General features: G+C 61.5%; 40 protein-coding genes. 25 read left to right on the forward strand and 15 right to left on the reverse strand.

The genetic code is table 11. The features are described 5' to 3' along the window. A partial coding sequence (locus tag NKI69_RS24560) for a hypothetical protein (RefSeq protein ID WP_352722686.1) occupies positions 1 to 209 on the forward strand: 209 nt, incomplete at its 5' end. Positions 210 to 958: 749 nt separating this feature from the next. Here the strand turns inward: NKI69_RS24560 and NKI69_RS24565 are convergent. The 8 genes from NKI69_RS24565 to NKI69_RS24600 all read right to left on the reverse strand — a co-directional run bounded on the left by NKI69_RS24565 (position 959) and on the right by NKI69_RS24600 (position 13,288). Beyond that, a complete protein-coding gene (locus NKI69_RS24565; RefSeq protein WP_352722687.1) occupies positions 959 to 1,489 on the reverse strand; it encodes a hypothetical protein in 531 nt (176 codons plus the stop codon). Beyond that, positions 1,486 to 1,725: an HTH-like domain-containing protein gene (locus tag NKI69_RS24570; protein ID WP_352722688.1), complete on the reverse strand. Its 240-nt coding sequence runs from the start codon at positions 1,723 to 1,725 to the stop codon at positions 1,486 to 1,488. Before NKI69_RS24570 ends, NKI69_RS24565 begins: the two co-directional genes overlap by 4 nt. Positions 1,726 to 2,178: 453 nt before the next feature. Beyond that, on the reverse strand, positions 2,179 to 4,941 hold the full coding sequence (locus tag NKI69_RS24575) for a DEAD/DEAH box helicase (RefSeq protein ID WP_352631292.1): 2,763 nt from the start codon (positions 4,939 to 4,941) through the stop codon (positions 2,179 to 2,181). 11 nt (positions 4,942 to 4,952) lie between these two features. Further along, the gene (locus tag NKI69_RS24580; RefSeq protein ID WP_352631291.1) at positions 4,953 to 5,453 is read right to left on the reverse strand and encodes a hypothetical protein; all 501 of its coding nucleotides are present in this window, start codon (positions 5,451 to 5,453) and stop codon (positions 4,953 to 4,955) included. A gap of 2 nt (positions 5,454 to 5,455) precedes the next feature. Continuing rightward, entirely contained in the window at positions 5,456 to 8,659 is a 3,204-nt protein-coding gene (locus NKI69_RS24585; RefSeq protein ID WP_352722689.1) for a DUF1156 domain-containing protein, read from the reverse strand. 12 nt (positions 8,660 to 8,671) lie between these two features. After that, complete coding sequence (locus NKI69_RS24590; RefSeq protein WP_352631289.1) at positions 8,672 to 9,661, reverse strand: hypothetical protein; 990 nt, start codon at positions 9,659 to 9,661, stop codon at positions 8,672 to 8,674. Next, a complete protein-coding gene (locus NKI69_RS24595) occupies positions 9,661 to 12,405 on the reverse strand; it encodes a DUF499 family protein (RefSeq protein WP_352722690.1) in 2,745 nt (914 codons plus the stop codon). The genes NKI69_RS24590 and NKI69_RS24595 overlap by 1 nt, the downstream gene beginning before the upstream one ends. Then, positions 12,392 to 13,288, reverse strand: a complete 897-nt coding sequence (locus NKI69_RS24600; protein WP_352722691.1) for a BrxR family helix-turn-helix transcriptional regulator — start codon at positions 13,286 to 13,288, stop codon at positions 12,392 to 12,394. Before NKI69_RS24600 ends, NKI69_RS24595 begins: the two co-directional genes overlap by 14 nt. Positions 13,289 to 13,461: 173 nt before the next feature. On the opposite strand from NKI69_RS24600, the gene NKI69_RS24605 reads away from it, so the two are divergent. The 3 genes from NKI69_RS24605 to NKI69_RS24615 are packed head-to-tail and all read left to right on the forward strand — an operon-like array spanning position 13,462 to position 22,890. After that, on the forward strand, positions 13,462 to 16,122 hold the full coding sequence (locus tag NKI69_RS24605; RefSeq protein WP_352722692.1) for a PD-(D/E)XK nuclease family protein: 2,661 nt from the start codon (positions 13,462 to 13,464) through the stop codon (positions 16,120 to 16,122). Then, entirely contained in the window at positions 16,122 to 19,526 is a 3,405-nt protein-coding gene (locus NKI69_RS24610; RefSeq protein ID WP_352722693.1) for a UvrD-helicase domain-containing protein, read from the forward strand. The genes NKI69_RS24605 and NKI69_RS24610 overlap by 1 nt, the downstream gene beginning before the upstream one ends. 22 nt (positions 19,527 to 19,548) lie before the next feature. Continuing rightward, on the forward strand, positions 19,549 to 22,890 hold the full coding sequence (locus NKI69_RS24615; RefSeq protein WP_352722694.1) for a DEAD/DEAH box helicase: 3,342 nt from the start codon (positions 19,549 to 19,551) through the stop codon (positions 22,888 to 22,890). A 240-nt stretch (positions 22,891 to 23,130) separates the two neighbouring features. Here the strand turns inward: NKI69_RS24615 and NKI69_RS24620 are convergent, their stop codons facing one another. After that, the gene (locus tag NKI69_RS24620) at positions 23,131 to 23,562 is read right to left on the reverse strand and encodes a hypothetical protein (protein ID WP_352722695.1); all 432 of its coding nucleotides are present in this window, start codon (positions 23,560 to 23,562) and stop codon (positions 23,131 to 23,133) included. 361 nt (positions 23,563 to 23,923) lie between these two features. On the opposite strand from NKI69_RS24620, the gene NKI69_RS24625 reads away from it, so the two are divergent. After that, positions 23,924 to 24,976, forward strand: a complete 1,053-nt coding sequence (locus NKI69_RS24625; RefSeq protein WP_352722696.1) for an ADP-ribosylglycohydrolase family protein — start codon at positions 23,924 to 23,926, stop codon at positions 24,974 to 24,976. A 529-nt stretch (positions 24,977 to 25,505) separates the two neighbouring features. Here NKI69_RS24625 and NKI69_RS24630 read toward each other — a convergent pair. Together NKI69_RS24630 and NKI69_RS24635 are read right to left on the reverse strand one after the other, a co-directional pair. Further along, a complete protein-coding gene (locus NKI69_RS24630) occupies positions 25,506 to 28,094 on the reverse strand; it encodes a phospholipase D-like domain-containing protein (protein ID WP_352722697.1) in 2,589 nt (862 codons plus the stop codon). After that, on the reverse strand, positions 28,084 to 29,499 hold the full coding sequence (locus NKI69_RS24635; protein WP_352722698.1) for a hypothetical protein: 1,416 nt from the start codon (positions 29,497 to 29,499) through the stop codon (positions 28,084 to 28,086). Before NKI69_RS24635 ends, NKI69_RS24630 begins: the two co-directional genes overlap by 11 nt. Positions 29,500 to 30,002: 503 nt before the next feature. Between NKI69_RS24635 and NKI69_RS24640 the strand changes: the two genes are divergently transcribed. Both NKI69_RS24640 and NKI69_RS24645 read left to right on the forward strand, forming a co-directional pair. Beyond that, positions 30,003 to 30,803 carry a type IV toxin-antitoxin system AbiEi family antitoxin gene (locus NKI69_RS24640; RefSeq protein ID WP_352722699.1) on the forward strand — a complete coding sequence of 267 codons (801 nt, stop codon included), beginning with the start codon at positions 30,003 to 30,005 and terminating at the stop codon, positions 30,801 to 30,803. Beyond that, positions 30,800 to 31,615: a nucleotidyl transferase AbiEii/AbiGii toxin family protein gene (locus NKI69_RS24645; RefSeq protein WP_352631274.1), complete on the forward strand. Its 816-nt coding sequence runs from the start codon at positions 30,800 to 30,802 to the stop codon at positions 31,613 to 31,615. Before NKI69_RS24640 ends, NKI69_RS24645 begins: the two co-directional genes overlap by 4 nt. A 190-nt stretch (positions 31,616 to 31,805) precedes the next feature. Here NKI69_RS24645 and NKI69_RS24650 read toward each other — a convergent pair whose 3' ends face one another. After that, positions 31,806 to 32,189, reverse strand: a complete 384-nt coding sequence (locus tag NKI69_RS24650; protein WP_502900196.1) for a DUF6088 family protein — start codon at positions 32,187 to 32,189, stop codon at positions 31,806 to 31,808. 242 nt (positions 32,190 to 32,431) lie between these two features. On the opposite strand from NKI69_RS24650, the gene NKI69_RS24655 reads away from it, so the two are divergent. From NKI69_RS24655 to NKI69_RS24665, 3 genes are read left to right on the forward strand one after another with little or no spacing between them, the layout of a single operon-like run. Further along, on the forward strand, positions 32,432 to 33,190 hold the full coding sequence (locus NKI69_RS24655; protein ID WP_352722700.1) for an ImuA family protein: 759 nt from the start codon (positions 32,432 to 32,434) through the stop codon (positions 33,188 to 33,190). Further along, a complete protein-coding gene (locus NKI69_RS24660; protein ID WP_352722701.1) occupies positions 33,105 to 34,625 on the forward strand; it encodes a Y-family DNA polymerase in 1,521 nt (506 codons plus the stop codon). Before NKI69_RS24655 ends, NKI69_RS24660 begins: the two co-directional genes overlap by 86 nt. Continuing rightward, positions 34,622 to 37,918: an error-prone DNA polymerase gene (locus NKI69_RS24665; RefSeq protein ID WP_352722702.1), complete on the forward strand. Its 3,297-nt coding sequence runs from the start codon at positions 34,622 to 34,624 to the stop codon at positions 37,916 to 37,918. Before NKI69_RS24660 ends, NKI69_RS24665 begins: the two co-directional genes overlap by 4 nt. 139 nt (positions 37,919 to 38,057) lie before the next feature. Here NKI69_RS24665 and NKI69_RS24670 read toward each other — a convergent pair whose 3' ends face one another. Then, positions 38,058 to 38,621 (reverse strand): hypothetical protein, encoded by a 564-nt coding sequence (locus NKI69_RS24670; RefSeq protein ID WP_352722703.1) that lies wholly within the window; start codon positions 38,619 to 38,621, stop codon positions 38,058 to 38,060. Positions 38,622 to 39,016: 395 nt separating this feature from the next. On the opposite strand from NKI69_RS24670, the gene NKI69_RS24675 reads away from it, so the two are divergent. From NKI69_RS24675 to NKI69_RS24690, 4 genes are all read left to right on the forward strand, one after another. Continuing rightward, positions 39,017 to 41,329 (forward strand): UvrD-helicase domain-containing protein, encoded by a 2,313-nt coding sequence (locus tag NKI69_RS24675; RefSeq protein ID WP_352722704.1) that lies wholly within the window; start codon positions 39,017 to 39,019, stop codon positions 41,327 to 41,329. A gap of 15 nt (positions 41,330 to 41,344) precedes the next feature. Further along, positions 41,345 to 41,731 carry a topoisomerase DNA-binding C4 zinc finger domain-containing protein gene (locus NKI69_RS24680; protein ID WP_352722705.1) on the forward strand — a complete coding sequence of 129 codons (387 nt, stop codon included), beginning with the start codon at positions 41,345 to 41,347 and terminating at the stop codon, positions 41,729 to 41,731. Positions 41,732 to 42,061: 330 nt separating this feature from the next. Continuing rightward, positions 42,062 to 42,565, forward strand: a complete 504-nt coding sequence (locus NKI69_RS24685; protein ID WP_352722758.1) for an ATP-dependent DNA ligase — start codon at positions 42,062 to 42,064, stop codon at positions 42,563 to 42,565. 25 nt (positions 42,566 to 42,590) lie between these two features. Further along, positions 42,591 to 42,743, forward strand: a complete 153-nt coding sequence (locus NKI69_RS24690; protein ID WP_352722759.1) for an ATP dependent DNA ligase — start codon at positions 42,591 to 42,593, stop codon at positions 42,741 to 42,743. Positions 42,744 to 42,770: 27 nt separating this feature from the next. On the opposite strand, the gene NKI69_RS24695 is transcribed toward NKI69_RS24690, so the two are convergent. Beyond that, positions 42,771 to 43,361, reverse strand: a complete 591-nt coding sequence (locus NKI69_RS24695) for an SOS response-associated peptidase (RefSeq protein ID WP_352722706.1) — start codon at positions 43,359 to 43,361, stop codon at positions 42,771 to 42,773. Positions 43,362 to 43,419: 58 nt separating this feature from the next. Here NKI69_RS24695 and NKI69_RS24700 point away from each other — a divergent pair, with 58 nt between their 5' ends. From NKI69_RS24700 to NKI69_RS24710, 3 genes are all read left to right on the forward strand, one after another. After that, entirely contained in the window at positions 43,420 to 43,926 is a 507-nt protein-coding gene (locus NKI69_RS24700) for an SOS response-associated peptidase family protein (protein WP_352722707.1), read from the forward strand. A 276-nt stretch (positions 43,927 to 44,202) separates the two neighbouring features. Continuing rightward, on the forward strand, positions 44,203 to 44,337 hold the full coding sequence (locus NKI69_RS24705; protein ID WP_352722708.1) for a hypothetical protein: 135 nt from the start codon (positions 44,203 to 44,205) through the stop codon (positions 44,335 to 44,337). 202 nt (positions 44,338 to 44,539) lie between these two features. Beyond that, positions 44,540 to 45,445: a DUF3991 and toprim domain-containing protein gene (locus NKI69_RS24710; RefSeq protein WP_352722709.1), complete on the forward strand. Its 906-nt coding sequence runs from the start codon at positions 44,540 to 44,542 to the stop codon at positions 45,443 to 45,445. 50 nt (positions 45,446 to 45,495) lie between these two features. Here the strand turns inward: NKI69_RS24710 and NKI69_RS24715 are convergent, their stop codons facing one another. After that, on the reverse strand, positions 45,496 to 46,134 hold the full coding sequence (locus NKI69_RS24715; RefSeq protein WP_352722710.1) for a hypothetical protein: 639 nt from the start codon (positions 46,132 to 46,134) through the stop codon (positions 45,496 to 45,498). Positions 46,135 to 46,298: 164 nt separating this feature from the next. On the opposite strand from NKI69_RS24715, the gene NKI69_RS24720 reads away from it, so the two are divergent. The 8 genes from NKI69_RS24720 to NKI69_RS24755 all read left to right on the forward strand — a co-directional run bounded on the left by NKI69_RS24720 (position 46,299) and on the right by NKI69_RS24755 (position 57,333). Continuing rightward, positions 46,299 to 46,901: a DUF1419 domain-containing protein gene (locus tag NKI69_RS24720; RefSeq protein WP_352631250.1), complete on the forward strand. Its 603-nt coding sequence runs from the start codon at positions 46,299 to 46,301 to the stop codon at positions 46,899 to 46,901. 10 nt (positions 46,902 to 46,911) lie between these two features. Continuing rightward, positions 46,912 to 47,310 (forward strand): DUF3085 domain-containing protein, encoded by a 399-nt coding sequence (locus tag NKI69_RS24725; RefSeq protein ID WP_352722711.1) that lies wholly within the window; start codon positions 46,912 to 46,914, stop codon positions 47,308 to 47,310. Between the two features lie 83 nt (positions 47,311 to 47,393). Then, on the forward strand, positions 47,394 to 52,502 hold the full coding sequence (locus NKI69_RS24730; protein WP_352722712.1) for a helicase-like domain-containing protein: 5,109 nt from the start codon (positions 47,394 to 47,396) through the stop codon (positions 52,500 to 52,502). Positions 52,503 to 52,815: 313 nt separating this feature from the next. After that, positions 52,816 to 54,498, forward strand: coding sequence for a ParB N-terminal domain-containing protein (locus tag NKI69_RS24735; protein ID WP_352722713.1), 1,683 nt, complete (start codon positions 52,816 to 52,818; stop codon positions 54,496 to 54,498). Positions 54,499 to 54,583: 85 nt separating this feature from the next. Beyond that, on the forward strand, positions 54,584 to 55,060 hold the full coding sequence (locus NKI69_RS24740) for a UCP036055 family protein (protein ID WP_352722714.1): 477 nt from the start codon (positions 54,584 to 54,586) through the stop codon (positions 55,058 to 55,060). Then, a complete protein-coding gene (locus NKI69_RS24745) occupies positions 55,057 to 55,944 on the forward strand; it encodes a DUF7007 domain-containing protein (RefSeq protein WP_352722715.1) in 888 nt (295 codons plus the stop codon). Before NKI69_RS24740 ends, NKI69_RS24745 begins: the two co-directional genes overlap by 4 nt. Positions 55,945 to 56,045: 101 nt before the next feature. Then, the gene (locus NKI69_RS24750) at positions 56,046 to 56,321 is read left to right on the forward strand and encodes a hypothetical protein (RefSeq protein ID WP_352722716.1); all 276 of its coding nucleotides are present in this window, start codon (positions 56,046 to 56,048) and stop codon (positions 56,319 to 56,321) included. A 424-nt stretch (positions 56,322 to 56,745) separates the two neighbouring features. After that, complete coding sequence (locus NKI69_RS24755) at positions 56,746 to 57,333, forward strand: hypothetical protein (RefSeq protein ID WP_352722717.1); 588 nt, start codon at positions 56,746 to 56,748, stop codon at positions 57,331 to 57,333. Positions 57,334 to 57,671 lie beyond the last annotated feature (338 nt).

A 57,671-nucleotide genomic window follows, 5' to 3' on the forward strand; every position in this document is an offset into this window, starting at 1 on the left:
TTTGCTTATCATTTCCCTTTGAATATATTGGCACAGGCTCGCTTGCTTCGAAAACCCCAAGGGAGCGGTCATTGCGCTTTCCAGCCGATGCAGACCAGTTCGTCGGAATTGGGTCTTTGCGCGATAGAAATCACGGCAAATTGGAGGACAGTCTTGGGGACCTCAAACCGATGCTCATTGCTCCGCTTGTGGCTATGACACGTTCTTGATGCTCGGAGGTGGGATGGCAAATCACACAACCTATGCGGCCTGGCCCGTCAGCTGCATAGCGTGTTCTGCGATCACCACGGCCAATTTCGAACAGACGCCATTAGCTTGCGAGGTGTGCGCGACAACGAGGGTCATCTCGGCTTCCGATCCTCGCGAATGGAAAGGAGACGGCAATACCGTCACCAATTGGGGTGCTTTGACTCTACCAACGGTCATTATCGTTGCCCCAAATGCGGAGAGTTTGAACTACGGTTTGGGACCAACGCGGGAGGGCACGACCCAATAATGTGGGACTGAAATCTACTCGCCGCCGGAGGCCACGGGAAAGGAGCGTGGAATCGAATGTTAGCCCGCGCGTTCGGGTCGGCTACGGTCGAGATAGCGGCAGTTGAACAGGATAATCGCGGCGGTGACGAGATTAAGGGCTGTCGCTTGACAGTTAATGGTAAGAATGCGGTCGTGTCGGCTAGGATTGGCAGTTAATTGCGAGAATGGGGTAGCTCGGATTCTCAATTTAACTGCAATCGCATCAGCGTGAAGGTCATGAATCCTTTGAATTTTATACACTGTCTTCGGGAAATTCGATCCCGTTACGCTGCCGACGCTGATTCTCCAATTAAATGCCAATGGCCCGGTATGATTATCAAACTAAGTGCACAACTAACCAACTGAAATGATTGACAAGCGATTCTCATAATTAACTGCAAAGCGACACCCACTCCGCTTGATTGCGGGATCGGAGCCGGGATCATTCCACCTCCTCCAATACGAGCGTCGGGGCCAGGTCGCCAAACAGATCTCCCAAAATTTCGCGCAAGGTGCTGCGGGGCACGAAAGCAGCGCCTGGCACTTCATGATGATTCTTGCGGATCGGCCGGACTCCGGTCTTGTTGGGCGTCACGCGCCTGGAGTTAGGATAGTGGTCGAGTGCCGCGAGGGGCTGGCCAGGCGCGCCGCCAAACCAAAAGAACGGGCCCATGCCGAGGTCAGCTTCCAGCCGAATCCAGATCGCGCACCCACTCGGTTTCTCAGCCAAGGCCCGGGAGAGTGATACGGTGCCGGGCTTCTTCTGCGTTCCGGTCTTGAACTGGATGTGGCGAACGATCTTTCCTCGTGCCATCACCAGGTCGTAGCCGTGGGCGTCGAATTCCGATCGGAGGACTTCGACATCGTACACGCCGAGCCGCCAGAGCTCTCGGAGAGCGTCGCCAACGAAAACGTGTTCGACGATTCGCTCCCGCAAGGTCGAGTAGAGGTAGTTTGAAGCGACCGTCGTCATATCCGGTCCACATCAAGGCCGGCGTTCACTAGCCTGCCGGCGATCTTTCGCATCTTCGCAAATTCAGTCCCGAAGGCCGGCGTCAGCCCCACGGCTTCGCAGAACTCTCTGCCTGTTACACCCTCCAGAACATCGGCATACTTGATCACCTGAACGTGGAGCTCGGCGATATATCCATTCCGCGGCGATGTCTCGATCGCAACCTTGATCTTCTTTAGTGCTTCGTCAGCCGTCATCCGACTCCCCATGATTACTCGGTATCGCTGACCGTACCCTGGCGTTTAGCTAATTGCAATATGCTTAAAGCTAATAAGTACAAAGACAGCATCGCTGGCCAAGGGATATCGTCCTTCGAGCGGGTTCGTCTGCGCTCGACTGGCGAGCTAGGCTGATGAGAAACTTTCCGGGATCAGCATTCTAACCGGAAGTGCTCAAAGGCACATCGCATGCGGCAAGCGGCACGGGCTGCGCCGCACCGGGGGAAAGCGTTTCTCGAACAGGTGGCGATTGGGCAAACAATGAACTGCGAAGCGCGATGCGGTCGAAGTGGCCGTGTCATCGTCTACGACCGGGTGATCGCCGTGTGCCGTGTCGGCGGTCGAAACATCGGCGATCTTCTTCGTGGCCTCCATGCATCTGAAGGCGGAAACTGAAAGGCCCGGGCGTAACAGCGGATTGGCGATCGGGCCTTAGGCGATCTCCACATATCCGATCAACTCGGCCGAAAAACTCCCGTCTCCATTCGCAGCCCCCTTGTGTTTGAGCTCCCGCTGCAAGGTGGGCTCAACAGCACTTGCGAAGAGCGAGAGGCGCTCATCAGGGGATAGGGTGGGACTCGTTTCCGCCGCGTGGAGAAATTGGCCGGCCTGCCGCTCCACACTTGGAACTCGCGTTCCGTCTGTATTAACCGCGATCGGCTGAACGGAAATACGCTTCTCCCCGGTGCCGGCCGATGCCTCAACAAGCCAAAACGAGAGAAGCGTTGTTCCAATCTCGCTTCCTCCAAGCGAAACGCCGAGTTGCTCTGGTGGCAGACTGCGCCACCGTCCCAACTCCTCCTGTACAAGGGGATGATCGAGCCCCATTAGGTCCACGTTGTCATTTGACGTGGCCATGTTGCGGTCCAGTGTGAACCGCTTCTTTCGTGCCCCATCCGTGGCGATCAAGTCGTAGGTCAAATCGTCGACCTTGTTGAGCCTCCAGTTCCTATCGGCCAGAGCCACCGCTAGGAACCGGACTAGGCGATCCATCCCCGACGAGACATCGGAAAACGGCTTGTAGTCGTCGAGACTAAATCCATCGAGGTCCTGAAACAGATCGAATACGACTTCGCGTGCTTCCCGCGCGTTGGAAAGCGCCGCTTCAAGTTCAACGGCCGTTCTCTTCAGTTCGGGATCAGAAAGCGCTTCCTGATACAGTCGGTCGTAGTTCAATCGCTCGGAAAGTTGACCTAGTATCTGAGAACGAAGATCCTCCGCGATGTTCCCCTGATCATCCACCTTGCCGAGCGTTCGTGCGATCTCGGTGAGCTTGTCATCCAAGAGAAGAAAGATGCGTCCCTCGATCGTGTCTGAGAGCACTAGATTGTAGACCTGTGCCGCGTGAGCCTGGCCATACCGATGGATGCGGCCGATCCGCTGCTCCATATCCATCGGATTCCAGGGCAAGTCGAAATTGAAGAGAACGCGCGCGAACTGAAGATTTATGCCTTCGCGGCCGGCTGCCGTACAGACCAGGACCCGCGGCCCGTCCTTGAGACGAAAGCGCCGTTCAGCTGCAACCTTTGCACCGTGGTCCCCGCCACGTAGGACGACGACCCCCTGGCCTGGATAAACCTGTTCAATCTCGCGGGCGAGCAGGTCAACCGTGCCGAGGTAGGTGGCGAAAATCACGATCTTCTCGTTGGAGTTCTGGCGCCACAGCGTGCCCAATCCATCGAGCAGTTTTTGGACCTTGGTCTCCCGCTGCTCAGGAAATACCGATAGCAGATCGGCAATGCGAAGCCGTTCCTCGGGCAGATGAATATCGACTGCGGCCGACGCGGCGTCCTCCATATGCGACGAGGCGAACTCGCTGCCATAGGGGTCGGAGGCCAATTCGAGCGCCTCTTCGTCCAGCTTCTTCGCAAGTCGATACTTGAGGTCGGCCATCACCCGGTCGACTTCGGTCCGGCCAACGGGATCGCGCCCGAGAACCCATTCGGCATGGATCAGCTCGCGGGCCTCATCGTAAAGGCGCTCGCGGCCCTCAATGTCGAGGTCGCGATCACGAATAAGGGCCTCGTGCAACGTTAGCATCAGCATCCGGCGCTTCAAGGTCCGACGCACGGCGGCAAAGCTTGATGCTGCGATCTTCTGGAAGATGGCCATCAAGAAGCCAAGGGCACGACCTTGGTTGCCCTGTCGCTTGGCAAGATCGAAACCGTCCTCGAGGTACTCGCGCAGCTTCTCATAAAATCGCCGCTCCTCGTCCCCCATAAGAAATGATTCTGTATGCACCCACCGCCGGGCAAAAAGGGGATCACCATCCGGCCGGCAGGCATCGGCCTTGGTCCGACGGAACATGACAGTGTTCAAGCGATGACGATTCTCGAGCATCTCTTCAGGACTGCCGAAGAGGGTCGGATTGAGAAGTTGAATAAGCATCCAAAACTGAAAATGATTGCCTTGATGCGGCGTCGCAGAAAGCAAAAGGAGATCACGCGCGTGACTCTTCAGCGCCTCTCCGAGCTTGTAGTTCTCCGTCTTCCGAACCTTCCCTCCCGTTCGGTACGCGGTCAGGTGGTGCGCCTCATCGAAAACTACCAGATCCCAGCGTGGCGCTTCCAGCAACCGCTTGATACGCGCCGGTCGCTTTAACGTATCGATGCTGGCGATCAGTCGATCATGCTTGGCAAAGGCGTTGGTCTTCCGATCGGTGATGTCGCCTTCCGATCCGAACACCTCGAAATCCAGATTGAAGACTTCGTTCAACTCCCGGTGCCAATTATTTACGAGGCCCGCGGGAACCACCATTAGTGCCCGGTCCAACTCGCCTCGACTGACCAACTCGCGCAAGATCAGGGCAGTTTCGATAGTCTTGCCAAGACCGACCTCGTCGGCGATTAGGAAGCGGCGGGGCGAAGCTGTGGCAATCCTGTGCGTCAGAACCACCTGGTGCGGAAGCAGATCAATCCGTGCCGACGTTAGGGCCGACGCACTTTCCATGACCGGCAACGTGTGGGCTTCATAGGAAAGCCATACAGCCCGCGCCCGCTCGGGCGTACCTTCGACCGATCGCAGAATTCGCTCCGTCCGCGACACTTCGCGCCGGACGCTTTCGTGCGGAACGCGCCGCTCCCCGCTGCTGAAGAAGGCTCGCAGATAGCCTTCGTGCGGAGAGTCGAGCACAACCCCTGCGCCAAAATCAGGGTGGGTTATCCGATCGCCCGGACTGAAACTTACACCATCCATCAAACAGGCCCTCAGGTGATCCGCAGGTGAAACAAGCCGACTGGCTTGCCTCCCTCAGAGAGGATGATTTCCTGCGGGTATTCCCGAGCCTCGCCCCACAGGAGACGCCCAAACTCGATTTTCTGGTCGGCGTGGGGCGCCGAGCAGCGCCAGCGGACGGCATCCGTCGCCATGTCGGTATGAAAACGGCGATGTCCGACGGGCAGCCAGAAAACGAGGGCAGCTTCACCAGAATATTCATCCTGGAAGGATAAGATGGCGGATTTCAGCTCGTTTGCCAGCCACCCGTCAGCGTCGGCCGGAGTGAGTAGATCGAGACATGCATCTAGGCCGGCCACCACCAGCGTATTTCCGCCGTTGCTCGGCAAATCGTCCGGCCAATCCCTCGGGGCACGGAGGAGTTCGCGCAAGCTGTAGACTTCGGAGGGCTTTGCGACGACCGAGAGCGCTTCATCGTCCCAAATCCAGCTCACGCCACGCCGCTGCCAGACGCTGTCGAGCAATTGCTTCACGCTCAATCCTCCTGGAACAGCGACATCTGTGCGACCGCCTCTTTGTGGCTGGAGGCCCAGTTGTTGTAGATCGACAATGCCCGCGACGACGCGTTTCGCTTCGGCGGGGTCGCGCCGTGTTTGCTGAGCCATTCGAGGAGACTCTTCAGGGCGGGATGCGGCCTGAAATTCTCGTTCTTCAGCGTATCCGATGCGTTGATGCCGCTGCCATCGTAACAAGCGCCGATCAGCACGAGCGCCTGATCGAGATCGGCTGTCAAACGCCGGCGGTGCCTTCCCTGCCAATCCTGAGCAAAGGCAACAGGGTCGGCGAGATGGAATACCTTCTTCTCTTCGTTCGCCCAACCACGGTTGGTGAACTCGTCGGGCGCGATACCGGAGCCACGCAGCAGTTTTTGCATCTGGTCGCGCGCGAGCTCAGTTTGGCCGTTGAAGATGCGGAGGAACTGCCGGGTAATGGGTTCTGCCGTAACTGGCGGCGGTTCGGTCGTCTTATTCGCGTCCTCGTCGATCAGTTGGTTAATGCCTACAAGGGCCTCCTTGACCGAGATAGCACGACCTTCATCCACGAAGACCTTGCCATAGTGGCGGGAGAAATACTCCAGCGCCTTACCTCGACGAATGACCTGAAGGTCCGCAGCCGGCAGACCGGCTCTTGCGTGGTTTTCAAGCATTCCCTGAAGCTGGCGGACATCGGCCAGCACCTCTCGGCGCATGCGTCCCCAACTCACGGCCTTAGGTTCTTCGGTGCGTTTCCGGCACACGTGGATGATGTCATATTCTATGGTCTTTGAGCCGAACTCACCGTCCCCCTTTGTTTCATCCGACCGGATCGGATAGGTGGCTTCGAGGAAAAAACCCGCGTCAAATAGCGATTCAAGAACGGAGACCCATGGGGCGTCTTCGCTGTGGTGGAACGTGAACGCGAGCATGCCACCTGGTTTCAGGATACGGTGCGCCTCCTTCCAGCACGCCGTCAGGAGCCGTTGGTAAAAACCATCGGGGTCATCGGGCTCACGTGCTTTATTGGAGACCGCTTCCATTGATTTGGGCGTGTACTCGGGTCCGAAAATCTCTGGATATTTGGTTTTGAGCGGCAGACGCATCCAAACGTAAAAAAAGTCGGCCAGTTCCGAGTAGTGAAGCAATCCACCGAATGGCGGATCGGTAATCACCAGATCAACAGATTGATCTGCATAGTGGAGAAGATCCGTCGACGAGCATTGAAGTATTTCTGCACCGTTGACTGGATCTCCAGGAAATACTTTTTCGCTTTTTCCACTCACTTTTTCAGCAATGGCTGGATGAACAGTGCTGAGAGTTTCGGCGCTAACGGCTTCCCAAGGTTGTTCGGACCACTCCTTCGACTCTGTGAGGGGGCCGACCGTTGATGACCATGGGCCATACCCAACCGGCGAAAAGACTCCTACCTCGACCACAGTCGATTTGGGATGGTAATTGTTATTTGAAAGAGCAGGAACGAAATGGTCCTTAGTCACGTGCCAAAATGCAAACATCGTATTATTGCGCAGAAAATTCTGGAACGACCCGAGAACATATTCTCGGGTAGACCAATCGTGATCTCCCGCTTCGAATATGGCCTTCAGGATTTGGGTAAGAGCCAAGAGTTGACGCGGATTAAACATTGTCCACCAATGCGTGAAACCGTGATTTGGCACCCCGCCTTGAAGATGATGGGTCATGAAACCATAGGGCAGCTCTGATCGCGGCCAGTAGTCAGATAAATCTGTATTCCCGCGCTTTTCCCACTCTAGAATTGCCGCGTCGTATTGGCGTGACAAACGGTTGTCGAACGGTAGAAAGAAACGACCACCGTAGGGCAGACCGCCCTTATCCCGTTGCGGTGAATAAGCTTGAACCGCATAACCGGCCATTGGCGCTGTTTTGCCAGTAGCCTTAACGGCCTCAAGGACATCATTTTCTTTTCCGTCTGCTTGGCAAGCAAACGTGGATTTTTTGGGAACCGTCCCTCCTGATTTTCCGGTGTTAAAGGTAACCATTGTTACTGGACAGGTGACTTCAGGCGGCAGTGTGCCGCGAACCTCCAAGAGGCGAATCCTTGCGGCTCTTTCCTGATTCCAGCGATTGGTTGATTCCGCATCGTCCTGCGCCGAACCGCCGAACCGCTTTCCATTTGCATCCTTTGAGGGACTTCCCCCCAACCATTCCGGATGCACCAGCAGGGACAATTCTACTTTCTTATTCTTACCCTTACCAAGTTTGACCATCGACGTGTGGCCGCAACTCGGGCAGGTCACGCGCCCCCTAGCGTCGAGGACCGAATACGGCCTCTCGTCCGGGGCGACGTAGAGCGGCACGTCAGGCGCCATTCGGGCCTCGGCATCCTCTATCTCAAACTCGGTGCCGCATGCGGAGCATTCATGCTCCCAATGCTTCACGGTCAGCGTCTTCACCGCCATGACCGGGCTGGTCATGATCGGCGTTCGATGGCCACAGCCCGTCACCTGGCACGGGCCGTGCTTGGCCCAGAAGGTGTAGATCATCTCCGGGCCTTCGTAGTTGTAGTCTCTGCGCTCTTCGGACTTGATGGTCAGCGGATCGAAGTCCGGTCCCATCGCCTTGCCCGTCGGCTTGTGTGTCCAGATCCCTTTCTCGCCGTTCGGGCCGTCGCAATAGTAGAATGGCATAATCTGAGGCTTCACTTCTGCCTCAATGTCCGCCAGCAGACGCTGCACCTCGTCGAGATCTACGTCGGCTAGCTCCTGCTTCACAACAAACCATGCAACCGGATTGAGGTCGTTGCCGGACATCTGCATACCCAGCCGTGAGCCCTCCACCAGGGTCGTGCCGCCGCCCATAAAGATGTCGGCGACCTTCAAGTGCTTGAAGGCCCCCTTTTTCTGATGATTCGCGTAGTAGTTGTCCCAGACGAGCTTCGCAGCTAACGCGGGATCTTCTGGAGCCTTTGTTGCCGCCGCGATGAGCATCGACCGGAACACGGTCGACCGACGGCGCGCCCACCATTTCGACATCTGATAGATCGGCTTGCCCGCGTTGCCTTCGATGACGGCGACTTGGTTCACGGGCAAGATTGGAAAATCAACTTCAAGACAGGTCTTCGAACGATTCGGATCGCCGAAATCAACTGTCTCCAACGCAACCGTCTTGCCAGCACCAACTGCGCGAGCCACTTCCTGAGCAATAAAGTCTTTCTTCGTGGCCATACGCGGCGTTCCCTACTTCGTCATTTCTATGAATGGTGACAGCATCTCAAGCAGAGAGAGCCCACCATGCGCCAGCGTCGGGTATCCACCCTGGCTGCGCCATTTCCATCGACCGACAGCAAGCAGATGCTTGCCATGCGGACTGTTCGCTTGCAGAGCCACCGGCGGCACAAACGATCCGGGATCGTGCTCGCCGGCCACGAGGCGGCCGCTCTTGAGGATGCCCTTTAGGAAGGCGGCCTGTTCGTCTGGAGCATCGAAGAACAAGCCGGTCGCGGCGTAGCCGTGGTCTGACGTGATCACCAGCCGCCTGCCCTTTGCAAGACGCTCGACAAACTCCCAAAAATCATCGCTGCCCAGTTGCGCCGCAATGTCGCGAGTAAGAGTGTCTAGCCCCTGACCGGCGCCAGAACCATCGTGCAATTTGCTGTCTGGCCATTGATGCCAGAAGATCCAATTAGGGGACGCATCGATGAGATCGGCGCAATCCTTCCACGGCAGATCGACGCATTCGGTTCTTGCTGGCGCGAAGCGATGCGCCTTGCCACCGCCGTTATTCTGAAGCTGGCTTCGGCTGTTGAATCCAAGGGCACGGGCAAAGGCATTTGTCTCGCTCGGCACCTCCGCCCCATGCGCTGTCGTCCTGTGAACAGCAAAGCCACGGGCCTTTGCGCCCTCAACCAACCAAGGCAGTTCACGCAGACTTAGCCCATCGAGGATAAGGATGGCCTTGGCGCTGTAGGGTGACGACCACCAGTCGACGAGCCGATCAGCGTTCCGGTCGACAGTCTCGCCGAACTGTTCCCATAAGTCCCACGCAGCCGCCGCGAGGAGATGGTCAAGCGCGCCAATGGCGCGGTCCCGTCTCGTGACCTCCCCCGAGGCGTTGGGCGCCGACAAGGGCTGAACGCAGACCGAAAGGATGTCGTCGATGATTACCCGCCATGCCTCGTCAGGCGCTGCAGTCGTCAGGGCGCGAAACTGATCCGGATCAAGCGCCATCAGTTGCTCTCCTTGTCGAGGGAGAGTTCAAAGGTCATGCCGTCCGGTAGCTTTTTCAGCAGCTCTTTCAACTGAGCGCCGGTTGCCGCTGTGACCTTTAAGGTCACTTCCCGGACTGGGGTGGCGGGGCCGATTCCCCAACCCTCCAGCTTGCCGATCAGGTTGAGCGGCGAAGTCGCCGGGTTGGAAAGGGTCGTCCGCGAACCAGGCGCCGTTCCGCCAAAAATTCCGCCAGGTATCTGTGGGCCAGTTTCGGAATCTGAAGGCGCATCTGGACTGCCTTCTCCCGGCGTTGGGGGCGGTGCCGGCGCTGCACCTCCACCGAACAGTCCTCCAGCGGGCAAATCACTCGGCGATGCCGCCGGCGGTGCTGTTCCCCCGGTCGATGGCACGGCAGAGGGCGGAAGCAGGAAAATCTCATCAAGCTGGCGTCCGGTATAAGCCAACTTGGGCCGCAGACGCCTCCACGCCGCGTCCTCATCCTCTCCGGCTTGCGTTTGCAGATACTCCATGCCCCGGAGATTGATCGCCACCTTGCCGCGCGCGCACATGCGGACGATGCGCTCCTTCATCGCCGTCTCGCCCAGCCAGGGGATGCAATCTTGTCCCGCCGGTCGCGGCTCCTGAAGCTCACGCAACAGCTTGCCTACGGGGACATTGTCGCTAGCCGCCTCCAGCACGAGAGCTTCGAAATCCTCGGGGACGAAGAGATCGTTGACTAGGGCCTGCTCGATAGCATCGGGAATCTTCGCGCCTTGTTCGCGAAGTGTCTCAACGTGGAATTCGCATTTGGCCGGTTCCGTGAAGTTCCAGCGGTGCAGCACTGCGAAGCGGTCGAACCGCTTCTTTAGAATGTCCCGGAGTTCGTTCTGATACTTCGTCTGGAGTTTGCGATATTCCGGGCTTTGGACGCTCCATTCCTGCGCCTTCATCTCGGCGCGCGCGAGGATCAACAGGTCACGGTCATAAAACGCGTTCGTCGTCCCGGCTCGCGGCAGCAGGAAGCGAACGGTGTTGCGGCGCTTCTGGAGATGATCTTTCAACCACCGCCCAAGGCGTTCGCTCAACCGGTCCGGCTCCTCCGGCAACACGAGGATCGGCAGGCGTTCATCCCATCTCTCCGGCTGCTCAGCTTCGTCTAGGCCCGACCAGGGATCGGTCAGCCACGTGCGCGGCAGGGCAATGACGCGGAAGGTACGCGCCACCTCCTCGGAACCGCCGATGACATAGCGCGTCTCCCTCGTCAGTTGCGCGAGATCGGACCCGTCCGTGAAGAGCTTATCGTTCCGGGCGGAGGCCATGACCTTGGCCTGTGGGTTCTCCTCCTCCTTGAAGACAAGCCGCGCACCATCTTGATGGATGTTGAAGCTGTTCTCGATGATCGTGGCCAGCTCGACCTGGAAGGCGTTGTCGTCGATCGGCTTGGTCTGAGTGATATCCGCTTGAAGAACGGCTGGTTCGGCGCCCGCAAGATTTCCAACTGCGATCGAGCGAAGCCACAACGCGCCCACGATTTCCTGCAAGTGGGGAGCCTTTGACGCATGATCGGAGACTGCCTCAGTGACCGAGGTCAGATTGCGCAGCGCCTTGTCGCGAAGCGTCCGATGTTGCTGATTGGCGACCGAATCCAGGAGCGCGCCAATGCCCGAGGCATCGTCATCCATCCTGAAGTCCGCCGCGGTCAACACGGGCGTTTGGTCTCCGCGGCTCTTGAAGAGATTTGCCAGAATTCTGATCAGATCTCGGGTCTCTTGAGCATCGGTGGCGACGAGGACTTGATCTTCCAGCAACTGCAGAAGATGCGGCGCAAAGGGCCACGACTCAATAAAATCCCGTTGCTTGCGATCCTGCTCCGCCGCTGGCGTGCTCAAGAGTCGGAAATATTCCGAGATGTGCCGCGCAAGGGCGGCCTCGATCGACGATGATGTGATCTGGAGCCGGTTTTCGAAGAGACGGTGCAACAGCATCCGTCGCCGATCATGCTGGATCCGCTCCGGGCTTCCGCCGGCTTTGAAATCGATCTGCACGGGGTTGACGCGATGTATCTGCTGATATGCGTCAGTTTCGCCATTTCGTACAGAAACGACGAGAACAAGGAGCTCAGGATGCTCCTTGGCGATCTCAGACAGGATCTGGATGAAATTGAACGCCCAGTGCTTCCATGGATATTGTTTGGTGTTCGTGAGGCCATCGTACCAAGTCTGAAATTCATCCAGCAGCAGCATGACAGGCTTATGCCGAAGGAGTTCCAGGATGAGTTGGTCAGACGGAATATCCGTCATCGCGGCACCCATGCCTTCCCACTTACCTTTGATGTAGGCACCGTGCGGATGCTGCTCGAACAGTAGGTCCCAAAGAAACTTGTAGCGCTGCCGATGCAGGCTCTCGCCGATGACGAGCATCCCATCGCGCAACTGGATGTCGCCGATGTGCGGATCGCCCAGCGTGGTCGACCAATTCTTCAGCCAAGCGCCGGTTGAAGCCGCATCGTTGACCGCGTGAAACAGTGCGGCCATCAAGTGGGACTTACCAAGACCGCGTTCACCAATAACGACGACCGGGCGACCTTGATTCGGCCCGACAGCTTCGATGCCCTTCAACAAGTCATGCGTCGGATAGGTGATTTCCAGAAAATCCTTGGCCGCGATCTGCGTGGCGCCGGTATTTGCCTCGTTTGATAGTTCGATCGCCGTCCCTTTGAGACGCCGCCCTCTAAATTCTTGCCTGAGATTAAGCCCGAGCATTCGCCGTCCCCGTTGCCCCGTTCGCGTAGGTGCCGCTGTACGTAGCCAGCGGTTCCAAGAGAATGATTTGTTGATCTTGTGGAGCGCGTGAGTTTGGATCGACATCCAACCCCAGGCGCTTCAGTGTGTAATAGAGAAGAGCTCTGCGAACCTTCACTCGCGCTTTTCCCTCGCGCATCCCGTAGTCCAGCGCGATTGCTTTCTTCTGAGCGTCGGAAAGACCGGGGTGCGGGCCAATTTCAAGCGTGACCTCGTCCTGCCAATCAGTATCTGCACCCGCTTCAATCTCACCCGGTTTCGCGCCTCGCGTCTGTAAGATGCGAGACAAAAGGAAATCCTTGAATACTCGGTCGACACCGCAGAATGCCCGTGCATGCCATCGAAATCCGTCAAAACCGAGCGCATGCGGCGTGATCCAACGCCATCTCGATTCGGAGCTGGACAGGGACTGATATCGAATTTCTACGGCTTCCCTTTGGCGAATCGCGGAAAGCATCGATCGCAAGACCTCTGCCCTGATTTCTCGCGCAGGGCTGGGAGCGACGCCAAACGATGGAAAATGCCCAAGCCACGCTTGTGACGGATCGAGAATGCCGTCAGCAACCGAGCGAAGCTGACTGAGATACCCATCGGGGTCTGGCTTTAGGAAACAGGGTGTGAAGGCGTCACTCGCGATATAGCGCTTGGCGCTCTTGTCGTAGATCGCGTTATGAGGCGCCCGCTCCTGATAGAGAGTGAGGTCCTTGGACGCCTGCGGCACCGAAACATCGAACATCTCGATGATATCGGCGCGGTTGACGCCACCTTCCCAAAACAGCCGGAACTCGATGAATTCGAGTCGCCGCTCCACTCCCCACTTTAGTCCCGCGCCGGCCTGCGCCATCAAGTTCGCCTCCAACACGATACGGATAGAAACTATCTGGACATATCTATACGATCCATCTATTTTCTATTCGCGAAGGGTGCTTGGGTCAAGGCGGAATGCGTCGCAGTGGACGGGTGCGTCGCCTCGTTCCTCAGAAAGCGCGGTTCCACGGGGGTTAGGGCGGAAAAGTGATGGAAGCATCAGGCAGACGAACCATCATCGCCCACGGGCGCCTAGCAATGCGCGAGCGTCGACTCGCCGCCGCGCGGGAACGCCAGCACGGCCTTCAGATCATGTCGTTTGAACAATTGGCGGTTCGCCTTGCCGGCGGGTTCGCCAGGCCGATCGACGATGAGAGTTTGCGCGCCGCGATCCAGGCGGTCTTGCCGTCCACCCCGCTCGGCGAACTGGAAAGCATCAAACTGCTTCCCGGTATGGTCGATGCGTCGGCCGACACCCTTCACAAGGTCTGGCGCGCGGGGATCGACCTGGCCGCGCGCGCAGCGGACCATCCCCGCCTCGACTCCATCGCGCGGCTTGAAACCGCGGTGCTGGCGCAACTGCCGTCAGGGATGATGCGCCCGGTCGATCTCGTCGCCGCGGCCAGTCTGCGCCTTGGTCATGCCAAGGCCGTGCTCGGCCCGGTCGAGATCATCGGGATCACCGAGTTGTCGCCCTGTTGGCGTCCCCTCCTTCAGGCGCTGACCGCCCATACCGCAGTGACGTGGACCGCGGGTCCGCGTTCCACACCCGCTTGGCTCGAAGCAGCGGGTGTGGCAGTCAGCCGGACAAGCCCTCAAACGCCCGCCATCAGCGCCGTCAGCGCGGCCACGGCCTATCATGAGGTCATTGAAGCCGTGCGCTGGGCCCGCAGCCTGTTGGCCTCCGGGGAAGCCGTCCCCGCTGACGTCGCCATCGCAGGCGCCTCGACGGCCGAGTATGACGACCATTTCCTCTCACTTCGCGCCGACGCCAATCTCGATCTTCACTTCGTTCACGGGATCAAAGTCACGACAACGCGGGACGGCCAAGCCGCCGCCGCGCTCGCCGACATCCTCATCCGAGGCCTGTCGCAGACCCGTATGCGCCGCCTGGCTGGACTTTGCGGATCGGCAGCAGGCCCGTTCCAGACCTTGCCCCCGGGTTGGATGCGCGTCCTTCCGTCGGACGCGCCGCTGGCTTCTGCCGCCGCCTGGACCCGCTTGCTCGATCGCCTGACGCCGGCTGACTGGCCCGACGCGCAGGATCATGCCGCGACGCTGCGCGGCATCGTCGCGCTCCTCGCCAAGGGCCACATCGCCGCAGAGGAAATCGGCGCTGCGCTTCTCAATGGTCGAGCGCTGGCGATCTGGCGCAAGGCGCTGTTGGCCGGTCCTTCCGGATCGCTCGACGCGACCCTCGAAACCTTGAAACAGGATGACGGCCTGGAGGCCTGCGTCTCCGTCGCCTGGATGCCGGCCAGCGCATTGGCCTCGTCGCCGCGCCGGTTCGTCCGGCTCGTCGGCCTCAACTCGGCGCGTTGGCCGCGCGGCATTTCGGAAGATCGCCTGATCTCCGACCACATCATTCCAACCCTCGAGCTCGATCCACTCCCAATCGGTGCGGCTGACCGGCGGGATTTCGAAACCATTCTCGCGACGACCGAGCACCAGATCATTCTCTCGCGGTCTCGCCGCGACAGCGAAGGCAGACTTCTCGGTCGCAGTTCTCTGCTCGGCAATCACGCCGGCGAGACTTACATCCGGCGCAATGCGGTCCCGCTCCACGCTTTCAGCGAAACCGACCGGCTGATGGCGCGTCCGCAAGAGTTTGCGCACGAACCGCAGGCGATCAGCGCAACGACCTGCTGGCGCGACTGGCACCGCAAGGAGATCACGCCGCACGACGGGCTGGTTCGGGCGGACCATCCCCTTCTGCTGGCCATTCTGGCCCGAACTCAGTCGGCCAGTTCGCTCAAGCTCCTTCTGCGGAGCCCGCTCGGCTTCCTCTGGAAATACGGGATGCACTTGCAGATGCCCGATAGCGGGACCGATCCCCTGGTTCTCGATGCGCTCGGTATGGGCGACCTCGTCCACATGACGCTCGACCTCGCGCTTCAAAAGCTGGAAGCCGCGGGCGGCCTCGCCAAGGCCGACGAAAACCAGATCGCAACGGCGGTGCAGAACGCCGCCGTCGAGGTTTCGGGTGTCTGGGAGAGCGAACGCGCCGTTCCGCCCGCTGTGATCTGGCGTCGGACGCTGGATGAAGCGCGCCTGCTCACCAGCCGCGCGCTGACTTATGGTGATGAGCGTCTGCCGGACGCCCGATCCTATGGCGAAGTGGCGTTTGGCGGGCTTAGCGTCAACTCGGATGCCGACAGCCCGTGGGATTCGGCCACCGTCGTCGAAATCCCTGACGCCGGGTTTCGCATTGCCGGCTACATCGATCGCCTCGACATCTCAGGCGATGGCAAGCGCGTCCTGGTCCGCGACTACAAGACTGGCAGGCCACCCAAGGACAACATCGGCCTGGACGGTGGCCGGGAATTGCAGCGCTGCCTCTATGCTTTTGCCGTGAAGGCGTTGCTGGGCGCTGATGTCCCGATCAGCGCGTCGCTGCTCTATCCGCGCGACCAAATCGACCTGCAACTCGACGATCCCGAAGCCACGCTGGTTGAGATCATCGGATATCTCCGGGCGGCTAGCATCAATCTGACGGCTGGCAACGCCCTCATCGGGCCGGATACGGGCGGGACCTATGACGACCTGGCATTTGCGCTGCCGGCGAACGCGGGCGCCACCTATTGCAAGCGCAAGCTTTCGGCCGCGACCGAACGGTTTGGCAACGCCGCACAAGTCTGGGAGGCGCAGTAATGACCGCTGTAACGAAAGACCTTCGCGATGACGCGGCCCGCCGCAACGCGATCAGTGTGCATGATTGCTCGATTCTGGTCGAGGCTGGCGCTGGGTCCGGCAAGACGGCCGTCATGGCCGGTCGTATCGCGGTCATGCTGGCCGAAGGCATCGCGCCCAAATCCATCGCGGCGGTGACGTTTACAGAACTGGCGGCCAGCGAGCTTCTGATCCGGGTGCGCGACTTCGTCAGCGACCTCTGCGCGGGACAAATTCCGCCCGAACTGCGGATCGCCTTGCTCGGCGGTCTGTCGGACACCCAGAAAGCCCATCTGGCGGCAGCGAGCGCCGCGATCGACGAGATCACCTGCTCGACCATCCACGGCTTCTGCCAGCGCCTGATCAAGCCTTATCCGGTCGAAGCTGATATCGATCCGGGCGCCAGTGTGATGGATCGCAACCAGGCTGACCTCGCCTTTATCGAGATCGTCGAGGCCTGGCTGCGGGAGCAACTCTCAGGTGGCGAAGGCGGCATCATCGCCGAAATGGTACTTCATAATCCCGGTGAGACCGTCGGGCTGATCCACAAGATCGTCGCGAACCTGCGCCGGCGTCGAACGGTGTCCGCCCCGGCGGTCACCCCGCTGACGCCGCACCTTCAAACCTTCCTCACCGCAGCGGACTCCTTCGCCGAGTTCATCCGCACCGCGCCCGCGGTCGAGGAAGAAACAGCGACGATCGCCGAGCGGTTTGCCGAAATGGCGCAGGCCCTTGATGACGCTTCCGTTGCCGAAACGCCGGCTGGGCTGGTCCGCCTGCTAGTATCGCAGCCGCACCGCGATCTTTGCACCAAGAGCGGAGCCTTCTCCGCGTTCAAGAAGAAGGGCAAATGGGTCGACGCGGCCAAGCGCGAGGGCTTGGCCAAGGCTGATGGCGAGCGCCTCAACACGGCTGCCGAAGGGCACTATGTGGCGTGCCGCGAGGCATGGCAGACAATGCTCCAGAATGCCGCCAGCCGCGTGCTCGCCGATCTGATCGCCCAGGTGCAGCCGGTTCTGCTCCGCTTCCGCGACCACAAGCGTTCAGCAGCTCTGCTCGATTTCGACGATTTAATCTTCGCGGCGCGCGGCTTGCTGCGCGATCATGATGATGTTCGCCGGTCGCTGGCGACGCGTTTCGCCCATGTCCTTGTCGATGAGTTTCAGGACACCGACCCGCTACAAACCGAGATCTTCTGGCGCCTCTGCGGCGAACCGCCCGCAGACGGTTCGACCGCCGACTGGTCGACTTTTCAAATCCGTCCCGGCGCACTGTTCCTGGTCGGCGATCCCAAGCAGGCAATCTATCGTTTCCGTGGCGCTGATGTCAGCGCCTATGTGCGGGCACGCGATGCGTTTCTCGCCCAGATTCCGGACAGTGTCCTGTCGATCTCGACCAACTTTCGCTCGTGCGCCCCTATTCTCACTTATGTGAACGAGCGCTTCGAGACGTTGCTATCGAGCGAGGGACAGCCGGGCTTCACCGCGCTCGACCCGTTCCACTCTGATCGCGGAGAGGCGCTGTCTGTCGCAGCTCTAGACGTCGCGGTCGCCGACGAAAACGGTAAGGCCACCGCCGAACAGCAGCGTGACGCCGAGGCCGAGGCGGTCGCCGAAATGTGCGCCCGCCTGATCGGCAGCGAGATGATCCTCGATCGCCGGAGCGGCGCCAGCCGGGTCTGCCGGCCGGGCGACATTGCCTTGCTCGCCCCTACCGGCAGCGATCTGTGGCGCTATGAAGAGGCGCTGGAACGACACGGCATTCCGGTCGCGACCCAGGCGGGCAAGGGACTGTTTCGCCGCCAGGAAATCCAAGACCTCATCGCCCTGACCCGCGTCCTCGCCGATCGGCGCGACACCCTCGCTTTGGGCGCACTGCTGCGCGGCCCGCTCGTCGGCCTGACCGAGGAGGAGCCTCTCGACATTATCTGGACGCTGCCGCGCTCCGAGGGCTACCCGGATGCGCTGCCCCGGCTCGATCTCGGGGTCGATGCCAGCGGTATCGAACACACGCTTGCCCGGACCACCATCGAGAAGCTGCAAACGCTCTACCGTCGGACCAACAGCACCACGCCGCACGACCTCCTGTCGCAGGCAGTCGATGTGATGCGGGTACGCCCGATCCTGCTCGAACGGCACCGGGGACAGGCGGAACGCGCACTCGCCAACGTCGATCTCTATCTGAGTCTGACCTCCGCCTTTGCGGTTCGGGGCCTTCGCGCCTATGCCGAGACCATGACGGCGGCCTGGACCGACGAATCGCGTGCCGTTGAAGGACGACCCGACGCCCAGGAAGAGGCCATCGCCCTCTACACCATGCACGCCGCTAAGGGCCTGGAATGGCCGATCGTCGTGCCCGTCAATACGATGACAGGGATCATGGCGCCGGAAAGCGCGGTGACCGATCGCGACAGCGACATTTTCTATTGCCCAGTCTTTGGCGTCCGACCGGTCGGGTATGACGACGCCCGCGACGCGGAAAAAGCCGAGCTTGATCGCGAGCGCATCCGGCTCTGGTATGTCGCCGCCACCCGGGCGCGCGAGCTGCTTGTCCTGCCTCGGCTTGACGCCGCGCCGTCGAAATCGGCCTGGATCTCCCTCCTTGATTTGTCGATCGGCGAGCTTCCGGCGCTCGATCTGTCACATCTCTCGCCGGACGTGGGAGCAGCACCGGCCGGCCAGAGCAACCCGCAGACACGGGAGATCTTTGCGGCCGAAGCCGCTGCCATCGCAGACCGTCATCGCCGCCTGACCTGGCTAGCGCCAAGCCGCGACGAATCCAGCACCGGGCCTGTTGTGACACCCGAAGCGGTAGAAATCTGGGCAGCAAGCGACGCGGGTCAGCCTCATGACGATGCCACCCCCGCCAGCGTCCAGGGCGGACGCGAACGTGGTCTGATCCTGCACAAGCTTTTCGAGGAGGTTCTGACCGGCGAAACGCCCGACGATGTGGCGTCTCTGGCCAAACGCGCGCAGGTGCTCATCGCCACGATCGACAGCCCGGTGGTTGATGATCCCGCCCAAGGTCTTTCGCCGGCCGAGCTCGCAGGCTGCGTGGCTCGCACCCTCGCCTTGCCCGAAATCGCCGAGCTTCGGCCGACCCTTGCGCCGGAGTTTCCGGTCTATGCCTCGGCGTTTGTCGACGATCTTGAACAGGCGACCGCAGGCATCGCGGACGCCATCAGTTTTGCGCCTGACGGAAAACCGCAGGTCGTCGTCGACTGGAAGAGCGATGTTCAGCCAAGCCCGGAGGCCATCGAGCACTATCGCGCCCAGGTACGGAACTATCTTGATATGACCGGGACACAACGGGGGCTGATCGTACTGGTGACGTCGGGCGAAATCCTCGCGGTTGCGCCTTCGCCAGTCGCCGCGGTCGCGGCGTAGGCGGCCGGCGCAGGGGGGATCGATGCACGCACGAACAGACGCCACCGCTCCAAGACAGGACGACCTCTTCACCGAGGAGGTGTCGCTGCTCCTCCCGGCGCGAATGGCCGTCGAGGGCAGAGTCTTGGGCAGCACGACGCGCCAGCAGGCGGGGCCATCGATACAAGCCATTTGCCGGCTCAAGCCTTTCACGGTTCGGCGGGTCGGTGGATTTGAGACGACGCTGTCAAACGGCCAGACCCTCATCGTACTCAGCGGAAAAACGGCGACTAAGCTGGATGCTGACCTCGTCCTGCTCGTACCCGATGCCCAGCACCCAGAGGAAATCAAGGCAGCGCTGGAGCGTGGAGAAGGGCGTTGGCTTCGTCCTACGCCCCTCAATCCCGCTCTGGTAAGCGTTCCAGATATGACGACCCGGCTTGCGGCCGTTACCGTATCCTGGGATGACGCCTTCCATCTGCGCGAAGGCCGGGCGGCCGCGGATGGCAAGCCAGCCGTCCCCGGACTGAGGAGACCCCAAATCGGCGCACTCCACGCGGCCCTCGCGCATGCGACACGCTCGACCGAGCCCGCGACCATCGTCATGCCGACCGGCACGGGCAAGACAGAGACCATGCTGGCCCTGAACGCTAGCCAGCAGTTTGATCGGTTACTGGTCGTGGTGCCAACCGACGCCCTTCGCGAACAGATCGCCGGGAAATTCGAAACCTTTGGCGTCCTCAAGAGTCAGGCGTGCCTCGACGCATCAGCCGACTATCCCGTGGTGGTCCGTCTTGCGCACATCCCCGCGTCTGTTGCCGAGGTCGATCAAATCTTCGACACGGCCAACGTCATCGTCACAACCATGCACATCGCCGGGCGGGCAGAACCCCAGGTTCAAGAACAGATGGCGGCGCGAGCCGCAGCGCTCTTCATCGATGAGGCACACCATATCGGCGCCCGGACATGGTCGGAATTTCGCAGTCTCTTCGTCGACCGCAAACCACCGATCCCGATCGTCCAGTTTACCGCCACCCCGTTTCGCGAGGATGGGCGGCGCGTGGACGGCGAGTTCATCTATACCTATCCCCTGAAGAAGGCGCAGGAAGAAGGCTATTTCAAACCGATCCGGTTCGAGGCCGTCTTCGGACTTGATCGTCCTGACGCCGACCTGGCGATCGCCGAAAAGCTAGGCGAAGTCCTTGCCGAGGACCTCGCGGCTGGCCTCAACCACCTCGCCATGGCCCGTTGCAGCACCATCGAACGCGCAAAGCACTTGCACCGGCTGTATACCGAGAGTTATCCGGAACATCGGCCAGTCATCGTTCACAGCCAGCAGCCGCTGCGGGAGAGACGCGAAAATCTTGCAGCGCTTCGACGATTCGAGAGCCGGATCATCGTGTGTGTCGACATGCTGGGTGAAGGGTTCGACCTTCCCGAACTGAAAATCGCGGCTCTGCACGACCACCACAAAAGCATCGCGGTCACGATCCAGTTTGTTGGCCGCTTCACTCGCCAAGACCCAACCTTGGGTGATGCGACCGTCATCGCCAACACCGGCATCGACGACATCGATCGATCACTGGCGAAGCTCTATGCCGAAGACGCTGATTGGAACGCGCTGGTTGAGGCGCTGAGCTCGGCCAAGATCGAGCGCCAGGTCCGGCGTGCCGAGATGTTCAAGGGCTTCACCGGCGATCTCGACGATATTCCGTTGCAAACCCTCGAGCCGAAGATGAACGCGGTCGTGTACCGGACTTCGTGCGATGGCTGGGATCCCTTCCAAGCCGAAGATCTATACGACCCCGGCTTCTACCTCCGCATGAAAATCAATCCGCACCAGCGCGTGGCGATCTTCGTCACCCGGGCGGAGGAACAGGCCCGCTGGACGACGGCGCAACACGCCATCAACGTGACGTGGGACCTGCATATGCTGCATTGGGACCAGGCAAGCGGCCTGCTCTATATCAGTAGTTCAGCCAAGGGACCGTTCGACCGCCTGGCCAAGGCCGTTTGCGGCGAGACGGCCCGCCGCGTCGAGGGCGAAGATGTCTTCCGCAGCCTGCACGGCTTCAAGCGCCTGATCCTGCGTAACCTCGGCCTCACTCACCATCAGGGCCGCGGCGTTCGCTATTCCATGTACATGGGCGTCGATGTGGCCGACGGGCTGGACAGCGCCAAATCCCAGTCACGGATCAAGAACAACGTCTTCGCCACCGGGTTTCTCGACGGCGCGCCGGCTTCGCGAGGCTGCTCGGCCAAAGGCAAGTTCTGGTCGATCTCCAAGGTACGTGATCTCACCGACTGGGTCGACTGGTGTCAGGATGTCGGCCGCGCCGTGAATGATCCCGGCATCACCACCGACGGTGTGTTCAAGAGCGCTATGCGTCCGCGCCAGATCAGTGATCGCCCGGCGGTCCCGCCCGTGGCGATTCATTGGCCGGAATCGCTGTTGATGCAGATCGAAGACCGGATCGAAATCACCTTTGGCGACAAACCAGTCGTGTTCACAGAATGCGACATCGAGCTGCTCGACAATGCGCGAACAGGGCCGCTCCGCTTTGCGGTGCGAAGCGACGACCAGTCCGCCGAGTTCGAGATCGTCTTTGCCGATGGCGGAGCGCGCTACCCCCAGCGCAACGGACCCAAGGCGACGATCAAGGTGGGCAGCAAGATCCAGACGCTTTCGGAGTCCTTTGCCGATGATGCACCGCAGATCGACTTCGGTGACGGCTCCCTGCTGATCTATAGCCACCTCTATGCCCTGCCCGAGGACGAAATGGTCCAGCCCTATCCGCCCGAGAAGATCGAGGTGTGGGACTGGTCGAAAACCAACATCCGCGCCGAAGCGCAGGGCGTCGAGAAGCGGATTGATTCTGTACAGCGCCTCGTCATCGAAACCTTGTTGGCCGACACCGAGCCCTATGACGTCATCTTTGACGACGATGGCAAAGGTGAAATCGCTGATGTGGTCACGTTGCGCATCACCGACAGCGTCGTGTCGGTGACCTTGTTCCACTGCAAATATTCAAGCGCCGCAACGCCCGGCGCTCGGCTCAACGACCTCTACGAGGTGTGCGGGCAAGCTCAGAAATCGGCCAGGTGGCGTGATCGGCCCAACCGGATGCTCCAGCACATGCTGAAGCGGGAACAGATGCGGCGTGACAGGGGGCTCAGCTCGCGGATCGAGAGGGGTTCGGCGGCCATGATCAAGAAGCTGAAAGCCGGCTGGCAGGACCATCGCTTCGAATACGACGTTCGCATTGTGCAGCCCGGTCTTTCCCGCCAAGCGATTGGCGAGGAAGGTCTGCACCTGCTTGCCGGCGTCGAGACATATCTGCTGGAGACCCGTGCCATGCGCCTGCGGATCATCGGTAGCGACTGATGCCCAGGTTCATTCAACAGCGGCGCTGGTCGCCCAAAACAAAGGTGCGGCGACCAATGTCGTCACTTGCATTGGCTCAGGAAAACCTATCCCCGGAAGATGCGCACAAGGCGCTCGCCGCAGACCTGAACCGAATCCGGTTGACGGGATGGAGAATAAACTCGCGCGGCTTGGCGATACAACGGCGATCACCGGAAGGATCAGCACAGCCCCGGGCAGCGTCCTGATCCCCGGTATGCACTACGCCGAGGCCGCCGCCAGATCGAGACCAACATAAACCGTTGAGGTCAGCGGCCCCGTTGCGATGCCGTGGGTTTCGATGCAAAAAACGAGCGGAACCTTCCCGATGGACGGCAGGTGTTCCTGCAGGACATCGAAATCGTCGAACTCCTCGTCGCCATCGGCCGCTTCCAGTTCTTGGCGCTTCCTGTCGATCTCTTCCTTGAGCTGCGGCCGGATGAAGTCGAACTCGCCCGTCTCGGGCGTGTAGTGAAACAGAACCGTGGGGATGTTTTCCCACTCTGGAACGTGCTCTCCGTAACCAAACTCCCCGGTCGCCGGATCGTATCCTGCAGCGACGACTTCACCCGTGATGGGGCAGCGCAACACGAGAAGCTTTTCTTCCTCCCAGTCGATCGTGACGAGAGCCTTCGAGAATGCGGTATCGGCCATAATTCTTTCTCCGGCTGCTTATGAGTCTGGCTGCGGATATCGCGGCAATAGTACGCACGTGCAACAGCCAATTTCAGTCAGATTGTCGCATTGGCGGCGTTGAACACCGCAGTCGCGCCCTATGAGGTGCAGCGCTCAGAGCCGCCCATGCGGATGCGCCACTCAGCTCCCCCCAACTGTTCAAATTTCATCCAAGCAATTCAATGAATCCATTAAGATCAAAGCATGAGTCGTATCGATGTTCTGGCGCCCTTGCATAAACTGCACCTCCGGAAGGCGCGTAGCATCGCATCATCGTTCCAGACTTATCCGTGCGGAAAGCTACACACCCGCATATCCATATCAGACGCAGGAGATGTCATTGACGCTGTATGACCACATCTATGGCTGCCTGTTGGGAGGCGCGTGCGGAGACGCTCTTGGCGCTCCCGTAGAATTTCTCAAGCTGGAGGAGATTACCGCTCGATATGGCTCGCAGGGAATCTTGGACTTCGATGCAGCCTACGGCGTCACTGGTGCGATCACTGACGACACGCAGATGACCCTTTTTACGGTCGACGGGTTGATTAGGGCTGCCATTCGAATGTCTGAGAAGGGTATCGGACATCCGCCGGCTGTCGTGCATCATGCTTACAAGCGCTGGCTCGTCACACAGGATCAGCCATTCGAGCAACTCTCATCCGACGACGAACTCGACGGCTGGCTGATCCGCGAGAAGAGGCTTTGGACGCGAAGGGCACCTGGAAATACTTGTCTGTCTGCACTTCGGGAAAGTAGGTCATTCGGCAGCGCCGCGAATAACAACAGCAAAGGCTGCGGGACGGTCATGCGGGACGCGTCCTTCGGCTTTTTCGCAGTCGATAACCCGCACCACGCTTTCAGTCTCGCGATGGAGACAGCAAGAACCACGCATGGGCATCCCTCCGCTGCCTTTTCATCCGGAGCGCTCGCGGCGATCATTGCCTTTGTGGCGCAAGGAGAGCCACTTCCGCATGCCGTCGAGCAGGCACTATCGATCCTGCAGAGCGAACACGACGCCCGCGAGGTCCAGGACGCGCTCCGGCACGCGGCGCAACTAAGCAGTGCAACAGATTGGCGCGATAGGCTGTCCGAGCTTGGCGAGGGCTGGGTTGCAGAAGAGGCGCTCGCGATCGCCGTTCTTTGCGCGCTCGCCGCTGAAGACCCTCGCGAGGCGATCATCGCGGCGGTCAACCATAGCGGCGATTCCGACTCGACTGGCGCGATAGCGGGAAACGTCGTGGGGGCTTTGCATGGACCCCGATCACTACCGACGGCGTGGGTGGAACGTGTGGAGCTTGGCGATGTGATCGAGACGTTGGCGAGGGACTTCGCGGCTATCATCGAAGGTCGCTATGAAACCGAAACCTTCTGGGACCGATATCCGGGCTGGTAGGTGAACCAGAGGACATCGCAACAAATTAACCCTGTCGGCTCGGCTTCTTTCATTTGAGATCTGTCTCGGATCCCGATCGGTTCCGGCCGTTCACGCAGCGGCATGAACGCAAGCGGCCCCCGATGGTGCGTCAACACCGAACCGAGGCGTGACCCGCAACCTGGTGAGAGGTCTTGGGCTATGAGAATTGATAGATGGCATTTCCGCTTTCCGCCGTCCGGAAGGGGACCGCCGGAATTCGACGGTGCGGCTGGCGGGTTATCGACGCCATTTTGGACAATCGACAGGATCGCTGCCGCCTGGAGCCTTCGACAACGACGTCGACAGGCTGGTCGATGAAGCTATGAAGGCGGCGCTTGGGCGAACGCCGACGAGCTTCTTCCGTTCGTCGGCGAAGCTCAGCGAGCGAGGCGAGCGAGCGCATCCATACAACAATCCAGGCATAGGGCACCAGCGAGCGCGGCTAAATCTTCGAGGTCGAGCCGTCGCCGCGTTTCGGCCTAACAAGGGACGAAAGATGAAGCAAAGCCTATCCCTGCTTGACTTCGAGATATGAGTTCCAGGCCGCGACTTGCGCAACAGCCAGATGTTCGGCCCGGTAGACGAGGCGGGGCTTGTCCTCCCTCAGCGCAATAAGGGAAACTTTATTGCCGTTGCGGCCCGCAACCATTCGAACAATCCAGTCCTGGGCTGTTCGATGGAACGCGATGTCGCCGGCTTCCGCATTCTCTCCCTGTCGCAGCGCCGATACATTCCCGCGATGCGTAGTGCAGTCGTCGCTCAATCGCTGAATATCCTTTAGCCAATCCAGTTCGATTGAGGTTAGGCCTCCGATGCTCTGACGTGCTTCATCGATCACCGCTTCGTCTGAAAGGATGATCTGTGCGAGCGCAAGAATCATCGCATTCTGTTTCAGCCTCTGCTCGCCTGCTTCAGGGTTCTCCCTGAAAGGCTTCTGCAAATTCAATGTCAGTCCGCAGTCCCAAGCCAGCCAAAGCAGCAAGCCCTTGAGCCGCGCCACGTCGTCGCTATCCCGAAAATCCTCTCCAAGTGGTTCGAGGCTGAGCAGCGACGTATTGGACATTGAGGAGTCTCGTTCGAAGAGATTCAACATGACTGCCTCCAGGAGACGCAGCCGCTGATCCCGCGGAACTGTGGTTGTGCCTTTTGCGACCCAGGCGACACGCCCATCGCACGTTCGCAGTTCTCGAAGAACAGCCAGCACGCCCAACAAGCGTACCAATACTTTTGTAAGGGGTTGCGTTCCTGCGGAGAGGGCTTTCAACTGCGATACCATCCTGTTGATGATAGTGCGTACCTTCGAATGACAAATGCGAAGCAGATCAGCTTGTTTTGCGGACGTAAGATTCGTGATCTGGCCATCGGGATCGTCGTCAGCGCCAATCTGCTCTTCTTCAGTGCGGCCAAACCGATCGGTCTCTTCGTGCGACCTTTCCTCCTGCATGCGTAAGTGGAAGATCAAGGCATCGAGCAGATAGGCAAAGTCGCTAGAATGTTCCAAGCGCCGCTTTTTGCCGCGCTTCTTCATCTCGCTCACATCGATGGCCAGCGTCTCAGGAACATCGGATTCGTTTGGCTGATCCGTACTGCGCGAGCCTGATTTCCTTAGCTGCTGGGTCGGGGCGGGGGCGTTCTCTTCGTCAAATATGATTTTATCAATGCACTGAATGAGTAGTGCGATGTCAGGAGTATCGCTGTCCAGGCTGAGCAGAGCTTCCTTGAAGCGCCGCTGCGTTCCGCTCCGGGCCTGCTCCTCTACCATGCCAGCATGATGGAGGATAAGTTTCAACACGACGCCGCCTGCAATGATGCCGTGGAGTGTAGTGGCCTTATCGATGTCACGGGCCGCAAAATCCAGAACCGCAAAACCGTCTTCGACGGTGAGCCCACCCGCCTGGCAGATTTCGCTCCCATCAGGAGCGTTCAACGTGAAAGCCAGGTTCTCAAGAGCCTTCAGGAGGCTTATGTCGAAGAGGACGCGCGTATCTTCGGCTAGCGCAACGCCGCTGCGAACGCCTGCGGACGAGGTGTCCTTTTCCTGCGCCTGGTTGATCTGGATGGCGTCCCAGTCCTCCGTGGTAAGCGCCGGTAGGTTGCGAATGTCCCCGCATCCGAGTGCATTTGCCGTCAGCAGAGCATCATCGCCAACGCGGGCGAGCACCAGCTCGACGTTGCCGCTGTCTTTGTCGGCGAGCCATGCGGGTCGACTGGGGTTCGCGCTACCCGATGCAAAGACGGAGGCACCGCCGGTCTGCTCTGCCAGAACGAATTTGGCGTGGAGATACCGGCTTTCCGAGTTCTCATCACAACCAAGTCCGTCAGCCCGGACAAAGGACACGCCTTCAAGATCATGAGCGCGAACGGGCATCTGCACGGTTCCGGGATCGACGGCTACAGTCATCCTTCCCGGTTGCAGCTCCTCCTTCACGCGATGGAGGAAGTTCAGCTTTTGATCGAAGAAAGCCCCGCCGATCGAAATCTGGGCAGTTTCTCCCCCCAGCAGCGCGGTGAACTGTTGCCATAGGGATTCCCCTCCCGGACGAGCGGCAAGAAGCCTCAGTCTCGTATCAGGAAGCGCCGCCGCATTCATCCAAGGGGCGAACTCCTTCACACGTCGTGTCATAGCCCGGACATGATCGGGGATGCCATCCGTGAATGCGTCCAGCCAGTATTCGATTTCCGTCCAGACTGCTTGAGCAAGCGCTATCCCTGAACCGTCATCGTCCCCTTGGATGCGCACAAGATTTGTCATCTCGCGATTAAACCCGAAGCCGGCAAGGGTCATATTGTGACTGCCGATCAGGATCGCTCCCTTGGTCTTGCCCGTCAGAAAAACCAGCTTTGGATGAAAAGCGCCCGGAACCCTCACCGGTAGAAGGCTGTACTGACGGCCGGCAAGTCGGGGCGGGTGGACCGTCAAAGAGGCCGCATATTGCTGAGCATCCATTAGAAGGACGTTGTGCCGTACGCCGGCATTGACCAACCGGCGCAGCACCACTTCTTCATAGAAGGGCAAATACGCATTGTAGGTCGTCGTCAGCGAAGCTTCGTAACCCCCCTTCTTCAATTCCTCCATCAGCGAGATTTTAGGGAGCATCCGTAAGCTCCAGCTGCGCGCGCCCCAGCATGCTGGGCTGCCAACCCGACGCGGTTCTCTCAAGCGCGCCAATGTCCTTGAGCACCCGGACAGCCTGATTGAAACGAGGCCGTGTGTGAACAGCCGGCGGGATTGCAATGACCTCCATCCCGCGATCAGAAGGGCGTATTCTGAATGTAGATTGCGACTGGCTGCGAAGTTTTCTTAGGGCCACGCGTAGGTGCATCTCCAGGCCCCAGTTGATCAAGAGCCACCGGAGCACATCTTGAATTGTCGTGGAGGCCCAAATGCCCGTGGCATTGCGGGCAAACGACTCCAGATTAATCGGGTAATAGCGGAAGTAGTCCGGCTCAAACACCAGGTCGGCGTAATGCCGATCGGTAGGATCGGCCCTGCTTGCGAGTGCAATCAGCGTTCGCAGCGCAGCCAAAACTATCTCTCTGCGGTTCTGGGGCGACTTGCTGGCCCGTGAGAGCGACGTGATGCGCTCGGTCAGCTGCACTTCATGCATTTGCTCGTTCCAGCGCGTAAGGTCGGGCAGCCACGCCTTGCTGTCCGCGACACACTCCGAAAATGACTTCTGCGGTCCCAGAGCCTCCAACGCTTCAAGAACTTCAAATTGCTGCATGAACCAGTCTGCGATGTCTGCGCTCGCATCGAAGCGAAGAGTCGATGCTTCGTAGGCATCTAGCAAGGCGTAAAATAGCCCCTGCACCGCAACCGAGAGCAGCTCGTTGCGAGCGTAGACCGCCCATTTCTCATGGGTACCGGATAATTCGGGAGAGATAGTCCACGGCTCGCCTCCGGGCAGGCTGCTCGCATAAGTACAAGCACGAAACGCCGTCTCGGAGAGCTGTTGACCGTGGGCACAAAGAAGGTCGGCAAGCTGCAATATCAATTGCAGCGACCGGCGGCGCGGCAGCGCCTCGCTGTCGTGGAAACGATCCCTAACAAAGAACAGCTCGCCGAGGATCTTCTGCTCACCCGGACTGTTGCAAAGCTGGCAGGGGCAGAAGCCATGTAGAGCATCCAGCTCCGACGCGGTAACCAAGTCGGCATCGACCGCTTTCATGAAAAGCGGTCGATTGACGCTGGCATCCATTCGTTCAGCGATGACAGCCCCCACTTGCCTAGTATAGCGGACCCCAGCGGACGCATCGCCGTCGATAATCGAAAGCTCTCTTAAGACTCCGAGATAATACTGTCCGAGCCCACCCAGATCACTCGCGAAATATCGCTTCTTGGCCCCCGACCGCAGTGAGAAGTCGGACAGATGGATTGTGCCGTCGGCCCCCAGCGACCGCGCGACGCTTGCCAGAGTATCACTACCCACCATTGCTGCAGCATGATCGTCAGCATCGCCGCCGCATACAGCGGCATGGCGATGCGCGATAAGACAGAACAAACAGTCAGCCCGGCGAAAACGCTCGATGAAGGCGTCATTGAATTCCCGGTGGCCGGCCTTGTCGAGAGCCCATATAAGCCAAGGGTAGAAAGAATAGTATCGCGCTCTGTCCGTAACGTTAGTGATGCCAGGGAGCAGCCGTCCATATATGCTTATGCAGGGCGCCTGGACAGCTAGATGATCAAGCCCTCCAATCTGTAGTGGTGGCTTAACCCACGCCGTCTCTATCTGCATAAATCATGCCCCCCGCAATCATTGCCATATCCACCCTGATATTCAAATCAGCTTATCAATTAATCAACGCACTACAAATCCAAGAAGCGTCGCGGATTGGCAAGGGGCAAACCGCTGCCAAGAAACGATCCCTGCCGCCTGTCCATAGGCGGGGATTTTCCGGGTGGCGGGCAGGACCCTCTCGCTCTCGGGGATGGCCGAGTGCTGCCGCCCCATTCGTCGTCTCCAAATCAATTGCGTAACGTATCAAAAAATAATACTTTATGCATATGAAATCAGAATCGCGCCTGCATGCTCGTGATTATATTTCCCGCTTGGCAGCCGGCGGTCACTATCATTTCAGCTCTGCCGATGCCCAGTCCGCTTTGGGCGTGTCTGCCGATGCCGCCAAGCTGGCCCTGAACCGGCTTGCGAAGCAAGGCTTGATCGCTTCCCCTGCCCGGGGGTTCTACGTCATCGTTCCTCCGGAATACAGCTCTCTCGGTTGTCTGCCCGCCGAGCAGTTTATTCCCGCGCTGATGAAACGGTTGGGCCTGTCTTACTATACGGGTCTGCTGTCCGCCGCCCAGTTTCATGGCGCGGCCCATCACCGCCCCCAGGAATATCAGGTGATGGTTGTTAAGAGCCGCCGCCCCATCTCCTGCGGCGCGGTGCGAGTCGCCTTCGTCATGCGCAAGAACATCAGCGCGATTCCCGTGCAAAGCTTCAATACGCCGCGCGGCACGGTTCTCGTATCGACGCCCGAGGCGACGGCCGTCGATCTTGTCGGCTATTACAACCATGTCGGCGGTCTCGACCAGGTCGCGACAATTCTCGGCGAACTCGCCGACAATCTTGACCCCGACAAGCTTGTAACCGCTGCGCAGACGGCGCCTGTCCCGTGGGCGCAGCGGCTCGGCTATCTGCTGGAGCGCGTGGAGGCAGGCGAGCGCGCGCAAGCACTGAAATCCTATGTCCGCAAACATGCCCGGCAGGCGACGGTCCTGCTGCCGACAGCGGAGGCCAAGGGCGCTGAACGGGATGAAGGCTGGAAGCTCGACATCAACGCCGACGTGGAGGCCGAGCTGTGATCCCGCGCGACTACATAACCGAGTGGCGGTCACAGGCCCCTTGGGTTCAGGACATCCAGGTCGAGCAGGACCTCGTTATCTGCCGCGCGCTGGTCGAGATATTTTCCCATCCCGTTCTATCGGAAGCGCTGGCGTTTCGCGGCGGCACAGCGCTCTACAAACTCTACCTCAAACCGGCCGCGCGCTATTCCGAGGACATCGACCTCGTGCAGATGCGCGCCGAGCCGGCGGGGCCGGTCATGGAAGCCCTCCGGTCAGTGCTTGACCCTTGGCTTGGCACGCCGCGCTGGAAGCAGACCGAAGGCCGCGTAACCTTTGTGTACCGGTTTTTGTCGGAGGATGCTCCGCCGATCAATATGAGGCTGAAGGTCGAAATCAATTCGCGCGAACATTTCGCCGTTCACGGCTTCAAGCAGATGCCGTTCGGCGTTTCGTCGCGCTGGTTCGAAGGCGCGTGCGAGATACCGACCTACGAGTTGGACGAGCTTCTCGGCACCAAACTGCGCGCGCTCTATCAGCGCAAGAAGGGCCGCGACCTGTTCGACCTGGCGGTCGCCCTTACGCATGACGGCGTCGACCCCGGCCGCATCGTCGAGACCTTTGCGGCCTACGTGGGCCATGGCGGGCACACCATAACGCGCGCCCTGTTCGAGCAGAATATGCATCAGAAGCTCACTGATCCGCAGTTTACCGCCGATATCAGTCCGCTCCTCGCGACCGGGTATTCTTGGGATTTATTGGCGGCGGCCGATGCCGTCGGTGCCGCGTTGATTGAGCGGCTTGCCGGTGAGCCGTGGAAGGGCGCTTCATAACTATGCCAAGCGAGATTGGCGACAAGGAATGCATCGCCTCTCGAAACTACAGCTTCAATCCGCGATGGTTTTCCAGGTACGCACCGCTTTGTCCAGAGCGCGCATGATCTGAAGTTGATTAGCACCAAATGCATAGTGACCTGTGATCGCGGTTGAAACAGGCATCGCACGCCCTTTTCGTCGATGAAAGTTATCGGGTAGGGGCAGCGTATTTGAAGTGGATTTCCTGCGTGCCGAGCTTGATTGGCTTCAACCGCGCATCGACCAGCACTTCTATTCGGGCGGGGACGGCAGTCGTCAGGCCGAGGTCGTTGGCGGCCGTCATACCATCGACGACGGCGCGCGCCCGATCGCGGCGCATGACGGCGCGGATCACGGCGCGACAATCCGGTACGGTGGCGCGGCCAGTCAGGTTGTTCGTGCGCGCCCGGTCATAGAGGCGTCGGTCGATCCGGCGCAGCTCCCCGGCGGCTGCCAGGCGCTGCAGGGTTTTGTCCACGGCGGAGCGCGAGCCGAGATCGGCGAAGTCGCCGGGGGTCCAGACCTCGTCGGGTTTGGACTCAAATGCGGGCAAGCAGGGGCGAGCGAAGATCGGTATCGGGCTCAACTATGGGCATGTCTGAAATATGCTACAATTTTCGGACACTCCGTGGCGCCCAAACTCCAAAAATGGAACTCGCATTTTCGCATTGAAGGATATGGCCCGAGCATCGAATGCCTCCTTCCGCAGGGGCACGACACCATCCCGGTTGACTCTTAGCCAAGACGAGAACAAATGTAGAACATATGACAGGCTTTCCGCGTTTCAAGGGTCAGATGAGTGTATCGGCGCCCCCTGCTGCCATTTCCGAGCTTCGAGACCGCATCGCGCGTCTCGAAGGCGGAAAAGCGCGCGCGCGAACGGTTTTGCCGTTCGGAGTGGCCGCAATCGACAGGGTTCTGCCGGGAGGGGGATTGGCTTTTGGCGGTCTGCATGAGGTCGCGGGTGGTGGAAATGGCGCTGTCGATGGTGCGGCCGCGGCGCTCTTCGCCGCCGGTATTGCGGCGCGCACGGTGGGCAAGGTGCTGTGGTGCCTTACCCGGCCCGATCTTTTCGCGCCTGCGATCGAACAGGCCGGCCTTTCTCCGGGACGGGTAATCTATGTCGAAGCCGGCGACGAAAAATCCGTTCTCGCCTGTTTCGAAGAGGGTCTTCGTGGCGGTTTTGGCGCTGTCGTTGCCGAGATAGCCCGGCTTTCGATGACGGCCTCACGGCGGCTTCAGCTCGCCGCCGAAAGCTCCGGCGCCATCGGCATCGCCATTCGCCGCTGGCGCCGCCAGACGGAGGCAACCGATTTCGGCCAGCCGACAGCCGCCGAAACCCGCTGGCGGGTGTCGGTCGTGCCGTCGACGCCATTGCCGGTTCAGGGAGTCGGGCGTGCGCGCTGGCAGCTTGAACTGATCCGATGCCGGGCCGGAGAGAGTGCGGATTTCATAGTGGAGGCTTGCGATGCCAAGGGTCGTATCGCTCTTCCTTCCGATGTGGCCGACAGACCGCTTCAGAAGGAAATCGGGCGACGCCGCGCCTCCGCCTGAGACGCCGCTCGTTTTGATCGGCCGCGATGGACGTCGCCGTGTGGTGCTCGCCAGTGACGCTGCAGCGCGCGCAGCCGGCCTGCGCATCGGCATGCCGGCGAGTAAGGCGCAGGCGCTCGTTCCGGGTCTTGTCGTTCATGATGCCGAGCCCGAAGCAGATGAGGTGGCGCTCGAGCGATTGGCGCTGTGGGCACTGCGCCGCTACGCGCCGATCGTCGCTGCCGATCCGCCGGATGGCATCGTGATCGACACGACCGGCGCCGATCATCTGCATGGCGGCGAGGCGGCGATGCTTACCGATATAGTGGCGCGACTTGGCGCGTCCGGCTTCGCCGCGCGTGCCGCGGTCGCCGGCACCTGGGGTGCAGCTCACGCACTGGCCCGCTTCAGTACACGGCAGACGCTTGTGGTTCCATCCGGCGATGGACAGGCGATCCTGCCTTTGCCGATCGCTGCCCTCCGTCTTCCCGTCGCGACGATCGATAGCCTGCGACGGCTTGGCTTCGAGACAATCGCGGATCTTGCTGGCACGCCGCGCGCATCGCTGGCCTTGCGTTTTGGACCGGAACCCGGCCGCCGCCTCGACCAGGCGTTCGGGCGGGTGAGCGAACCGATCGAGCCGATCCGGCCGGAAGAAATCGTCGAGGTCCGCCGCAATTTTGCCGAGCCGATCGGAGCGGCAGAAACAATCGCGCGTTATACCGGCAAGCTGGTCGCTGAACTATGCGCCTCACTCGAGACGCGAGGGCTTGGCGCGCGCCGGCTCGATCTTCTGTTCTTCCGTGTCGACAATCGCGTCGAGGCGATCCGTATCGGTACGGCAATGCCGGTTCGCGATGTGAAGCGTTTGACCCGGCTTCTCACAGATAAAATAGAAACTATCGATCCAGGGTTCGGCATCGAGCTGATGCGGCTTGCCGCGACCGTTGCCGAGCCGCTGAGGGCCAAGCAGATGATTTCCTCGCTCGCCGAGGCGCCCGAACCCGATGTGTCGGATGTGATCGACATCCTCGCCAACCGTGTCGGTGAGGAGCGGCTTTATCGCTTCGCCCCGGTGCAGAGCGACGTTCCCGAACGGTCGGTTCAACGCATTGCCCCAATGGCGCCCGATGCCGGCGAGGGCTGGCCCGGCCATTGGCCACGACCGTCACGGCTGCTGCCGCGGCCCGAGCCGATCGAGACGGTAGCACTTCTTCCCGACCATCCGCCCGTGACCTTCACCTGGCGCGGCGTTCGCCGGCGCGTGAAGCGTGCGGACGGCCCTGAACGGGTTTTCGGGGAATGGTGGAAGCGTGACGCCGAACTCGCAGCGGTGCGGGACTATTTCCAGGTCGAGGATGAGAACGGCGAGCGGTACTGGGTCTATCGCGCCGGCGACGGCGAGGACGACGCGACCGGATCGCATAAATGGTTCATGCACGGGATCTTCGGATGACAGGCTCAACCCGATATGCGGAGCTGCAGGTAACTTCGCATTTCTCGTTCCTGCGTGGAGCATCGTCCTGCGAGGAAGTGTTTGCACAGGCCGCATTGCTCGGCATCGAAGCGCTCGCTGTCGTCGATCGCAATTCGCTTGCCGGCATCGTGCACGCCCACGAGGCGGCCAATACCACAGGCGTCCGGCTGATCGTCGGCTGCCGTCTCGATCTCGCCGACGGCATGTCGATCCTGGCCTATCCGACCGACCGACCGGCCTATTCGCGCCTCTGCCGTCTGCTGTCGCTCGGCAAGGGCAGGGCCGGGAAGGCAAAATGCCATCTCGAATGGGATGATGTCGTCGCCTATGGCGAAGGCCTGATCGCTGTCCTGGTGCCGGACGAAGCTGATGAGCTCTGTGCCGTTCGTTTGCGGCGGCTGCGCGACGCCTTCGACGATCGCGCCTATCTGGCGCTCACCTTGCGCAGGCGTCCGAACGACCAGCTCCGGCTATACAAGCTGGCTAACCTGTCGGCCGCGATGCGTGTGCCTACCGTCGTCACCAACGATGTGCTTTTCCATGAGCCGGCCCGCCGCATGATGCAAGATGTCGTCACCTGTATTCGCCACAACGTCACCGTCGACGATGGCGGCTTCCGGCGCGAACGCCACGCCGATCGCTATCTAAAACCAGCCGACGAGATGGCACGGCTCTTCAGCCGCTATCCCGACGCTCTGGCGCGCACGATCGAGATCGCCGACCGCTGCCGGTTCTCAATGGACGAGCTCGCCTACCAGTACCCGGAGGAAAAGACGATGCCGGGGCTGACGGCCCAGCAGGCGCTGGAAAAGCTCACCTGGGAAGGCGCTGCCCGCCGCTATCCCGAGGGCGTGCCTGACAAGGTGGCCCAAATCCTGAGACACGAGCTGCGGCTGATCGAGACGCTCAAATACGCTCCGTACTTTCTCACCGTAAACTCGATCGTTCGTTTCGCTCGCAGTCAGGACATTCTTTGCCAGGGCCGCGGCTCGGCCGCCAATTCAGCGGTCTGCTATGTGCTCGGCATCACCTCCATCGATCCCGAACGCAACAACCTCCTGTTTGAGAGGTTCGTTTCGCAGGAACGGCGCGAGCCGCCCGACATTGATGTCGATTTCGAGCATGAACGGCGCGAGATCGTCATGCAGTGGGTCTATGAAACCTACGGGCGCGACCACGCAGCACTTTGCTCCACCGTCATCCGTTATCGCACCAAGGGCGCGGTCCGCGACGTCGGCAAGGCGCTTGGCCTGCCTGAGGACATGACCAAACTTCTGTCCTCACAGGTCTGGGGCCATGGCGAGGCGGTGGATGAGCAGCGCGCCCGCGAGCTCAACCTTAATCTCGGCGATCGCCGGCTGCGGCTGACCCTCGATCTCGCGGCGCAACTTGCCGGCACGCCGCGCCACCTCTCGCAGCATCCGGGTGGCTTTGTCCTGACCCACGACCGACTAGATGATCTCGTGCCGATCGAACCGGCGGCGATGAAGGATCGCCAGGTCGTGGAATGGGACAAGGACGATATCGACGCCCTCAAATTCATGAAGGTGGATGTCCTGGCCCTGGGCATGCTGACCTGCATGAAGAAGTCATTCGATCTCCTGTCCGAGCACAAGGGCATCGCCCTCGACCTGGCGACGATACCGTCGGAGGATCCGCGCACCTATGCGATGATCCGCAAGGCCGACACACTCGGCGTCTTCCAGATCGAATCCCGCGCGCAGATGTCGATGCTGCCGCGCATGAAGCCGCGCACCTTCTACGACCTGGTCATTGAGGTCGCTATCGTCCGTCCAGGGCCGATCCAAGGCGACATGGTCCATCCCTATCTTCGCCGGCGCGACGGGACGGAAGAGGTGACGTTTCCGACACCGGAGCTCGAGCGCGTGCTGGGCAAGACGCTTGGCGTGCCGCTGTTTCAGGAGCAGGCAATGCAGGTCTCCATGATCTGCGCCGGCTTTTCGGCCGGCGAGGCCGACCAGCTGCGGCGCGCCATGGCCACCTTCAAGCACACCGGCGGCGTCTCGAAGTTCCGCGACAAGCTCATCAACGGCATGATCGCCAACGGCTACACCCAGGAGTTTGCCGAAAAGACCTTCTCCCAACTCGAAGGTTTCGGCAGCTACGGCTTTCCCGAAAGCCACGCCGCCTCCTTCGCTTTGATCGCCTACGCCTCGAGCTGGATGAAATGCTGGCATCCCGATGTCTTCTGTGCGGCGCTCTTGAACTCGCAGCCTATGGGCTTTTATCTGCCGGCCCAGATCGTGCGCGACGCTCGCGATCATGGCGTCGAGGTCCGTCCCGTCTGCGTCAACGCCAGCCGCTGGGATTGCACGCTTGAGCCGACCGATGCCGAAGATCGCTTCGCAGTCCGGCTCGGCCTGCGCATGGTGAAGGGTCTCGCCAATGATGATGCGGCCGCGATCGTTGCGGCGCGAGCCGATGAGCGTTTCCTCTCGGTCGACGATCTCTGGCGCCGCGCTGGCGTGCCGGCGTCGTCGCTGGTCCAGCTCGCCGAGGCAGATGCCTTTCTGCCGGATCTGAACCTTGCCCGCCGCGATGCGCTCTGGGCGATCAAGGCGTTGCGCGACGAGCCTCTGCCCCTGTTTGCGGCCGCTACCTCTCGTGAGCAGAAGACAGTGCCGGAGGTTCACGAGCCTGTCATCACTCTCAGGCCCATGACGGCCGGCCGCGAGGTGGTCGAGGATTATGGCCATGTCGGGCTGACTTTACGCAGCCACCCCGTCTCATTCCTCCGCGCCGATCTTCGCCGGCGTCGCATCGTGACCTGTCAGGAAGCCATGCAGGCGCGAGACAAACGTTGGCTCGAGGCCGCGGGCCTGGTGCTGGTCCGGCAACGGCCGGGCTCGGCCAAAGGCGTGATGTTCCTCACCATGGAAGATGAGACAGGCGCCGCCAACGTCGTCGTCTGGGTCAAGGTCTTTGAGAAATTCCGTCGCGTGCTTCTCTCGTCGGCCATGCTCGGCGTGCGCGGCCGCATCCAGCGGGAAGGGGAGGTGGTGCATCTCGTCGCCCACGAGTTGACCGATCTTTCGGCCGAACTCGCCAGCGTGGGAAACCGCGAGATGCCGTTTCCGTTGCCACACGGCCGCGGTGACGAGGCCCATTATGGCGGATGGGGCATCGATCCGCGCGGCATGCCGAAGGGGCGCGCCATCGTCGATGCCTTATGCCGAGTTCGGCATAAGGGGTCTTATCCCGAGTCGGAGACTATGCCGATCAAGCTGCCTAAGCCACGGGACTTTCGGTAAAAACGCCGCCGCGGCTCGGCATGGTAACGGTGTTCGGCGTCGCGAATATCTCAGTTGGGGTGGCAGCTGTCAGTCAGCTTTGCCACGCTTACGTCGAGAACCCGACATTCTGCAACATTTGCGACGGTTGAGGCAGGCGTTAATCTATTCCATCAGGCGAGGGGTAATCGACCGCAATAACATCAGCGATCATCGCACTGCCGCTATCAACTTGGGCGACCTTTTCCTCCGAGGCATCTTCGCCCTCGGTATTGTTGTGTTGAATTGGGTACCAGCCGCTCAATGAAGCGACGTAGGCGAGGACGTTGGTGTTAGCACCGTTGTGGCTAAATGACGTAATGTCGGCACGGGCATCGATCTGCAGAGCATTTTGAAGATACTGGACGAGGAAGAGAGCAATTTGCTGCGAAACGGCTGAACGGAATTCCTCAGTTTTCTGCGGTCCACCGAAGGACGCGGCCTCAGATGGCAACGCTACGGCGAAGTAGTAATCCGAACAGAGGTAGTAGACAAAATATGGATTACCGGATCGGGTGCCGAAGGAAATTTCAAGTATCTGACCTTCCAAACGGTCCTTTGCATACGTCTTTACGATGTCACCGGTGTAGAGCACCTCTGCGTCACGGGTTATGGAGACAACGTTTACGTCATGGCCCATGACACGCAAACTGCTGAACGGCTGCTTTTCGAAGAATCCGAACACTGAGGCTCCTATGATCTGGGGATCCGCCATCTCAGCCAGCCCGTTTGAAATTGCAAGCTATTGTTTCGCAGAATTTATTACCTGTATTCTTCCTGAAATGCGGATCGCGACGAAGCCAAAGCCAGATCGGCGACTGCGGGGTGTCCTGCTAACCGCCCCCCGGGTTGGACGGATGGGCTCACCACTAGGATGACCCGAGATCCCGGGACAGAACTGTGGCCGCGACAGCGGCTCCGCGAACTTTCATTGCTGTTGCCCGCGATGATTTGGAACATCTCAATATGTTGATGATAGTCAGCTCCTTGGGAGCCTTGATTTATTGGACATATCGAGTGTGGCACTGAGTAAATTGCTATCTGGCCGCGCGCGCATACCGCCCTGGTTTCCTTGCGCGGATGTTTCCTTCCGGAAAATGGAAGCTGACCCTGGACCCCAAGCTGTCCGGGCGCATTCGGCTGAGCCAGGGTCGCGATGTTGATCTCAGCTGCCTCGATATCGTGTCGGTTTCGACCAGCAAGGCGCTGCTGTGGCATACCGTCGAGATCCGCGCACGCGGCAGAACGGACAATCTGTCGAGTCTGTCGGGGGACGCGTCCGAGCAACTGGCCGCAGACCTTCATGCGTTCATCAACACCCATCTCTTCGACCTCATCGGCACAGAGACGGATCATTTGCTCGATGTCGATGCCAGGCTTCGGGAGATCACCGAAGACAACAGACAGTATCTCGCGCAGGCCGATCTCGGGCGGGCCATCGCCAGCGTGCCCGGCAGCGCCGCTGCCGCACTTTCTCACCCGCTTCTGGATCCACAATTGATGCCGGCCGGGCTCAAAACGTCCCTGCCGGCTTCGTTCGCCATGCTGACCGACCCGGGCGTCCGCCACGCCTACAATGAAGCGTTCGTTGCCGCGGAGCTGCGCAAATTCGAGCCATTTTTCGACGATCTGGACGGGCGCTCCTTTTCCGATCAGCAACGCGAGGCGTGTATCCGATTGGAGGACAATAATCTGCTCGTCGCCTCGGCCGGGTCCGGCAAATCCGCGACCATGGTCGGCAAGGTGGCCTATGTCCTGGAAAGGCAGCTCTACCGGTCCGATGAGATCCTGCTTCTGGCCTTCAATAAGAGTGCAGCAGATGAACTCAGGACCAGGATCGCACGACAGCTACAGGTCGAGGAAAGCGCCCTGGAGTGTCGCGTCACGACGTTTCACGCGCTTGGACGGGGCATCATTAAGGAGGTCGAAGGACGTCCGCCCCAGCTTGCCAACTGGGTGGATCATCCCGCCGGCGAAGCCAGGGTCATCGAAGAGATCATCCAGAGCCTTGTCGAGACCGATCCGGAATTCGCGCGATTGTGGTGCGACCTGCTCGTGGTGCATCCCAAGGCGGACATCCCGGCCGAGGTTTTCGACACCGAGGCTGACTACCGTCGCTATGTCTCGGATCGGCTCAGAAAGGGCGAAGCCACGATCGGCTCGCTTGCCGGAGTGATCGTCAAATCGCTGCAGGAGCAGAAGATCGTCAACTGGCTGTGGCTGCATTCCGTCGCATTCGAATACGAGCGGCAGCTTGCGGTTGAGGAGGATGACGGCACGGTTCGCCATCTGCATCCCGATTTCTACTATCCGCTGACTGACACGGTGCATGAGCATTTCGCGCTCAACGCCGATGGGACCTCACCGTTTGCGGATTATGTCCAGCACGCCGAGAGCAAACGTCAGGCCTATCGCCGCAAAGAGATCGATTTCTTCGAGACGACTTCAGCCCAGGCCAGCGACGAGACCCTGCTCAGCACACTCGAGGCAGAACTGGCGCGGCGCGCGGTTCCGTTCGAGTGCAAGAGCTATGCCGAGATCACCGAGGCGATCGAGCCTGTGGTCATCAAGCACTATCACAAGCTCATATCCACCTGCATCAAGCATATTCGCGCCAGCCATCTGACGCTCGATATGCTGCTCGAGCGCGCCAAGACCCTGCACGACAAGCAGCGCGCGAAGCTCTATGCGCGGGTCGTGTGGATGATCACGAAGGGCTATTCGCAAAAACTCGTAGAATCCCGGCGGATCGACTTCGATTCAATGATCGCCGACGCGGTCCGGCTGGTCGAGACCGGGCAATATCAGAGTCCCTATTCCCTGATCCTCGTCGACGAGTTTCAGGACATTTCCGAGCCGCGCGCCAACCTCATCAAGGCGCTTAAGCAGCAGAAGGCGTTCAGCAAAGTGTTCGCAGTCGGAGACGACTGGCAGTCGATCTATCGCTTTGCCGGATCGGACATCACGATCTTCACGCAGTTCGAGGCCAATTTCGGGGCAAGCTGGCAGGGACGCCTGGAACAGACCTATCGCTGCAATCAGCTCATTGCGGAGACGGCCGCGACATTTGTCCAGCGTAATCCCGAACAGATCACGAAATCGGTTCGTTCGACACGGCCTGCCATTCCGCGGTCGATTCGGGTTATTCCCATTGATGACGAACGCGGCAGGCCCGAATTCGCCCAGGCTTGCCATCGTCTTCTCGAACGGCTCGACATCGCCCTGGGGAGCATCGCCGAGCAGTGGCGCAGCGAACCAGACGCCAAACTCAAAGTGCTGGTTCTATGGCGGTACAATCTGCTAGATCCGTTCGGCGGGATCCCACCCTCCTTCGCCAATATCGAGGTTTCGGGCCAATCCTTTCACCGGGCCAAAGGGCTTGAGGCGGACTAGACGGTTCTGCTTGATGTGAGTGAAGGCGATTATGGCGTGCCGAGCCGCATCGAGGACGATGAACTGCTCAACCTGGTCATTCCCCAGCCTGAAACCTTCGTCTATGCTGAAGAACGACGCCTGTTCTACGTCGCGCTCACGCGCGCCAGCCGGGGCGTATACCTCATCACCAACAGCCGCCAGCCGTCCCGCTATATCCGGGAACTTTGCGAGATAGCCGGGGATGAGGTGCGCTACGAGACGATCGAAGGCGCTGCCTTGCGTCAATGCCCCGTTTGTCTGGTGGGCCAAATGGTCGAGAAGCGCAACAGGAACGGGACGGTGTTTCACGGATGCAATCAGTTCCCTGATTGCAGGCACAGCGAAGGTGTTCCGGCGCAATCGACGGCGCACCCTGCATAGACGCGCCTAACGCCAGGAGCACCGCTCGCGCAGTTGCAGCGGCGTCCGGGCGATGCTGCCGCGCGGACGCCGTTTCGATTCGCACGACGCCGCGCCGCGCGGAATCCCAACACGGACTCTTTTGTCCCGATCAATCCACTAGATCAGCGCTCGACGCGCCGTTGCCCATTTACGCGAGAAAGGTCGCAACATTCCCGACGTTCTATACCGTCATCATGTGGTAGTCTGGCCCGCAGGGCGACGCTTTATCTCAATTGGCGCGGAAGACGGTGAATCCCACAAAGCCGAATAAAACGCATCCGCCGAAATGGATCGCCTCAGCTGACGCGCCTGGTCGACGAAGCGCCCGACGGCCCCGATTGGCTTCACGAAATCAAGTACGACGGATACCGCATGCACGCGCGGATCGACGGCAGCGACATCCGCTTGCTCACCCGCACCGGCCTCGATTGGTCGCATCGCTATCGAGCGACGATAGCGGCCCTCTGCGCGCTCCCGGTGAAAGAGGCATATGTCGACGGGGAGCTGTGCGCCGTTCGGGCAGACGGCGTCACCTCATTCAGCCGCCTGCAGGCCGCTATGGACGAGGGCCGCACGGGCGATCTTGTCTTCTTTGCTTTCGATCTTCTGTTCCTGAACGGAGAAAGCATTGCGAAGCTGCCGCTCATCGACCGCAAGGCGCGACTGGAAGGCCTGTTTTCGACCGACATGCCCGGCCTGCGCTTCAGCGATCACGTGATCGGGGACGGGCCTGCGTTCCGCAAGCACGCCTGCCGGCTTTCCCTCGAGGGCGCGATTTCCAAGCGGATCGACAGCGCCTACACATCCACGTGAGAGCCGGTTCGGCTCGCCCCTTGAGCTGTCGCGCGTACATTGGGTCAGGCCTGAAATGGTGGTCGAGGTCGCCTATCTCACCTGGACGGAAGACAATCTCCTGCGTCAGGTCTCGTATCAAGGGGAGCGGCAGGACAAGCCGGCCCGGCAGGTGGTGCGTTCCGTGCCCCATCCCTGATTGGCATCGGTCGCCATTCGCTTCATTTCATCCGACTTGCTCCACCTGCAGCGTGCCGGGTGGAAGGGGCTTGATCAGCGAATTGGCCGACACCGAAGGGTCGAGCCAGTCCGCCCACACGCTGCGATCGAGGATAACAATCTGCCTGTCATGATAGGGCGCAATATCGGGCCCAGGCTCCATCGTCAGCATGGTGAATGCCTCGCCGACCTCAGGCGTTTCACGCCAGATGCCGGCGATGCAGAAGATCGGCTCCTCCTTCTTTGTGAAGAGCCACTTGTCCTTGCGCTTCTTCTTAGGGTCTTCCGGATCGGTGAATTCGTAGAAGCCGTCCGCCACGATCAGGCAGCGACCGGAGGTGAATTCTCGGCCCTCCGAACGGAAATTATAGACCGGCCGCTTGTTCGGTCCGGGCCAGCTCCAGCGGCGCTGCACCAAGTCGGCCTCGCCGAGCACACCCTCGATCGTCCTAACGATCGGCGCCATGTCCGTGATCTTGATGTCTTCGCGCGCCTCGATGTTCGGCGCGCCTTCGCCGAAGCGGATCTTGATCTTGAGGTCGGCGAAGTCCTCCACGATCGAAGCGACATCCACCGTCAATCGATAGTCATTGCACATCGATCCTCCGTCCGATCGCATTGCACCGCGATCGTGTTCCCGTTATGTTCGCGTGACCATGAGCGCGACGGTTTTCGATTCCGACGCATCGCTCGACGAACGCCGCGTCATCATAAGGCGCTACGGCGGCGATGTTGAGATGGCAGAGCTGCCTTGGGGCCTTCAGCCCAGCGAAGTTGGAGGCAGGCCCTTCACAGTTGTGCGCGCTGAGGGCAGGACGTTTCCCAGTCACCGCTGCCTCGTTCCGGCATCCGAGTTCCGGCACCGGAGCAGGGGCAAGGCCTTTAGCTTCTCGCTCGCCGATGGTGACTGGTTCTATTTCGCTGGAGTCTGGCGCCCGGAGACACGGGACTGGCCTGAGGCTTATGCCATCCTGACGATCGAGGCGAACGACGACGTGGCGCCCTTCCACGACCGGCAGATGGCGGTGCTGCGGCGCGATCAGCGGATGGCTTGGCTCGACCGGACCTGCTTGGAAGAAGAGCTGCTTCGGCCGTTGCCTGCCGGCACGTTCGTGGTTTCGCAGCCGCGCGAAGCATATGCACAGGCGGCGCTCGCATTTTGAACCAAAAACCCGAACTTCGTGATTGGCGTCGCCCTGCGGGCCGGGCTGTTGGCGGAGCTGAACCCCCAAAGGGGTCTTCACCCGTTCGGGCAGCCATCCCTGACGCGCAGTGGGGCTGTCGTGCGAAGAGGGAGGGGTCCATGTTTACCGCGATCCGGCGATGGGTCGAACACAGACGGCGATCCGGCGGCGTTGGCAAGCCGATGCCCGTAGGCTCATCTTGGCCGAAGCGGTCAACGCAATTACGAGGCACAGCGCCGCGCGACCCGAGCGCGTTTGCAAGGTGACGCGGGCGAGTTCTATCACTGGGCCAAGGTTGCCGCCGAGGTCGGCCGGATCGCGCTGCAGGCACCGATGGATATTGACGCGGTCCGCGCGATCGTGGCCGAGGAAGAGCGCCGCGATACCTGATGGTAGGTGGTGTTGCCGCTTGCGCGCTGCGGCCGGCAAGGGAAGCTGCGCCGCGGCCTGCAGTTCCGGCAACCCGGCAGTATCGGCGGGTTGCCGGCCGCGCCCTTGCCCGCCTTGCTCTTCGCGGCATCCGGTTCATGCCCCATAAGCTTGGGGCGGGAATCGGATAGGAAGGAGCGCGTCAGGGCACGTGCAGGCGAATATGGAAAAAGCAGAACTGGAAGAGCTGAAAGAAAAAGTGCCCTGCGGCGCTGTACTCGAGCATTGCGGGTTTGCGCTCGATCTAAAGGAGAGCACGCGCAGGGCGATGAAATATCGCCGCGGGGACGCGATCATCATCGTCATCCATGGCGGCAAGGGCTGGTTCGATCCGCTTTCGGACGCCAAGGGCGATGTCTATTCGCTGGTCCAGCATCTGGACGGCTGCGATTTCCTGGAAGCATTCGTTCAGGTCGCGTCCTTGGTCGGCTTCGTGCCCTCGGAGCCCGCTTGGACGCGGCAGCCCCGGGAACGCGAACCGGATCTTTCCATTCCCGAACGCTGGCGAGCCCGTCGCAAGCCATGGCGCGGATCGGCGACCTGGCGCTACCTGCGCGACGAACGGTATATTCCTGAACCGGTGATCCGCACCGCGATCACTCGGAACGACCTGCGCGAAGGCCCGCATGGCAGCATGTGGGCGGCACATACCGATGCGGCCGGCATCGTCACCGGTTGGGAGGAACGCGGCCCGGAATGGCGCGGCTTTGCGACGGGCGGCAGCAAGGTGCTGTTCCGGCTCGGCCCGGCAGACGCCGGCCGCGTCTGCGTGACCGAAGCCGCCATCGACGCCATGAGCCTCGCTGCGATCGAGGCAAGCAGACCAGACACGCTTTATGTCAGCACCGGCGGCGGCTGGTCGCCAGCGACTGACGTGGCCATTCGCCTGGTGGCAGAGCGGCCGGAGGCACGGCTTGTCGCGGCCACCGATGCCAATCCTCAGGGCGAGGTCTTCGTCGCTCGCCTGCGCGAGCTTGCCTTCGAGCTCTCTTGCGAGTTCGAGCGGTTGAAGCCGGCGGCCGAGGACTGGAACGCGATGCTGAAACCAAGAACCGCGCAGCAATGCTGACAACCACTACCGGGGAGCATTCCTGGGGTTCAACATCGGTTTTGCCGTCGTCATGTGGACCCGCAGCGGAGCGCCCAGCCGGGACTCGGCATGCTGCCGCAGTGCCTCGACGTCCGTGCCTCGGCTCCCGGAATGTAGATATCCAGTACGATCTCGCCCGTGCGTTCATCCGCATAGGTCCCCTGTAGCCCAGGGAACCTGCCGCGGAACCATTCGAGGTTGTCCGCGTGAAGCTTTTGAAGCTCCTCGCTTGTGTGCATCTGGCCGGCAATAAACGCGACCGTCAGCGGCTCGCCGCAGATCGAGAGCTTGCGCGTTTCGACAGGATCGTCGCGGGTCAAGCGCAGGACCAGCCTGCTGTCGGCGCCTTCCTGCTGATCCCAGAACAGGCCGGCGAGTCGGGACGCATAGGTTTGGCGCAACTCTCTGACGAGAGCGTCGCCCCTGTACTGAACCCGGAGCAGTTTTGCTATTTCCGGCGTGTCCGCATCGAGCACGGGCGTCGAGCAGTCAAAGAGTGGATCGACCCTGTCGGGAGAATCCAGCTCGACGGCCATGGCCGTGGTTGTGCCAAGCAACATGAGTGCAATGACGGCTGTTGGTCGCGTCCGTGCATGAGAGCCGCTGCGTGCGACCAATTGGGGAGCGAAATGAAGAGGCGAGAAGAAAATCAATTCCGGCTGCCGCATGCCCGCCGGTCGCCTCAAGGGTGAAGCTTCGCCCGGCTGACGCCGGCCCTTGACCCGCCCGGACGGAGAGGCGGCCGCGGGGAGGGGTCCGCAAGGGCTGAAGATGATGGTGACGTTAAGAGGATGAACCGCGCTCCAGCCCCGCAACTGGCCAAGGAGCCGCTATGAACCCCGTCTCTCCCTCCCGCAAGATCTACCAGGGCGTCGCCGATCGCCGGCAGATGTTCCGCCTGTTTGACCGTCATGCCCAGCGCCCCGATCGCTGGCAGAGCGACGACAGCGCGTTGTTCGTAGGCGAGTGGTTCGAGATCGCCCGAGCCGACCACGACTACATGCTCGAAATCCTGCCGCCGCTCTGGATGCGGGGTGAGATGTTCGCCATGCGTGAGTTCCTCACCGACTCGATCACCAGCATCTTCTATACGTTACGCATCGACGGCCGGATCCGGTACTTCCATGCCTATTGCGACCTGAATGTCGCTCGCTCTCCTGTCGAGATGCGCGACGCTATCGTCGAGCGCGAGTCCTGGCCGGTGAAGGCGATGACGCAGGAGGAGCGCCTGGAGCATATCTGGAGCGCCACCCATGACGAATATCGCGGCTATGCCGGCGAACGCTTCTTAGCCCAGCACCGCGGCAACCGCACCGTTCTCGTCTATGGCCAGGGACGGACCGAGCTCAAGCTGCTCGATGATCTGACCGACGAGGAGATCGCGGCCAAGCTGCCAGTGCATCTGCGGCACCTTCCCGTCAAAGCGGCGGCTTGAGGTGGGGGCAATGTTCACCTTTCCCATTCTTGCGGTGCGCAAAGTCGTCGACCGCGGGATTTCCGATGCCGCCCTCAATGGCGGGTTCCGCAATCCCTATTACGGCACTCGGCCCGGTGAGGGCGAGAAGCCCGGAATCTGGCTCGTCGGCGACGAGGGCGTCTACATCATGTCCAACGGCAAGCTCGCCGAGGGCGAACGTCCGCTCGTCATCTATTCCGAGCAATGCCATCCGGTCGGCAATCCCGACTGGTGGGACTACAAGCGCCGCCACTTCGGCGGCGATGACGGCATCGAGTTCATCGAGGCCGAGCGGCTGATCCCGCTCTTCGACCGCAATTTCGGTGCGACGCATCTCAACGTTGAGCTCACCGAGACCGAAATCGCGCTCTCGCTGATCACCCGCTGACCTTTCCCGAACCCTACGCCGTAGATCCCCGGCCGACTGCTCGGCCGGCGTTCGTGCGCGCCATCCCTCAAGGAGACATCACAATGTCCAACGACGATCCCTTCACGCTCGACCTGTTCAACAACACCGCCCTTTCGTCCGGCCTCGGTCTCGGGGTCACGGCCTTCGGCAGCGACTTCGACATGAACGACCTCGAAGACGACCGGCCGCCCTCGGCGCCGGAGGCTCGGAAATCGCCGCTCAGCCCGCAGCCGGCTCCTCGACCCGACCGCGCGGGCGAGCCAGTCGCGCGAGGCGAGAACTTCATTCTCGAAGGCGATCGCGGTCTTGCCAAAGGCTGGAAGCAGCGCGCAAGCGACAACTTGGCGGCTATCCGGCTCGCCGCCGAAATCGAGGCCGAGGATCGTCCGGCGACTCCGGAGGAACAGGCGCGGCTCATGCGGTTCACTGGCTTCGGGGCCTCGGACCTCGCCAATGGCGTGTTCCGGCGTCCCGGCGAGGACGGTTTCCGCGCCGGTTGGGATGAGATCGGTGTCGCACTCGAGGAGGCGGTCTCGGACCAGGACTACGCGTCGCTCGCGCGCTGCACGCAATATGCGCATTTCACGCCCGAGTTCATCGTCCGGGCGATCTGGGCCGGGCTGCAGCGTCTCGGCTGGCGCGGGGGCAGGGTGCTCGAACCCGGCATCGGCAGCGGGCTGTTCCCGGCGCTGATGCCGGCGGGACTTCGCGACCAGGTGCATCTCACCGGTGTCGAGCTGGATCCGGTCACCGCCCGCATTTCCCGGCTGCTGCAGCCGCGGGGGCGCATCGTCAACGCCGACTTTGCCCGTGCCGATCTGCCGGCAGTGTTCGACCTCGCCATCGGCAATCCGCCCTTTTCCAATCGCACCGTCCGCTCGGACCGCGCCTATCGATCCATGGGGCTGCGCCTGCATGACTATTTCATCGCGCGGTCCGTCGATCTCCTGAAGCCGGGCGGATTCGGGGCATTCGTCACGAGCGCGGGGACAATGGACAAGGCCGACAGCTCGGCCCGCGAGCACATCGCAAAATCGGCCGATCTCGTCGCGGCAATCCGCCTTCCAGAAGGCAGCTTCCGCGCCGAAGCCGGCACCGACGTGGTGGTCGATATCCTCTTCTTCCGAAAGCGCCAGCCGGGAGAGGCCGAGGGCGACGTCACCTGGCTCGATCTCGAACAGGTCCGTCCCGCCGATGGTGATGTGGGTGCAATCCGGGTGAACCGCTGGCTAGCGCGTCATCCCGGTTTCGTGCTCGGCACGCATGCCACGGCCTCCGGACCTTTCGGCGAGGCCTACACGTGCCTGCCGGTCGACGGCGTCGATCTCGACCAAGCGCTTGCCGATGCGATCTGTCTTCTCCCGGAAGCCATCTACGACGGCACGCCCGAGGTCATCGATCCCAGCGCCGGCAACGATGGGGAAGGGGAGACTCTTCCCGACGCTTCGTCGATCCGCGAGGGTAGCTATTTCATCGCGCCGAACACGGCGCTGATGCAGATGGTCGACGGCGCGCCCGTGACCATCACGGTGCGAAAGCGACGCGGCGCTGAAGGCGTGCCCGACAAGCACGCCCGCATCATCCGCAAGCTCATCCCCATCCGCGATGCGTTGCGCGAAGTCCTCAAGGCCCAGGAGCTCGACCGGCCCTGGAGGCCGGCGCAGGTCAAGCTGCGCATTGCCTGGTCGAACTTCGTCCGGGCCTTCGGTCCGGTCAACACCACGGTCGTCTCCACCACGGAAGACCCGGAGACCGGGGAGGTGCGTGAGACGCATCGCCGGCCGAACCTGCAGCCGTTCCTTGACGATCCCGATTGCTGGCTGGTCGCTTCCATCGAGGACTATGACCTCGATACCGACACGGCTCGGCCCGGCCAGATCTTCTCCGAGCGGGTCATCGCGCCGCCGTCGGCGCCAATCATCAATTCGCCGACCGATGCCCTCGCCATCGTGCTCGACGAGCGTGGCCATGTTGACATCGATCACATTGCAGAATTGCTGCATGTCGATGCCGAGACGGTGATTGCGGACCTGGGCGACTCCATTTTCCGCGATCCGGAAAGCGGGTCATGGCAGACGGATGACGCCTATCTCTCCGGCAAGGTCCGCGACAAGCTCAAAGCCGCCGAAGCGGCCGCCGCGCTCGATCCGGCCTTCGAGCGCAATGTCCGGGCCATGGTCACGGTACAGCCGGCCGACCTCGGTCCATCTGACATCACCGCGCGTCTCGGCGCGCCATGGATTCCGGCCGCCGACGTTGTCGCCTTCGTCAAGGATACAATGGGTGCCGAGATCCGCATCCACCACATGCCCGAACTGGCCTCATGGACTGTTGACGCCCGGCAGCTCGGCTGGATGGCCGCCGGCACCTCTGAGTGGGGCACCGAGCGCCGTCATGCGGGCGAGCTCATCGCCGATGCGCTCAACAGCCGCGTGCCGCAGATCTTCGACATCATCAAGGAGGGCGACAGCGAGAAGCGCGTGCTCAATGTCGTCGATACGGAGGCGGCCAAGGAGAAGCTGACCAAGATCAAGACGGCATTCCAGAGCTGGATCTGGTCCGATCCCGACCGGACCGACCGGCTGGCGCGGGTCTATAATGACCGTTTCAACAATATCGCGCCGCGAAGTTTCAACGGCGACCATCTCCAACTCCCGGGCGCCTCTGGCGCCTTTTCTCTTTATGGGCACCAGAAGCGCGGCATCTGGCGCATCATCTCTGCCGGCGCGACCTACCTCGCCCATGCCGTTGGCGCCGGCAAAACCATGACCATGGCGGCCGCCATCATGGAGCAGCGCCGCCTCGGGCTCATCGCCAAGGCCATGCTGGTCGTGCCGGGCCACTGTCTTGCGCAGGCGGCGCGCGAATTCCTCGCGCTCTATCCGACCGCACGCATACTGGTCGCCGACGAGACCAACTTCACCAAGGACAAGCGGCACCGCTTCCTGTCGCGGGCGGCGACCGCGACCTGGGACGCGATCATCATCACCCATTCGGCGTTCCGCTTCATCGGCGTGCCGTCCGCGTTCGAGCAGCAGATGATTCAGGACGAGCTCGAGCTCTACGAGACGCTGCTGACCAAGGTCGAGAGCGGCGATCGCGTGTCGCGCAAGCGTCTCGAGCGCCTGAAGGAGGGCCTCAAGGAGCGGCTGGAGGCGCTCGCCACCCGCAAGGACGACCTGCTGACCATCTCCGAAATCGGCATCGACCAGATCATCGTCGATGAAGCGCAGGAGTTCAGGAAGCTCAGCTTCGCCACCAACATGTCGACACTCAAGGGTGTCGACCCGAACGGCTCGCAGCGCGCCTGGGACCTCTATGTGAAGTCGCGCTTTGTCGAGACGAAGAACCCCGGACGGGCGCTTGTACTCGCGTCGGGCACGCCGATTACCAATACGCTGGGGGAGATGTTCTCGGTGCAGCGCTATCTCGGCTATGCAGCGTTGTTCGAGCGCGGCCTGCACGAATTCGACGCCTGGGCGTCGACCTTCGGCGACGTGACCACCGAGCTCGAATTGCAGCCCAACGGCAAATACAAGCCGGTGACGCGTTTCGCCACCTTCGTCAACGTCCCCGAGCTCATTGCCATGTTCCGCTCCTTCGCGGATGTGGTGATGCCGGCGGACCTGCGCGAATATGTGAAGGTGCCGGCGCTCTCGACCGGCTCACGGCAGATCAGGACCTCCAAGCCCTCGTCGGCCTTCAAGCGCTACCAGCTCCTGCTCGATGCTCGCATCAAGGCGATCGAACAACGCGACCGGCCGTCCGAACCCGGCGACGATATCCTGCTCTCGGTCATCACCGACGGGCGCCATGCCGCGATCGACCTACGCCTGGTCGATGCCGACAATGACAATGAGCTCGACAACAAGCTCAACGACCTCGTCGGCAGTGCCTTTCGCATCTGGCAGGAGACGGCGGACGTTGCCTATGTCCGTCCGGACGGCAAGCCGTTCGAGCAGACCGGCGCCGCCCAGATGATCTTCTCCGATCTCGGCACACTCAGCGTCGAGAAGACCCGGGGCTTCTCGGCCTATCGCTGGATTCGGGATGAGCTCGTGCGTCTCGGCGTCCCAGCCTCCGAGATCGCCTTCATGCAGGATTTCAAGAAGTCGGAGGCCAAGCAGCGGCTGTTCGGCGATGTCCGCGCCGGCAAGGTCCGCTTCCTCATCGGCTCCTCCGATACGATGGGCACCGGCGTCAATGCGCAGCTGCGCCTCAAGGCTCTTCACCATCTCGACGTGCCGTGGCTGCCCTCGCAGATCGAGCAGCGCGAGGGCCGTATCCTGCGACAGGGCAACCAGCACGACGTCGTCGACATCTTCGCCTATGCCACGGAAGGGTCGATGGATGCGCAGATGTGGCAGAACAATGAGCGGAAGGCCCGGTTCATCGCGGCAGCCCTTTCGGGCGATATCTCCATCCGCCGGCTCGAGGATCTCGGTGAGGGGCAGGCGAACCAGTTCGCCATGGCCAAGGCCATTGCATCGGGCGATCCGCGCCTCATGCAGAAAGCCGGCCTCGAAGCCGATATCGCCCGGCTCGAAAGACTGCGCTCGGGCCATCAGGACGATCAGTTCGCCATCCGCCGACAGATCCGCGACGCCGAACGCGACATCGAATATTCGACACGTCGCATCGGCGAGATCGCCGAGGATCTTGAGCGTCTGGTTCCGACCGCGGGCGAGGCCTTCCGGATGGTGGTGGGCGACGCGACCTTCGCCGACCGAAAGCTCGCCGGGCGCGCGCTGATGAAGGAGATTCTGACGTTGGTCCAGCTCCAGCACGCCGGCGACGCCGTGATCGCGACGATCGGCGGCTTCGAGCTCGAATGCTCCGGCGAGCGTTTCGGCCAGGATGGCTATCGGTACGCCACCGTGCTGATGCGCACCGGGGCCGAGACGGAAATCGAGCTCCCCGTGACGACGACACCCCTCGGTGCGATCGCCCGCTTGGAGCACGTCCTCGCCAGCCTTGAGGACGAGCAGGAGCGTTATCGCCATCGCCTCGCCGAGGCCGAGCGACGTCTGGCAGCCTATCGCTCGCGTGAGGGTGGCACTTTCGCATTCTCGGGTGAGCTGGCCGAAAAACGCCGACAGCTTGGCGACATCGAGAAATCACTCGCCCAGGACGTCGAGGGAAATAGGAAGGACGAGGCCCGCGCAGCGTGAGGCGGCGTGCGTTGGCGCCGTCGCTTCCATGGAGTGTCATTCCAGGGAGAGGAAAGACCGGGGAGCGGAGGGAGGAAGAGAGGGCTCCTCGCAGATCGCGCGTTCCGCCGACGCTGACGCTCAATCGCTCCCGTCGCAGTCCCGGCCCGTCATCCTGCGCAGGGCTGGAAGCCCCGCTTGGCTCGCCGGGCAGGAATGCTCGGGCGCAATTGCACCGGCCCGCCCGCTCTGCGGGCCGGGGGATGTCTTCGGAAAGAAGACGAGAAAGGACCGGCGAAAAGGCCGCGTCCGCAACCCTCCAAGGAGTATTCCCATGGAACTGAAATTCGTTGATCCGCGCTCGCTCAAGGACAATCCCGACAAGGCGCGCCGTTCCAAGTCCAGCCCGCAGGCCGACGCCCTGCTGCTGGCGACGATCAAGGCTGTTGGCATCGTGCAGCCGCCCATCGTCGCCACTGAGGGCGATGGCGGCAACGGCTTCGTCATCGACGAGGGCCACCGTCGCATCAAGCAGGCGATTGCCGCCGGCCTCGAGGAAGTCGCCGTTCTCGTCGTTCCCCGCGCCGAGGATGGCGGCGCCATGCGTTCGCTGGTCACGACGATCGCGCATGAGCAGCTCAACCCCGTCGACCAGTGGCGGGCCATCGAGCGTCTCGTGGCGCTCGGCTGGACCGAGGAGGCGATTGGCATCGCGCTCGCGCAGTCGGTGCGCCAGATCAAGAAGCTGAGGCTGCTCGCCAATGTGCTGCCGGCGATGCTGGATCATATGGCCAAGGGCGACATGCCCGACGAGCGCCAGCTCCGCACGATCGCGGCCGCCTCGCTCGAGGAGCAGAAGGAGGTCTGGAAGGCGCACAAGCCGACCAAGGGCGATCCCCAGGTCTCGTGGTGGGCCGTCGCCAACGGCCTGGCCAAGACCCGCATGTATGCGCGTGACGCCAGCTTCGGCGACGATCTGCGAGAGGCCTATGGCATCGCCTGGGTCGAGGACCTGTTCGCGCCGGCCGACCAGGACAGCCGCTACACCACCGATGTCGACGCCTTCCTCGGCGCGCAGCAGGAATGGATGACGCAGAATCTTCCGAAAAAGGGCGTCATTACCGAGCCTAACAATTGGGGCGAGGTGAAGCTGCCGCCCAAGGCGGAGCGGGTCTATGGCACGCCCAAGAAGTCGGACCACACCGCGATGTATCTTGACCGCGAGGGCAAGGTGAAGACGATCCACTTCCGCATGCCCGAGGCCAGGAAGCCCAAGGGCAAGGGTGCGGAAGACGCCGGCGGCGCGGAAGAGGCGATCGTCGTCTCCAAGCCCCGTCCGGACGTCACCCGCAAGGGCATCGAGATGATCGGCGACCTGCGCACCGATGCCCTGCATGAGGCGCTGTCGCGCGCCCCGATCGAGGACGACACACTGATGGCGCTGCTCGTGCTCGCCTTCGCCGGCCAGAACGTGCGCGTCGATTCCGGGGCAGGCGGTGACCACGGGTTCGGCCGCCGGTTCCCCCGTCACGCTGCGACCCTGTTCGATGCCGAGGGTAAGTTCGCGTTCGACACCGATACGCTGCGCATCGCGGCGCGCGGCGTGCTGGTCGATGTTCTCTCGTGCCGGGAGAACATCAGCAAGTCGGGCATCGTGGCGATCGTTGCCGGCTCTGCCATCGGCGCCGACGGCTTCCTCGCCAATATGGGCACTGAGGATTTCCTCTCCTGCCTGTCGCGGCCGGCACTCGAGGCATCGTGCGCCGATACGCCGGTGCTGCCGCGGGCGCGGGTGAAGGACACCCGCGCCGCCCTCGTCGAGCACTTCAGGGAGGGCCACTTCGTCCATCCCGCTGCCCTGTTCGCGGCGGACGGGGCCGGCCTCGCCGAGTGGCTTGCCAAGAGCGCCGTCACTGACGCCGAGGACGACGACACTGACGCGGAGGGCGTCGCCGGCGAGGACCAGGCGCTCAAGGACGACGACTTCGAGGAGGGCTACCGCGAGGCCGCCGAGTAAACCTCTCCTCCCTTTCGATCGCTCTTCCGCCGCCGGGTTCGCCCGGCGGCGGTTTCGTTTCCACCTTCCCCAACAGGAGCACAACATGTCCGCACACACGATCTTCGAACACGCACCCATCGGCGCCATCGTCGCCTGGTCCGACGGAACGCCGCGGCCGCCGGAGAGGCACCGCAGGAAACTCGACGCCTGGAAGAACAGCAACAGCCAGGGACGGCTCATCCGCAAACAGGGCGGCCGCGACATCGGCACGCTCGACCCATACGCGAGCTTCACCCTTCACGAAGCCGACTACGGTGCCGGCGGCGTCATCGCCATTCGCGTCCACCGGACGTTCTCGGTGGGCTCCAGCCTGCACTTCACCATCATCGAGCGCCCGTCTGTCGGTTCGATGCGGGTCTTTGATCGGTCCGGCGACTATGCCGAGCTGGTTCATCTCGCGCCGCATCGCGGCGCCGCCGAGCAATGGTTGTCGCAGCACGGCTATCCGAACGCTGTGTTCGAGGAGGTCACGGCCGATGAGGCCGCCGCCGATGCCGTCGAGGGGAGGGCGGCGGCATGAGCCAGGCACGTCAACCCTCGGATTCACCCGAAGCCCCGGATGCGTTCGGGGCTTCGTTCGGGTATAGCGCCGACGGCATGCCGGTCGCCCTTGTCGGTCAGAACGCCTATGCCATGGCGCCCGGCCGCGACGGGAGACACTATCTCGCCAGCGGCTGGCGAATCGCCCGGCCGATGGCGGAATGGAACCGCTCGGACTTCTACGGCCATGCCGGTGACCTCGCCGACGAGAACGCCTTTCGGGCGAAAGTGCTCGAGCAGGCCCAGCACTACCTGGAAAAGCGGGCACTCGGCCGCCGCGACAGTCCCGGTGGCGCACACACGCCCTGGGGGCCGTCGCAGGGCGGCACGGTTTATGCCGAAGGCGTCACCTCATACTCGACCGCTGGTCACGGTGGCTTCAAGCTCTCGGCCGAGCGCAACCGCAAGGTCCATTCAATGCTCCGCGCCGCTGGCGGATGGTACGAAGAGGACGAGTGCTGGGCGATCGTTGCCATCACCTTCCCGAACCTCTTCACCGCGCTCGAGCGCCGCTACGCCGAGCAGACCATCAAGGATTCCTGGCCCAACGCGTGGGAAGCTATCTTCGGCACCATCCTCGCCCCGGGCGAGTCCCGCAAGAAGGACCAGCGTGCGTTCGAGGCCGAGCACGCCGCTGACTGGATCGTCGTTTCAGCGATCACCTCGGAGGAGCAGAAAGGGTTCATCGAGTGCGTCGCCACGCCCGGCGGTAAACGCGGCACCGGCACCGAGGAGCGTCGCTTTCTCGTCCCTGCCGACGAGTACGATATCGGCCGCTTCGGCTTCGTCATCGATCCGGACCGGCATGCCGTCTATGCCGGACCGTCTCGTTTCGTCGGCTGGCGGGGGAGGGGGTCGCCATGACCCTCGCGCCCGAGCTGCGCCGCCAGCTCTCCCGCATGGAGGAGGTGTGCCGACAAACGCAGCGTTAACTGGACATGGTCGACCGGCAGATCACACACTGCATGACCGCGCTGATCCCCGGCCTGCTTCCACGCCGGACACACTATCGTCGGGGCAAGGCGCCCGATTCTGGCGCGTTCCTCGAGCGCTATCGGTCCCAGCTCGCAGCTCTAACCGCTGAGCGCCAGCCGGAACTCGACGCCCTGTCGCGCAAGCTCGCGCGGCAGGAGCAGGCGATCGCCAGGTTCCTCGACCGGCACGCTGAAGCCGCCGACTCGAGCGAGCAGGTGTTAGCCGTGCCACCGCTGTTCGGCGGACATGGCCAACGCTGCCGATGATGCCGGATGCGACAAGCACACGAGCGACCATTCGTGGCAATGTTGGTCGCGGCAGCAATCTGGCATGATCGCGACCCACGAATTGGCAGATGGTCATGACCGCCTGTCCTTCGGCTCCCATGTCGATATCGAGGCCCGTGCCGGTCCTCCCTCGGGCTGTAGGCGGTCCTGAACCGGCGGCCGGTCGCTTCAAGGCCGCGTTCCGCGCCGCGGGGCGGCCGGATCGAACCGGTCTCGACATGGCAGGCCCGCGTCCCGCGCGAGGGCTGAAGAAGCCCTGCTGGGCCGCAAACCTTCCATGCTCGCCTCGGTCCGCCCGGACCCTGAAACGCCCGTCATTCCGCCGGTTCTTGTCAGACCGCGCCCGAGGGAGGGCCGGCACGGGGCCGGTCCGAGCTTCGGGAACCTGAAGAAAGGACATGTCATGACCAAGAAAGCTGCCAGTTCACGCCCGAGCGCCCGCGTCGTTCCGCTCCGCAAAGGCACCACCCTGCAGATGGTCCGGCTCGCGTGCCCCGACGCCGCACAATGCTCCCTCATCGCCGAGAGCTTCGGCCTCCCGGTCCTCGACATCGACGGCATCCGCGACCTGCACGAAAAGCTCATCGTCGACACAGCCGCGGCACTCGACGAGGGACTTGGCGAACGCGCCATGCAGATCCACCTGCAGCGCATCGTCGGGGCGTTTGTGGGTTCCGCCCACGGCGCCGGCCAGTTCTACAGCCGGGCAGTGACCGAGGCCCGTGACGCGACGGCCAAGGCCGCCTGCGACGACCGGGACGAGGATGTCGGTGGTCCGGTCGGCTTCGACAGCGCCGCCCAGCGGAAGCGCGAGTTCGCGGCCGACATGGCCCTCCAGGCCCACGCACTTCGCATGGCCGCCGAGGGCGCCGTCACCGCCTACGAGCACGTTGTCGGCGAGGCCTGGAAGCCCTTCGAACGGGCCGTCGAGAATCCCGGCCAGTCCGTCGACCGCAAGGCGGCCGAGCTGCAGATGGCGGCCTTAGGATAAAGCCTTGGGCGGAGCCTCGGCTCCGCCCGCTTCTTCATACCCAAAGAGACCATAAAATCGGAACGGGTCCACAATGTGCGAAGGGCGGCTTTGCGCCTCATATCAGCCGCTCGGCATTCCGTGGCCACTGCCTGAAAGCAGACGTCGTCGACCGCGAAGTCCAGTTAGTTGACTGCATCTAACGCGTCAACGGATGCCAACCACGGAATCGGCCGCGTTACCTCGGTGGTTGGCTGGAGAGGCTCGACCTTTGATTTGATTGTGCGTACCGGGCATGGATTGCCAGCACCCATGCCAACCAGCAGGCTGACTTTGCATTGGCGAGAAGTTTCAACAGT

This window comes from Mesorhizobium sp. M0491 (genome assembly GCF_040321265.1).
GTDB lineage: Bacteria > Pseudomonadota > Alphaproteobacteria > Rhizobiales > Rhizobiaceae > Mesorhizobium.

Excerpts from the sequence above, each read along its gene's own strand:
- NKI69_RS24630 (WP_352722697.1), bottom strand. The coding sequence starts at position 28,094 with ATGCTCCCTAAAATCTCGCTGATGGAGGAATTGAAGAAGGGGGGTTAC.
- NKI69_RS24590 (WP_352631289.1), bottom strand. The coding sequence starts at position 9,661 with ATGGCGCTTGATCCGGATCAGTTTCGCGCCCTGACGACTGCAGCGCCT.
- NKI69_RS24615 (WP_352722694.1), top strand. The coding sequence starts at position 19,549 with ATGCACGCACGAACAGACGCCACCGCTCCAAGACAGGACGACCTCTTC.
- NKI69_RS24720 (WP_352631250.1), top strand. The coding sequence starts at position 46,299 with ATGAACCCCGTCTCTCCCTCCCGCAAGATCTACCAGGGCGTCGCCGAT.
- NKI69_RS24610 (WP_352722693.1), top strand. The coding sequence starts at position 16,122 with ATGACCGCTGTAACGAAAGACCTTCGCGATGACGCGGCCCGCCGCAAC.
- NKI69_RS24755 (WP_352722717.1), top strand. The coding sequence starts at position 56,746 with ATGACCAAGAAAGCTGCCAGTTCACGCCCGAGCGCCCGCGTCGTTCCG.
- NKI69_RS24715 (WP_352722710.1), bottom strand. The coding sequence starts at position 46,134 with ATGCGGCAGCCGGAATTGATTTTCTTCTCGCCTCTTCATTTCGCTCCC.
- NKI69_RS24750 (WP_352722716.1), top strand. The coding sequence starts at position 56,046 with ATGACCGCGCTGATCCCCGGCCTGCTTCCACGCCGGACACACTATCGT.
- NKI69_RS24600 (WP_352722691.1), bottom strand. The coding sequence starts at position 13,288 with ATGGCGCAGGCCGGCGCGGGACTAAAGTGGGGAGTGGAGCGGCGACTC.
- NKI69_RS24725 (WP_352722711.1), top strand. The coding sequence starts at position 46,912 with ATGTTCACCTTTCCCATTCTTGCGGTGCGCAAAGTCGTCGACCGCGGG.
- NKI69_RS24695 (WP_352722706.1), bottom strand. The coding sequence starts at position 43,361 with ATGTGCAATGACTATCGATTGACGGTGGATGTCGCTTCGATCGTGGAG.
- NKI69_RS24735 (WP_352722713.1), top strand. The coding sequence starts at position 52,816 with ATGGAACTGAAATTCGTTGATCCGCGCTCGCTCAAGGACAATCCCGAC.
- NKI69_RS24675 (WP_352722704.1), top strand. The coding sequence starts at position 39,017 with ATGTTTCCTTCCGGAAAATGGAAGCTGACCCTGGACCCCAAGCTGTCC.
- NKI69_RS24565 (WP_352722687.1), bottom strand. The coding sequence starts at position 1,489 with ATGACGACGGTCGCTTCAAACTACCTCTACTCGACCTTGCGGGAGCGA.
- NKI69_RS24570 (WP_352722688.1), bottom strand. The coding sequence starts at position 1,725 with ATGACGGCTGACGAAGCACTAAAGAAGATCAAGGTTGCGATCGAGACA.
- NKI69_RS24710 (WP_352722709.1), top strand. The coding sequence starts at position 44,540 with ATGGAAAAAGCAGAACTGGAAGAGCTGAAAGAAAAAGTGCCCTGCGGC.
- NKI69_RS24740 (WP_352722714.1), top strand. The coding sequence starts at position 54,584 with ATGTCCGCACACACGATCTTCGAACACGCACCCATCGGCGCCATCGTC.
- NKI69_RS24745 (WP_352722715.1), top strand. The coding sequence starts at position 55,057 with ATGAGCCAGGCACGTCAACCCTCGGATTCACCCGAAGCCCCGGATGCG.
- NKI69_RS24620 (WP_352722695.1), bottom strand. The coding sequence starts at position 23,562 with ATGGCCGATACCGCATTCTCGAAGGCTCTCGTCACGATCGACTGGGAG.
- NKI69_RS24655 (WP_352722700.1), top strand. The coding sequence starts at position 32,432 with ATGAGTGTATCGGCGCCCCCTGCTGCCATTTCCGAGCTTCGAGACCGC.
- NKI69_RS24700 (WP_352722707.1), top strand. The coding sequence starts at position 43,420 with ATGAGCGCGACGGTTTTCGATTCCGACGCATCGCTCGACGAACGCCGC.
- NKI69_RS24605 (WP_352722692.1), top strand. The coding sequence starts at position 13,462 with ATGGAAGCATCAGGCAGACGAACCATCATCGCCCACGGGCGCCTAGCA.
- NKI69_RS24585 (WP_352722689.1), bottom strand. The coding sequence starts at position 8,659 with ATGGCCACGAAGAAAGACTTTATTGCTCAGGAAGTGGCTCGCGCAGTT.
- NKI69_RS24640 (WP_352722699.1), top strand. The coding sequence starts at position 30,003 with ATGAAATCAGAATCGCGCCTGCATGCTCGTGATTATATTTCCCGCTTG.
- NKI69_RS24665 (WP_352722702.1), top strand. The coding sequence starts at position 34,622 with ATGACAGGCTCAACCCGATATGCGGAGCTGCAGGTAACTTCGCATTTC.
- NKI69_RS24595 (WP_352722690.1), bottom strand. The coding sequence starts at position 12,405 with ATGCTCGGGCTTAATCTCAGGCAAGAATTTAGAGGGCGGCGTCTCAAA.
- NKI69_RS24730 (WP_352722712.1), top strand. The coding sequence starts at position 47,394 with ATGTCCAACGACGATCCCTTCACGCTCGACCTGTTCAACAACACCGCC.
- NKI69_RS24575 (WP_352631292.1), bottom strand. The coding sequence starts at position 4,941 with ATGGATGGTGTAAGTTTCAGTCCGGGCGATCGGATAACCCACCCTGAT.
- NKI69_RS24660 (WP_352722701.1), top strand. The coding sequence starts at position 33,105 with ATGCCAAGGGTCGTATCGCTCTTCCTTCCGATGTGGCCGACAGACCGC.